Annotated in this window: 54 protein-coding genes and 1 tRNA gene (2 of these 55 running past the window's edge); 28 read left to right on the top strand and 27 right to left on the bottom strand. The window is 66.6% G+C overall.

The features are described 5' to 3' along the window. A protein-coding gene (serS, locus tag E4J89_RS07925) for a serine--tRNA ligase (protein WP_136785589.1) crosses the window boundary here: on the bottom strand, positions 1-706 show its 5' portion. 584 nt of this gene lie to the left of the window's left edge; only the first 706 of its 1,290 coding nucleotides appear in the window; the start codon lies at positions 704-706; its stop codon lies beyond the left edge, outside the window. Positions 707-814: 108 nt separating this feature from the next. Between serS and E4J89_RS07920 the strand changes: the two genes are divergently transcribed. Then, positions 815-1,897, top strand: a complete 1,083-nt coding sequence (locus E4J89_RS07920; protein WP_136785588.1) for a diacylglycerol kinase family protein — start codon at positions 815-817, stop codon at positions 1,895-1,897. A 46-nt stretch (positions 1,898-1,943) separates the two neighbouring features. On the opposite strand, the gene E4J89_RS07915 is transcribed toward E4J89_RS07920, so the two are convergent. The 3 genes from E4J89_RS07915 to E4J89_RS07905 form a co-directional block, all read right to left on the bottom strand. After that, complete coding sequence (locus E4J89_RS07915; protein WP_136785587.1) at positions 1,944-2,273, bottom strand: hypothetical protein; 330 nt, start codon at positions 2,271-2,273, stop codon at positions 1,944-1,946. A gap of 80 nt (positions 2,274-2,353) precedes the next feature. After that, positions 2,354-3,280 (bottom strand): prephenate dehydratase, encoded by a 927-nt coding sequence (gene pheA / locus E4J89_RS07910; RefSeq protein ID WP_136785586.1) that lies wholly within the window; start codon positions 3,278-3,280, stop codon positions 2,354-2,356. Further along, entirely contained in the window at positions 3,280-3,606 is a 327-nt protein-coding gene (locus tag E4J89_RS07905; RefSeq protein ID WP_136785585.1) for a rhodanese-like domain-containing protein, read from the bottom strand. The genes pheA and E4J89_RS07905 overlap by 1 nt, the downstream gene beginning before the upstream one ends. A 130-nt stretch (positions 3,607-3,736) precedes the next feature. Between E4J89_RS07905 and E4J89_RS07900 the strand changes: the two genes are divergently transcribed. The 3 genes from E4J89_RS07900 (at position 3,737) to E4J89_RS07890 (ending at position 7,535) form a co-directional block, all read left to right on the top strand. Next, positions 3,737-4,480 carry a peptidase E gene (locus E4J89_RS07900; RefSeq protein ID WP_136785584.1) on the top strand — a complete coding sequence of 248 codons (744 nt, stop codon included), beginning with the start codon at positions 3,737-3,739 and terminating at the stop codon, positions 4,478-4,480. 73 nt (positions 4,481-4,553) lie between these two features. Further along, complete coding sequence (locus tag E4J89_RS07895; RefSeq protein ID WP_136785583.1) at positions 4,554-5,936, top strand: amidase; 1,383 nt, start codon at positions 4,554-4,556, stop codon at positions 5,934-5,936. Positions 5,937-6,053: 117 nt separating this feature from the next. Next, on the top strand, positions 6,054-7,535 hold the full coding sequence (locus E4J89_RS07890; RefSeq protein ID WP_276606340.1) for a peptide MFS transporter: 1,482 nt from the start codon (positions 6,054-6,056) through the stop codon (positions 7,533-7,535). Between the two features lie 170 nt (positions 7,536-7,705). Here E4J89_RS07890 and E4J89_RS07885 read toward each other — a convergent pair whose 3' ends face one another. Continuing rightward, the gene (locus E4J89_RS07885) at positions 7,706-8,137 is read right to left on the bottom strand and encodes a DUF4190 domain-containing protein (RefSeq protein ID WP_136785582.1); all 432 of its coding nucleotides are present in this window, start codon (positions 8,135-8,137) and stop codon (positions 7,706-7,708) included. A gap of 152 nt (positions 8,138-8,289) precedes the next feature. Between E4J89_RS07885 and pgm the strand changes: the two genes are divergently transcribed. Beyond that, positions 8,290-9,936: a phosphoglucomutase (alpha-D-glucose-1,6-bisphosphate-dependent) gene (gene pgm / locus E4J89_RS07880; protein ID WP_136785581.1), complete on the top strand. Its 1,647-nt coding sequence runs from the start codon at positions 8,290-8,292 to the stop codon at positions 9,934-9,936. Between the two features lie 45 nt (positions 9,937-9,981). On the opposite strand, the gene E4J89_RS07875 is transcribed toward pgm, so the two are convergent. Together E4J89_RS07875 and E4J89_RS07870 are read right to left on the bottom strand one after the other, a co-directional pair. Beyond that, positions 9,982-11,370 carry an aldehyde dehydrogenase family protein gene (locus tag E4J89_RS07875; protein WP_240691788.1) on the bottom strand — a complete coding sequence of 463 codons (1,389 nt, stop codon included), beginning with the start codon at positions 11,368-11,370 and terminating at the stop codon, positions 9,982-9,984. Next, positions 11,367-12,263 (bottom strand): SDR family NAD(P)-dependent oxidoreductase, encoded by an 897-nt coding sequence (locus E4J89_RS07870; protein ID WP_136785580.1) that lies wholly within the window; start codon positions 12,261-12,263, stop codon positions 11,367-11,369. The genes E4J89_RS07875 and E4J89_RS07870 overlap by 4 nt, the downstream gene beginning before the upstream one ends. A gap of 141 nt (positions 12,264-12,404) precedes the next feature. Here E4J89_RS07870 and E4J89_RS07865 point away from each other — a divergent pair, with 141 nt between their 5' ends. From E4J89_RS07865 to E4J89_RS07850, 4 genes are all read left to right on the top strand, one after another. Further along, positions 12,405-13,718 carry a solute carrier family 23 protein gene (locus tag E4J89_RS07865; RefSeq protein WP_136785579.1) on the top strand — a complete coding sequence of 438 codons (1,314 nt, stop codon included), beginning with the start codon at positions 12,405-12,407 and terminating at the stop codon, positions 13,716-13,718. A 139-nt stretch (positions 13,719-13,857) separates the two neighbouring features. Continuing rightward, positions 13,858-14,067, top strand: coding sequence for a dodecin (locus E4J89_RS07860; protein ID WP_136785578.1), 210 nt, complete (start codon positions 13,858-13,860; stop codon positions 14,065-14,067). A 709-nt stretch (positions 14,068-14,776) separates the two neighbouring features. After that, the gene (locus E4J89_RS07855) at positions 14,777-15,958 is read left to right on the top strand and encodes a cytochrome P450 (RefSeq protein ID WP_136785577.1); all 1,182 of its coding nucleotides are present in this window, start codon (positions 14,777-14,779) and stop codon (positions 15,956-15,958) included. Positions 15,959-16,011: 53 nt separating this feature from the next. Continuing rightward, the gene (locus tag E4J89_RS07850; protein WP_169303940.1) at positions 16,012-17,184 is read left to right on the top strand and encodes a substrate-binding domain-containing protein; all 1,173 of its coding nucleotides are present in this window, start codon (positions 16,012-16,014) and stop codon (positions 17,182-17,184) included. Positions 17,185-17,530: 346 nt separating this feature from the next. Here E4J89_RS07850 and E4J89_RS07845 read toward each other — a convergent pair whose 3' ends face one another. The 3 genes from E4J89_RS07845 to E4J89_RS07835 all read right to left on the bottom strand — a co-directional run bounded on the left by E4J89_RS07845 (position 17,531) and on the right by E4J89_RS07835 (position 20,479). Continuing rightward, positions 17,531-18,532 (bottom strand): ABC transporter permease, encoded by a 1,002-nt coding sequence (locus E4J89_RS07845; RefSeq protein ID WP_136785575.1) that lies wholly within the window; start codon positions 18,530-18,532, stop codon positions 17,531-17,533. Beyond that, the gene (locus E4J89_RS07840) at positions 18,529-20,061 is read right to left on the bottom strand and encodes a sugar ABC transporter ATP-binding protein (protein ID WP_136785574.1); all 1,533 of its coding nucleotides are present in this window, start codon (positions 20,059-20,061) and stop codon (positions 18,529-18,531) included. The genes E4J89_RS07845 and E4J89_RS07840 overlap by 4 nt, the downstream gene beginning before the upstream one ends. A 229-nt stretch (positions 20,062-20,290) precedes the next feature. After that, complete coding sequence (locus E4J89_RS07835; RefSeq protein WP_127513154.1) at positions 20,291-20,479, bottom strand: ferredoxin; 189 nt, start codon at positions 20,477-20,479, stop codon at positions 20,291-20,293. Between the two features lie 213 nt (positions 20,480-20,692). Between E4J89_RS07835 and E4J89_RS07830 the strand changes: the two genes are divergently transcribed. The 4 genes from E4J89_RS07830 to E4J89_RS07815 all read left to right on the top strand — a co-directional run bounded on the left by E4J89_RS07830 (position 20,693) and on the right by E4J89_RS07815 (position 24,720). Then, the gene (locus E4J89_RS07830) at positions 20,693-21,151 is read left to right on the top strand and encodes an HtaA domain-containing protein (RefSeq protein WP_136785573.1); all 459 of its coding nucleotides are present in this window, start codon (positions 20,693-20,695) and stop codon (positions 21,149-21,151) included. A 188-nt stretch (positions 21,152-21,339) separates the two neighbouring features. Continuing rightward, entirely contained in the window at positions 21,340-22,515 is a 1,176-nt protein-coding gene (locus tag E4J89_RS07825) for a cytochrome P450 (RefSeq protein WP_136785572.1), read from the top strand. Between the two features lie 157 nt (positions 22,516-22,672). Then, positions 22,673-23,077, top strand: coding sequence for a metalloregulator ArsR/SmtB family transcription factor (locus E4J89_RS07820; RefSeq protein WP_136785571.1), 405 nt, complete (start codon positions 22,673-22,675; stop codon positions 23,075-23,077). Further along, positions 23,074-24,720, top strand: coding sequence for a SulP family inorganic anion transporter (locus tag E4J89_RS07815; RefSeq protein WP_240691787.1), 1,647 nt, complete (start codon positions 23,074-23,076; stop codon positions 24,718-24,720). The genes E4J89_RS07820 and E4J89_RS07815 overlap by 4 nt, the downstream gene beginning before the upstream one ends. 26 nt (positions 24,721-24,746) lie before the next feature. Here E4J89_RS07815 and E4J89_RS07810 read toward each other — a convergent pair whose 3' ends face one another. The 3 genes from E4J89_RS07810 to E4J89_RS07800 are packed head-to-tail and all read right to left on the bottom strand — an operon-like array spanning position 24,747 to position 27,211. Continuing rightward, positions 24,747-25,262, bottom strand: a complete 516-nt coding sequence (locus E4J89_RS07810; protein ID WP_136785570.1) for a hypothetical protein — start codon at positions 25,260-25,262, stop codon at positions 24,747-24,749. 27 nt (positions 25,263-25,289) lie between these two features. After that, a complete protein-coding gene (locus tag E4J89_RS07805; protein WP_136785569.1) occupies positions 25,290-26,411 on the bottom strand; it encodes a glycerate kinase in 1,122 nt (373 codons plus the stop codon). Further along, complete coding sequence (locus E4J89_RS07800) at positions 26,408-27,211, bottom strand: glycerophosphodiester phosphodiesterase (RefSeq protein ID WP_240691786.1); 804 nt, start codon at positions 27,209-27,211, stop codon at positions 26,408-26,410. The genes E4J89_RS07805 and E4J89_RS07800 overlap by 4 nt, the downstream gene beginning before the upstream one ends. 48 nt (positions 27,212-27,259) lie before the next feature. On the opposite strand from E4J89_RS07800, the gene E4J89_RS07795 reads away from it, so the two are divergent. Continuing rightward, the gene (locus E4J89_RS07795) at positions 27,260-27,994 is read left to right on the top strand and encodes a carbon-nitrogen hydrolase family protein (protein ID WP_136785568.1); all 735 of its coding nucleotides are present in this window, start codon (positions 27,260-27,262) and stop codon (positions 27,992-27,994) included. Positions 27,995-28,002: 8 nt separating this feature from the next. On the opposite strand, the gene E4J89_RS07790 is transcribed toward E4J89_RS07795, so the two are convergent. From E4J89_RS07790 to E4J89_RS07770, 5 genes are all read right to left on the bottom strand, one after another. Next, positions 28,003-28,839: an HAD family hydrolase gene (locus E4J89_RS07790; protein WP_136785567.1), complete on the bottom strand. Its 837-nt coding sequence runs from the start codon at positions 28,837-28,839 to the stop codon at positions 28,003-28,005. A 40-nt stretch (positions 28,840-28,879) separates the two neighbouring features. After that, complete coding sequence (locus E4J89_RS07785; protein WP_136785566.1) at positions 28,880-29,794, bottom strand: carbohydrate kinase; 915 nt, start codon at positions 29,792-29,794, stop codon at positions 28,880-28,882. Positions 29,795-29,835: 41 nt separating this feature from the next. Beyond that, positions 29,836-30,729 (bottom strand): alpha/beta hydrolase, encoded by an 894-nt coding sequence (locus E4J89_RS07780; RefSeq protein ID WP_205754438.1) that lies wholly within the window; start codon positions 30,727-30,729, stop codon positions 29,836-29,838. Between the two features lie 35 nt (positions 30,730-30,764). After that, positions 30,765-31,847, bottom strand: a complete 1,083-nt coding sequence (locus E4J89_RS07775; protein ID WP_136785565.1) for a LacI family DNA-binding transcriptional regulator — start codon at positions 31,845-31,847, stop codon at positions 30,765-30,767. Positions 31,848-31,982: 135 nt separating this feature from the next. After that, a complete protein-coding gene (locus E4J89_RS07770; RefSeq protein WP_136785564.1) occupies positions 31,983-34,565 on the bottom strand; it encodes an ATP-dependent DNA ligase in 2,583 nt (860 codons plus the stop codon). An 82-nt stretch (positions 34,566-34,647) separates the two neighbouring features. Between E4J89_RS07770 and E4J89_RS07765 the strand changes: the two genes are divergently transcribed. Then, entirely contained in the window at positions 34,648-35,505 is an 858-nt protein-coding gene (locus E4J89_RS07765; protein ID WP_136785563.1) for a Ku protein, read from the top strand. Between the two features lie 21 nt (positions 35,506-35,526). Here E4J89_RS07765 and E4J89_RS07760 read toward each other — a convergent pair whose 3' ends face one another. Continuing rightward, on the bottom strand, positions 35,527-35,769 hold the full coding sequence (locus E4J89_RS07760) for a DUF2630 family protein (RefSeq protein ID WP_136785562.1): 243 nt from the start codon (positions 35,767-35,769) through the stop codon (positions 35,527-35,529). Between the two features lie 139 nt (positions 35,770-35,908). On the opposite strand from E4J89_RS07760, the gene E4J89_RS07755 reads away from it, so the two are divergent. Together E4J89_RS07755 and E4J89_RS07750 are read left to right on the top strand one after the other, a co-directional pair. Then, complete coding sequence (locus E4J89_RS07755; RefSeq protein WP_205754437.1) at positions 35,909-36,382, top strand: MarR family transcriptional regulator; 474 nt, start codon at positions 35,909-35,911, stop codon at positions 36,380-36,382. 102 nt (positions 36,383-36,484) lie between these two features. Beyond that, complete coding sequence (locus E4J89_RS07750; protein ID WP_136785561.1) at positions 36,485-37,960, top strand: MDR family MFS transporter; 1,476 nt, start codon at positions 36,485-36,487, stop codon at positions 37,958-37,960. 86 nt (positions 37,961-38,046) lie between these two features. Here the strand turns inward: E4J89_RS07750 and E4J89_RS07745 are convergent, their stop codons facing one another. Further along, positions 38,047-39,660: an MFS transporter gene (locus E4J89_RS07745; protein WP_136785560.1), complete on the bottom strand. Its 1,614-nt coding sequence runs from the start codon at positions 39,658-39,660 to the stop codon at positions 38,047-38,049. Between the two features lie 296 nt (positions 39,661-39,956). Between E4J89_RS07745 and E4J89_RS07740 the strand changes: the two genes are divergently transcribed. Beyond that, positions 39,957-40,547, top strand: a complete 591-nt coding sequence (locus E4J89_RS07740) for a TetR/AcrR family transcriptional regulator (RefSeq protein WP_136785559.1) — start codon at positions 39,957-39,959, stop codon at positions 40,545-40,547. Positions 40,548-40,557: 10 nt separating this feature from the next. Here E4J89_RS07740 and E4J89_RS07735 read toward each other — a convergent pair whose 3' ends face one another. Next, the gene (locus E4J89_RS07735; protein WP_136785558.1) at positions 40,558-41,124 is read right to left on the bottom strand and encodes an isochorismatase family cysteine hydrolase; all 567 of its coding nucleotides are present in this window, start codon (positions 41,122-41,124) and stop codon (positions 40,558-40,560) included. Positions 41,125-41,245: 121 nt separating this feature from the next. Here E4J89_RS07735 and E4J89_RS07730 point away from each other — a divergent pair, with 121 nt between their 5' ends. Together E4J89_RS07730 and pstS are read left to right on the top strand one after the other, a co-directional pair. Then, positions 41,246-42,751, top strand: coding sequence for an FAD-dependent oxidoreductase (locus E4J89_RS07730; RefSeq protein ID WP_136785557.1), 1,506 nt, complete (start codon positions 41,246-41,248; stop codon positions 42,749-42,751). 40 nt (positions 42,752-42,791) lie between these two features. Continuing rightward, entirely contained in the window at positions 42,792-43,907 is a 1,116-nt protein-coding gene (gene pstS / locus E4J89_RS07725; RefSeq protein ID WP_136785556.1) for a phosphate ABC transporter substrate-binding protein PstS, read from the top strand. A gap of 37 nt (positions 43,908-43,944) precedes the next feature. Here pstS and E4J89_RS07720 read toward each other — a convergent pair whose 3' ends face one another. Beyond that, a complete protein-coding gene (locus tag E4J89_RS07720; protein WP_169303939.1) occupies positions 43,945-44,649 on the bottom strand; it encodes an SRPBCC family protein in 705 nt (234 codons plus the stop codon). Between the two features lie 229 nt (positions 44,650-44,878). On the opposite strand from E4J89_RS07720, the gene E4J89_RS07715 reads away from it, so the two are divergent. After that, the gene (locus E4J89_RS07715; protein WP_136785554.1) at positions 44,879-46,552 is read left to right on the top strand and encodes an NERD domain-containing protein; all 1,674 of its coding nucleotides are present in this window, start codon (positions 44,879-44,881) and stop codon (positions 46,550-46,552) included. Positions 46,553-46,643: 91 nt separating this feature from the next. Further along, a complete protein-coding gene (locus tag E4J89_RS07710) occupies positions 46,644-47,069 on the top strand; it encodes a hypothetical protein (protein ID WP_136785553.1) in 426 nt (141 codons plus the stop codon). Between the two features lie 68 nt (positions 47,070-47,137). On the opposite strand, the gene E4J89_RS07705 is transcribed toward E4J89_RS07710, so the two are convergent. From E4J89_RS07705 to E4J89_RS07695, 3 genes are read right to left on the bottom strand one after another with little or no spacing between them, the layout of a single operon-like run. After that, positions 47,138-47,935 (bottom strand): enoyl-CoA hydratase-related protein, encoded by a 798-nt coding sequence (locus E4J89_RS07705; RefSeq protein WP_136785552.1) that lies wholly within the window; start codon positions 47,933-47,935, stop codon positions 47,138-47,140. 44 nt (positions 47,936-47,979) lie between these two features. Continuing rightward, positions 47,980-48,759: an inositol monophosphatase gene (locus E4J89_RS07700; RefSeq protein WP_136785551.1), complete on the bottom strand. Its 780-nt coding sequence runs from the start codon at positions 48,757-48,759 to the stop codon at positions 47,980-47,982. Positions 48,760-48,810: 51 nt separating this feature from the next. Beyond that, entirely contained in the window at positions 48,811-49,626 is an 816-nt protein-coding gene (locus E4J89_RS07695) for a LysR family substrate-binding domain-containing protein (RefSeq protein ID WP_240691785.1), read from the bottom strand. Between the two features lie 36 nt (positions 49,627-49,662). Between E4J89_RS07695 and E4J89_RS07690 the strand changes: the two genes are divergently transcribed. The 3 genes from E4J89_RS07690 to E4J89_RS07680 all read left to right on the top strand — a co-directional run bounded on the left by E4J89_RS07690 (position 49,663) and on the right by E4J89_RS07680 (position 52,172). Next, positions 49,663-50,037, top strand: coding sequence for a DUF5997 family protein (locus E4J89_RS07690; protein WP_136785550.1), 375 nt, complete (start codon positions 49,663-49,665; stop codon positions 50,035-50,037). Positions 50,038-50,151: 114 nt separating this feature from the next. Continuing rightward, the gene (locus E4J89_RS07685) at positions 50,152-51,531 is read left to right on the top strand and encodes a sensor domain-containing protein (RefSeq protein WP_136785549.1); all 1,380 of its coding nucleotides are present in this window, start codon (positions 50,152-50,154) and stop codon (positions 51,529-51,531) included. Continuing rightward, positions 51,528-52,172, top strand: coding sequence for a response regulator transcription factor (locus tag E4J89_RS07680; RefSeq protein ID WP_136785548.1), 645 nt, complete (start codon positions 51,528-51,530; stop codon positions 52,170-52,172). Before E4J89_RS07685 ends, E4J89_RS07680 begins: the two co-directional genes overlap by 4 nt. Before the next feature lie 17 nt (positions 52,173-52,189). Here E4J89_RS07680 and E4J89_RS07675 read toward each other — a convergent pair whose 3' ends face one another. Together E4J89_RS07675 and E4J89_RS07670 are read right to left on the bottom strand one after the other, a co-directional pair. Next, entirely contained in the window at positions 52,190-52,570 is a 381-nt protein-coding gene (locus E4J89_RS07675; protein WP_136785547.1) for a VOC family protein, read from the bottom strand. A 127-nt stretch (positions 52,571-52,697) separates the two neighbouring features. Further along, positions 52,698-52,780, bottom strand: a tRNA-Leu gene (locus E4J89_RS07670). Positions 52,781-53,142: 362 nt separating this feature from the next. Between E4J89_RS07670 and E4J89_RS07665 the strand changes: the two genes are divergently transcribed. The 3 genes in view from E4J89_RS07665 to E4J89_RS07655 are tightly spaced (at most 2 nt apart) and all read left to right on the top strand, a layout consistent with a single transcriptional unit that may run on beyond the window. Next, a complete protein-coding gene (locus E4J89_RS07665; protein ID WP_136785546.1) occupies positions 53,143-53,880 on the top strand; it encodes a DUF3662 and FHA domain-containing protein in 738 nt (245 codons plus the stop codon). Beyond that, positions 53,880-54,359 (top strand): FHA domain-containing protein, encoded by a 480-nt coding sequence (locus E4J89_RS07660; protein WP_136785545.1) that lies wholly within the window; start codon positions 53,880-53,882, stop codon positions 54,357-54,359. The genes E4J89_RS07665 and E4J89_RS07660 overlap by 1 nt, the downstream gene beginning before the upstream one ends. A 2-nt stretch (positions 54,360-54,361) precedes the next feature. Then, positions 54,362-54,888, top strand: partial view of a protein phosphatase 2C domain-containing protein gene (locus tag E4J89_RS07655; RefSeq protein ID WP_346763377.1) — the start only. The gene runs 1,003 nt beyond the window's last position; 527 of the gene's 1,530 nt are visible here — the first part of the coding sequence; it begins with the start codon at positions 54,362-54,364; the stop codon falls past the right edge of the window.

Here is a 54,888-nt window from a genome sequence, read left to right as displayed (position 1 = left end):
CCAAAGCGACCTCCGACGTACCGGTCAAGTACAGGTTGTCGCGCTCCAGGCGGTAGATCTCGTCGTCGTGCTCCACATCGAAGCCGGTGCCCTGCATCGTTTCCGGGCGAACCAGTGTGGGGGTGATCATCGGGATGAAGCCGTTGGACACCGCCTGGTCCAGCGCCATGTTCATCAGCGCGATCTCCAGCCGGGCGCCCACTCCCTTGAGGAAGTAAAAGCGCGAGCCGGACACCTTGGCGCCGCGTTCCATGTCGATGGCGCCGATCAACTCGCCGATGGCCAGATGGTCCCGGGGCTCGAAGCCGTCCGGACCGAAATCGCGGGGCTTGCCGACGGTCTTGACCACGTTGAAGTCGTCCTCGCCGCCGGCGGGAACACCTTCCTCGATCAGGTTCGGAATACTGCGCAGCAGCGACTCCTGCTGGCCTTGTGCAGCATCCGATGCCGCCTGCGCCTCCTTGACCGACGCCGCCAACTCCTTGACCTGCGCCAGCAGGGCTGCCTTTTCCTCGCCCTTGGCCTGCGCCACCTTCTTGCCGAAGACATTCTGCTCGGCGCGCAGTCCCTCGTACCGGTTGATCGCTTCACGGCGCGCCACGTCGGCGGCGATGACGGCGTCGACGACGGACTCGTCAGCGCCCCGGGCACGCTGCGAGGCACGGAAGATCTCTGGATTGGCGCGGAGTTCGTTTACATCGATCACCTGCTAAGGGTACCGAATAAGGCGTTCCGCCCTCGATCCGCGCCGACCGGCATCGGCAGCGATGCAGCGGGCGTACACAGGGGCGCCGCTGGATATCCTAGGAGCACCATGCCTGCCGAATGGATCGTCGCCCTCATCGTTGCCGCTGTTGCGGCCGCCTTGCTGGTGATCTGGCTGGGCGTTCGGCGGGCTTCCCGGCGGCGGATGGAGGGTGGGTCCGCGGTTGCGGTGCCGTCTCCGGCCCTGCCCGACCAGCGCGTGGTGTTCATCCTGAACCCGGTCAAGAACGGCGCGGCCGAAGCCCGGCTGCAGGTGGAGGCTGCCTGTGCCGCGGCCGGATGGAGCCCTCCGCTGGTCTTGGAAACCACTCCCGAGGACCCGGGCCACGGTCAGGCGAGACGCGCCCTGGAAGAGCGGGCCGACGTCGTGATTGCCGGCGGCGGGGACGGCACCATCCGGGTGGTCGCCTCGGAACTGTCAGGCACCCAGATGCCGATGGGCGTGCTGCCGTTGGGCACCGGGAACCTGCTGGCGCGGAACCTCGGTCTGGAGCCGAGTGCCCTGCAGGCCAATATCAACGTGGCGTTGCACGGTGTTATCCGGATGATCGATACGGCGGACATCACGCTGGAGAACTCGGCCACCGGCTCACGTGTGCATGACAGTTTCCTGGTGATCGCCGGCATCGGGGTGGACGCGGACGTGCTGGCCGATACCCGGGACGACCTCAAACGCCGCTTCGGCTGGGTGGCCTACTCAGAAGCCGGTGTCCGCCACCTGGCCGGGCAGCGCAAACGGGTCATGGTCAGCATCGACGGCCAGCCGGCCCAGCCACGGCGGGTGCGCAGCATCCTGCTGGCCAACTGCGGGAAGCTCCCGGCGGGAATCGATTTCATCCCCACCGCGGAGATCGACGACGGCGAACTGGACATTGTGGTGCTCAGCCCGCGTAGCGTGGTCGGCTGGCTCTGGATTGCGGCCAAGACCCTGGTCCGGCACGCAGCGCCGATTCCGGTGATCGAATACCACCGTGGACGGACGGTTCGGATTACCGCGCACGACCCGATGGGCACCCAGCTGGACGGCGACCACTCGGGGCCGGTCACGTCGCTAACCGTTGAGGTCAGGCCGCGATCGCTGGCCGTCCGGACCGCATCGATCCCGACCGCCGGCAGCGCCCGCCCCGCCTAGGAGCAGGCGGCCGCCGCCGTCACAGGGGAGGGATTACACCGGGCGCTTAGGTGTCGTCGCCGCCGGCGTTGAGCGGATCGTCGCTGGAGTCGGCTTCGTCGGTGTCGTGCAGCTCTTCGCCCGGGATGTCGATGGGCTGCTCGTCCGCTTCGAGGGCCGGAATCTCGGCGTCCGGCTGCTGCAGATCTTCCTCTGCGGGAACCGGGAACTGGCCGGCGGCCTGCTGGTGGATCAGCTGCTGCTCTTCGGCGAAGCGCAGGTCGTTTCCTTGGTCGCCGAGGTCACCCACCCGGCTCTCGCTGGCGGTTTGGTTCAGCGCCTCCTCCGGGGTCGGCTCCCCGTCCTGGTACTGGTCCCTGCCGTTCTGCTGTGTCATGGTGCTCCGATCTGTGGTCCCGAGGGCCGTTTTCCTCAGCATACTGACCATACCCAACCACCGGTACCCCGCGGGGGCGCTCAGCGGGACAGCAGCAAGTCCCTGACCCAGCCATCCGCCTTCAGGAACGCGTCGTCCTGGTTGCTGCGCGGAACGGTGTGGCCGCGGCGGTCGGCCCGCGGATAGGAGCCAAGGAACCTCAGGCCGGGGCTGAGCCGATGCAGCCCGCGCACCGCGTCTGCCACCCGCTCTTCGGCCAGATGCCCTTCGGCATCCAGACTGAAGAAATAGTCGCCCAGGAACTGCCCGGTGGGCCGCGACTCGATCCGGCTCAGGTTCACCCCGCGGCTGGATAGCTGTTCCAGAATCGCCACTAGCGCTCCTGGATGATCCTGCGGCAGCGGGACCACCAGCGTGGTCTTGTCCGCACCGGTCGGCGCGGGCAGTGCACCGGGCCGGCTGACCAGGATGAAGCGGGTGACGGCGTCGGGAATGTCTCCGATGTCATCGGCAAGCACTTGCAGGCCGCGCTGCTGGGCAACCAGCGGAGAGCAGATCGCGGCTTGGTGTCCAGCGCCCGGTTCCAGCAGCCCCACTCCGGCCGCCGCTGTCGACGACGCGGGCAGATATGCCGTCTGCGGAATATTCTCGCTGCACCACGCCCGGCACTGGGCCCACGCGTGCGGATGGGTGGAGACCACGGAGATCGACTGGCGCTCCGTCCCCGGCCGGACGGCGAGGACAAAGCGGATGGGCACCAACTGTTCGCCGATGATCTGCAGCGGCGCGCCCCCGGCTATCGCGTCCAGTGTGGCGCTCACGCCGCCCTCGACCGAGTTCTCGATCGGAACCATCGCGGCTCCTGCTTCGCCCGAGCGGACCGCATCCAGGGCGGCCTCGACATTGGAAGCCGGGATCCGGCGCGCGTCTGCTGCCCCGGGGACCTGGAGGAGGGCTGCTTCGGTGAAAGTGCCCTCCGGCCCCAGGAAGGTGTAGACGGTGGTCATTACTGGACCCGGGGCTCCTGCCCGTCCTCGGACACGATGGGCTTGCCGGCGTCCAGCCATGCACCCATGCCGCCGCTGATGTTCACGGCGGAATACCCGTTCCCGTTCAACCACTCGGTGGCCCGGAAGGAGCGGCCGCCGCTGCGGCACACCACATGCAGGTCCACATCCGGGTCCAATTCCTCCAGGCGCAGGGGCAACTCGTTAAGCGGGATATGCACCGCGCCGGCGATGTGCCCGGCTTCCCATTCGTAGTCCTCGCGCACGTCCAGAATGGTGGCGTCGCCGCCTACGCTGTTGACGTCCACGTTCTCGACATCGCTCATGGCAACCTCCACAATGCGCGGCAGCCACTGCCGCCGCTGATGAATTCTTTAGCACGCGACCCGGCAATTTGGCCGCATCACAAGCCTATAGTGGGATCGTCCGCTGCACCTTAATGAGACAGGGGTATCCATGGCCGCAGACCAGCCGACCATCCTGGCCACCTCCGGAGGAATCAAAGCCGGGGTGCGCAGCCGGATCGCGTTCAATCATCTGGTGCGCCACGCCGTCGACCTGTCCGGGGCCAGCGGGCGGGCGCCGCGGGTGACGCACCTGGGCACCGCAGGTGGCGACCAGCGCTGGTTCCAGGCTGAACTGGACGAGGCGGCCCGCACGGTCGGGTATGACCTGAGCCATCTCAACCTGTTCACCATGCCCAACGTGCCCGACCTCGAGGAGCACCTGCTCAGCCAGGACGTGGTCTGGGTGGGCGGCGGTTCAGTGGCCAACCTGCTGGCGGTGTGGCGGGTCCACGGACTGGATTCCATCTTCCGGCGGGTCTGGCACGCCGGGGTGGTCCTGGCCGGCGTCTCCGCGGGCTCCATCTGCTGGTTCCGCGGCGGCACCACCGACTCCTTCGGCCCCGAACTGCGGCCGGTCACCAACGGGCTGGGGCTGCTGCCCTATGACAATGGCGTCCACTACGACTCGGAACCGCAGCGCCGGCCGCTGGTGCACCGGCTGGTGGCAGACGGCATCCTGGGCGAGACTCATTGCACCGACGACGGGGTGGGGCTGGTCTATCACGGCATCGAATTGGCCGCGGCCGTCAGCGAGACCGAAGGGAAACTGGCCTACCGGGTCACCGCGCAGGCCGGCGACGGGCCGGAAGCCATTGCGGTGGAAGAACCGATCGAGGCGCGCTTCCTCGGCTGAGCGAGGCGGACTACCCACAGCGGGGCGCGGCAGGATTGGCCCGCACCGCCAGGCGGGGCTACAGTTACGGGCGATGACTGCACTGCATGATTTGACGGCGGTTGCCCAGCGCGACGCCGTGGCCCGCGGCGAACTGTCGGCCCGGGAACTGACGGACCACTATCTCCGCCGGATCGAGGCACTGAATCCACGGCTCGGCGCCTTCATTACCGTGGGCGCGGACCAGGCGCTCAAGCACGCGCGCGCCGCCGACGACCACCAGGCACGGGGCGGGACGCTGGGCCGACTGCACGGGCTTCCGCTCGCCTACAAGGACCTCACCGACGTGGCAGGCCTTCCGACCACACATGGCAGCGCCGCCCTGGATCACCGGCCGGCACTGGCGAACCACCCGCTGGTGGACGTCCTGGAAGCCGCCGGCAGCATCACCCTGGGCAAGACCCAGGTGCCGGAGTTCGGCCTGACCTCCTATAGCGAGAACCACGTGGCGCCTCCGGCCCGCAATCCACTGGACCCCACACTGAGCCCGGGCGGCTCCTCCGGCGGCAGCGCCGCCGCCGTCGCGGCGGGGATGCTGCCCTTTGCCCCGGGGTCCGACGGCGGCGGTTCGGTGCGGATTCCGGCAGCCGCCACCGGACTGGTGGGACTTAAGCCCGGACGCGGCCGGCTGCCCGCCGGCACCACCGGTGAGGACGCCGGCCAGCTGGTGGTGGCAGGACCCTTGGCCCGCACCGCAGCCGACGCCGGCCTGCTCATGGACGCCATGGCCGATGAGCCCTTGGCCCGGGCGGCCTTCGGCACGGAACCGGATTTCCTTGGCGCCGCACTCCGGGCCGAGGGCCGTTTCCGGATCGGCGTCAGCACCGACTCTCCGTTCGAGTCCGCGTACCCGCTCTCACTGGATCCGGAGGCGGACCAGGCGCTCGAGACAGCGATGGAGTTGCTGCTGGGGCTGGGGCACGAGCTGGCGGACGCGGAGGTCCGCTACGACAACCGCTACCCGGACGCTTTCGCCACGGTGTGGACCTCCGGCCTGGCCGGGCTGGAGCTGCCGGCCGGCCGCGAACCGCAGCTCATGCCGCTCACCCGGGCTTTCCGCCGCCGGGCCGCGAAGCGCAAGCCAGAGGCCCTGGCCGAAGCCCTGTCCGTGTTGTCACACTTCCAGGAGCACACCCGGGCCCAGTTCGGCCGCTACGACCTGATGCTCACGCCCGCGCTGGCGCAGACGCCGCGGCCGGTCGGCTGGTACACCTCCACGGGCGCGGATGTGGACTACATGCGCCAGTGCCAATATTCGCCCTTCACGTCGCTGGTGAATGTGTGCGGCCTGCCCGCCATTGCCGTTCCGGTCAGCACCACCGAGGAGGGCTTGTCCATGGGCATCCAGCTGATCGGCCGGCCGGGCTCCGAGGCCGCGCTGCTCGCCGTCGCCGCCCAGCTGGAGAGCGTGCGCTGACCTGCCGGAGAACCCCGCGCTGACCTGCGCAAACGCATTATCACCCGCGCCCTGGCGGGGCAAGGATATGACAATGCGTGTCGCTGAGTGTCAGAATTGAACACCGTGAGCAATACCGTGCAGTCCGGGAATCCGCAGCCGGAACAAGCAATAAAGTCCAGCCAAACCGGCAAAACATTCTTCGGGCATCCACGGATGCTGGCCAATCTTTTCTCCGTGGAACTCTGGGAGCGCTTCTCCTTCTACGGCATGCAGGGCATCCTGCTCTACTACATGTACTACTCGGTCGCCGAGGGCGGCCTGGGCATCGACGAAGGCATCGCCACCGGCCTGGTGGGCGCTTATGGCGGCGGTGTCTACCTCTCCTCCATCCTGGGCGCGTGGGTAGCCGACCGCATCCTGGGTTCCGAAAAGGTTCTCTTCTTCACCGGCATCATGGTCATGCTGGGACACATCGCGCTGGCAGTGCTTCCGGGCGGCGTGGGACTGGCCGTCGGCCTGATCCTGGTGGCCATCGGCTCCGGCGGCCTGAAGGCCACCGCCAGCTCGCTGGTCGGCTCGCTGTACAGCCTGAAGGACGACCGCCGCGACGCCGGCTTCTCCATCTTCTACATGGGCGTGAACATCGGCGGCCTGTTTGGCCCGCTGCTCACCGGCCTGGCCCAGGTGCAGCTTGGCTTCCACTACGGCTTCGGCCTGGCCGCGCTGGGCATGGCGATCGGACTGACCCAGTACGCGCTGACCCGCAAGAACCTCCCCGAGGCCTCGCACCATGTGGCCAACCCGCTGCCGCGCAGCAACTACGGCAAGGTCGCTGCCGTGGCCGCGGCCGCCGTCGTCATTGTGGTGCTGCTGGTGGCCTTCGGCCTCGTTACCGCCGAGAACCTTGCCCCGATCATGGCGTGGCTGGCGATCATCGCGGCGGTCGTCTACTTCGTGGTGATCCTCTCCAGCAAGAAGGTGGACGGTGTGGAGCGCAAGCGCGTGTACGCCTTCATCCCGCTGTTCATCGCCTCCGCCGCGTTCTGGGCGCTGTTCCAGCAGCAGTTCACCGTGGTGGCACTGTACGCGGACAAGCAGCTTGACCGCTCGCTGGGTGGCTGGGAAATGCCGGCCAGCTGGGTGCAGTCCATCAACCCGGTGTTCATCATCGTCTTCGCCGGCATTTTCGCCGCCGTGTGGACCAAGCTCGGCCCCAAGCAGCCCAGCTCTCCGATGAAGTTCGCCCTGGGCCTGGTGGTCATGGGCCTGGCGTTCCTGGCCTTCATTCCGCTGGCCGGCGGCGGCGCCAACTCCACCCCGCTGCTGGCGATGGTGGGCATCCTGTTCCTGTTCACCATGGCGGAGCTGTTCCTCTCCCCCACCGGGTCCTCGGTCTCCACCAAGCTCGCCCCGAAGGCCTTCCAGACCCAGATGGTGGCATTGTTCCTGCTGTCCATCTCGCTGGGCACCACCCTGGCCGGCATCCTGGCCGGCTACTACGACCCGACCAATGAAGCGCCGTACTTCGGCTTCATCGGCGTGGTGGCGATCATCCTCGGCGTCGGGCTGGCAGCCGCCGTGCCGTCGCTGAAGAAGCTGATGGGCGGCATCCGCTAAATAGCGCTGCAAACAACGACGGCGATGCCCGGGTGAGGATTGGCTCCTCGCCCGGGCATCGCCGTCGTTAGCGGCGTCTACCTGATCAATTATTCAGTTACGGCCCTTCTGAGCGTTCAGAAGGGCCGTAACTGAATAGTCAATGGCGGAAGTGGGCCACCGGGGCGGGACTACATGCTGCCGAGGATGCCGATGAAGATCAGCAGGCACCAGATGCCTGCCACCGCGTAGCCCATGATCAGTCCGGCCATCGCGAGGCTGCGGCCAGCCGGTTCCTTGCCGAGGGCGATGTGGCCGAACACGATGGCCAGGATCTGCGGGACGAACATGAAGCCGAACGTCACCACGGAGACGATGCCGAGCACCAGCGCCGCAATGCTCAGGCCCTTCGGCTGCGCCTGCGGCGTGTAGTACATCGGCTGGTTGTAGTCCGGCCCGCCATACGGCTGCTGCCCGGCGTACGGCTGGGCGCCCGGACCGGGCTGGTAGGAGTACGGGTGCGGCGCCTCGGGCTGGGACGGCACCTGGCCGGCGTTCGGATCGGTGTACCAGCCGGGGTGCTTCGGATCGTTAAAAGGCGGCCTGTTCTCCGTGCCGGACATGCTCTGGATTCCCCCTGGGGTGATGTCGCTGCGTCATGCAGCTGTGATGCGGGTGCCATACCAGTCTAGGCGGGCGCCGGATGTGCGGGTGTGACCGCCGGTTCCTGTCCCGGACCGCTACCGATCGGCGGGTTTTTTGGCATGCTTGAGGCATGGCAAACCGTGCGGGCACCGTAGCCCTCCCCAGCGACCTTGTAGACCTGACCGCGCTGCGGGACGCCTACTTCGACACCAAGCCGGATCCGGCCGACCCGGTCCAGCGCGTGGCCTTCGGCACCTCCGGGCACCGCGGCTCGAGCCTGAAAGCCTCCTTCAACGAGGACCACATCGCCGCCATCACCCAGGCGATTGTGGAGTACCGCGCCGGCCAGAGGATATCCGGCCCGCTGTTCGTCGGCAAGGACACGCACGCTCTCTCCGACCCGGCCCAGGACACCGCTCTGGAAGTTTTGGCCGGGAACGGCGTGACGGTGCTGGTCGATTCGCGCACCGGCTGGACCCCCACACCGGCGGTCAGCCACGCCATCCTGACCCACAACGCCGCCCATCCCGGCGCGCAGGGCGACGGGATCGTGATCACGCCCTCGCACAATCCGCCCGGCGACGGCGGCTTCAAGTACAACCCTCCGCACGGCGGCCCCGCGGACTCGGACGCCACCGGATGGATCGCCGCGCGCGCCAACGAGCTGCTGGAGGCAGGGCTGCGCGGGGTAAAGCGGATGACGCTGGGGCAGGCACAGTTCTCCGGTGCGGTGGGAACCTACGATTTCCTCGGCACCTACGTGGACGACCTGCCGCAGGTGCTGGACCTGGACGCCATCCGCAACGCCGGCGTGCGGATCGGCGCGGACCCGATGGGCGGGGCCTCGGTGGACTACTGGGGTGCTATCGCCGAGCGGCACCGGCTGAACCTGACGGTGGTCAACCCGACGGTAGACCCGCAGTGGGCGTTCATGACGCTGGACTGGGACGAGAAGATCCGGATGGACTGCTCCTCGCCGTCGGCCATGGCCTCGCTGATCAACGCGGTGCGTGGCGGCGGTGCCGCCTATGACATTGCCACCGGGAACGACGCCGATGCGGACCGGCACGGGATCGTCACCCCTGATGCCGGGCTGATGAACCCCAACCACTACCTGGCCGTGGCCATCGACTACCTCTACACTCACCGGCCGGACTGGCCGGCGCAGGCAGCGGTGGGCAAGACGCTGGTGTCCTCCTCGATGATCGACCGGGTGGCGGCGGGGCTGGGCCGGCGACTGGTGGAGGTGCCGGTGGGCTTCAAATGGTTCGTGCCCGGGCTGCTTTCCGGTGAGGGCGTTTTTGGCGGCGAGGAGTCGGCCGGGGCCTCGTTTGTCCGTTTCGACGGCAAGCCGTGGTCAACGGACAAGGACGGCATCCTGCTGGCGCTGCTGGCTTCCGAGATCAGCGCGGTCACCGGGAAATCGCCGTCCGAACTCTACGGTGGGCTGACCGCAAAGTTCGGATCGCCGTCGTATGCGCGCGTCGACGCCGCAGCGACCCGGGAGCAGAAGGCTGCGCTGGCGAAGCTTTCCGCCGCGGACGTGGCCGCCACGGAGCTGGCCGGCGAGCCAATCACTGCCAAGCTGACCGAAGCGCCGGGCAACGGCGCGGCCATCGGAGGACTCAAAGTCACCACCGAAAACGCCTGGTTTGCCGCACGGCCCTCCGGCACCGAGGACGTGTACAAGATCTACGCCGAGTCCTTCCGCGGACCAGACCATCTGGTACAGGTTCAGGCCGAGGCCAAAGCGATTGTAGACGCCGTCATCGCCTAGCGAGACCAAACCGGCTCCCCGCCTGCGGGGAGCCGGGGAATCCGGCTAGAGCAGTCGGCGCAGGATCCGGGTCTTGGCACCGTTGTACCGGGGATAAGCCACCCGGAGCGTGTCCAGCAGCCTCCCCTTGGAGAAGACCGGCCGGAGCTGGCTGAACGTATCGAAGGTGTGCTTGCCGTGATAGGCGCCCATTCCGCTGGCACCGGTGCCTCCGAACGGCAGTTCCGGCACGGCCAGCTGGATGGTGCTGGCGTTGTGGCTGATGCTCCCGGCCCGGATCCCGTGTTCGAACCGGCGCCGCTCGGCAGCGGAGGATGAGTACAGATAAGCGGCCAGTGGTGCCGGACGGGAGTTGATGAAGTCCATCGCCTCCGTGAGATCCGCAACGGTCAGCACAGGCAGGATCGGTCCGAAGATCTCCTCCTGCATCACTGCGGCATCCGGGGAGACACCGGTCAGCACAGTGGGCTCGATGTACAAGTGCTCCCGATCGGTCCGTCCGCCGGACGCCACCGTGCCGTCCGCCAGGTAGGAGGCCAGCCGGTCGAAGTGGCCTTCGTTCACTATGCGGCCGAAGTCCGCGCTCCTGGCCGGGTCCTCGCCGAACATCTCGCGGACTGCCCGGCCGAGCTGCTTCACCAGTGCCGGCGCCAGCGCTTCGGTTGTCAGGACATAGTCCGGAGCCACGCAGGTTTGGCCCGCATTCAGCAGCTTCCCATAGACCAGCCGGCGCGCGGCAGCGCGCAGATTGCCGCCCATCACGACGGCGGGGGACTTGCCTCCCAGCTCGAGTGTCACCGGCGTCAGGTGCTCGGCTGCAGCGCGCAGGACCACTTTTCCCACCTGCTCGCCGCCGGTGAAAAAGATGTGGTCGAAGCGCTCGGCGAGCAGCGCCGTCGATGCCTCCCGTCCGCCTTCGACCACGGTGACCGCCTCAGCGTCCAGATACTCGGGCAGCAGCCGCGCCAGGGCGCGGGAGGATGCCGGTGCCAGTTCGCTGGGCTTGAGGACAGCTGCGTTGCCCGCCGCCAGCGCCCCGACCAGCGGCGCCAGGAGCAGCTGGACCGGGTAGTTCCACGGCGCGATGATCAGCACCACTCCCAGCGGCTGCGGTTCTGTGCGTGCCGACGCCGGAAGCAATCCCAGCGGGACCGGTACTCGCCGGCTCCGGATCCAGTCGGCAAGGTGTTTGAGCGCGTGTCCGGCTTCGGCGCGGGTGATCGAGATTTCGGTGAGGTAGCTTTCCAGGGCGTTCTTGCCGAGGTCACGTTGCAGCGCGGCGCTGAGCTCGGCTTCACCTTCGGTCAGCAGTCGGACCAAGGCCTGCAGTTGGTGGCGGCGCCAGGCAAGGGGCCGTGTCCTGCCCGAATCGTAAGTCTTCCGGACCGCGGCAACTTTGTCGGCCACGGCGGGGGTGTCGGTTCGCGCGCTCACGCGGTGGTTCCGCGTCCGTTGGTGTCGGAAGGGCCGCCGTCGGCAGCGGGCGCCGCGTCCGGCGTGGGCGTCGGCCGTCCGGTGAAGTGGTCCATAGACTGGTACACCTTGAAGACCCGCCCGGCCACCACGTCCCAGACGGGCTGGGGCAGAAGCCCGCGCAGGGCGCTGCCGAGCGGCACCGACCAGGGAAGCTGCACACGGGCTTTGCCCTCCATCAGCGCCGTCCAGGCCTTGTTGACCACGTATTCGGGTTCCATCAGCGGCGTGAGCAGTGGTCCGCGCGCCCCTTCGAACATCCCGGTCTTGATGTAGCTGGGGATGAGAGTGGTCACCCGCACGTGGCCGTGGCCTGCCTCCTCCAGTTCCAAGCGGACCGAATCGCTCCAGCCGATCACGGCCCATTTGGAAGCGGTGTAGACGCTCATCTTGGGCACCGAGAGCGTCCCGGAGGCCGAAGCGACATTGAGGATGCGGGCTGGCGTGCGCCGTTCAATCATCCGGGGCAGGAAGGAGCGGGTCACGCGCATCGGCGCCAGCGTATTGACCTGCATCACGGCGTCGATGTCCGCGTCCGTGTGGTCCCAGAAATACTTGCCGCGCACAATACCGGCGTTATTGATCAGGACATCGGGCACATCCGCGTCGGACATCGTTTCCGCGGCCGTCCGGTTCACCTCCGCGAGCGAGGACACATCTAGCGCGTAGGGGTGGATCCGGGCGCCGCCCAGGGACTGGAGTTCGTCGGCGGTGGCTGCCAAGGCGTCGGCGTCGCGGTCCCAGAGGATAACGGCCTTGGCGCCCTCGCTCACCGCACGTTCTGCGTACAGCCGGCCCATTCCCATGGCTCCGCCGGTGATGAGGACGGTCCGTCCACGCGCTGATATGCCCATGCTTGTCCGTTCGATCCGGGCCGCAGCGCAGCCGTCCGTCTGCCGTAAAATATGTGCGGGCATGCAACATAGGCTGCGGCACCCTACGCACCGGTAACATTCTCCACGAACCACTCCCCTTTGTCGCTGGAAGGCACACGCATGAGCAGGCTGGGCACAGACTGGAAAATCCACGCAGATGGCAAGACCATCAAGCCCGGCAGTTTCGTCGCTCCCAACGAACGCCTGACCTGGCCGCGCACCATCGGCATCGGCGCCCAGCATGTGATCGCCATGTTCGGCGCCACCTTCCTCGTTCCGCTGCTGACCGGATTTCCGCCGGCCACCACGCTGCTTTTCTCCGGCGTCGGCACCATCCTGTTCCTGCTGATCACGGCCGGCCGGATTCCCAGCTACCTGGGCTCCAGCTTTGCGTTCATTGCTCCCATTAGCGCTGCGATGAACCAGCACGGCATCGGCGGAGCGCTCGGCGGCCTGATCATGGCGGGCGCGGTGCTCTTCCTGATCGGACTCATCGTGCACAAGGCCGGCACGCATTGGATCCATGTAGTGATGCCGCCGGTGGTGACCGGTGCCATCGTGGCGCTGATCGGACTCAACCTGGCACCGACTGCTAAGGCGAACTTCGATGAAGCCCCAGTGACGGCACTGGTCACGGTGGTGGCCATCCTGCTGGTGACCGTGCTGTTCCGCGGACTGCTCGGCCGGCTCTCCATTTTGATCGGCGTGCTCGTCGGCTACGTGGTGGCCGTCCTGCAAGGCGAAGTGGACTTTTCCGCCATCGATGACGCTGACTGGTTCGGACTGCCGCAATTCCATGCCCCGGAGTTCCACATCTCCGTGATCGGCCTGTTTGTCCCCGTGGTCCTGGTGCTGGTGGCAGAGAACATCGGCCACGTGAAGTCTGTGTCGGCGATGACCGGTCAGGATCTGGACCCCGTAACCGGCCGCGCCCTGATGGCCGATGGTCTGGCCACCGTGCTGGCAGGCAGCGGTGGCGGATCCGGCACCACCACCTACGCCGAGAATATCGGCGTGATGGCAGCGTCCAAGGTCTACTCCACCGCCGCCTACTGGGTGGCCGGAATCGTCGCCATCCTGCTCAGCCTATTCCCGAAGTTCGGAGCCGCCATCGCCACCGTTCCGCTTGGGGTCCTGGGCGGTGCCGGCGTGGTGCTCTACGGCATGATCGGCATCCTCGGCGTGCGGATCTGGGTCCAGAACCGGGTGAACTTCGCCAACCCGATCAACCTGTCGGTGGCCGGCGTTGCCCTGGTGGTCGGCATTGCCAACTTCACCTGGACGGTTGGCGAGCTCACGTTCGAAGGCATCGCGCTGGGCACCGCCGCGGCTTTGATCATCTTCCACGGCATGAGTATGGTTGCCCGCTGGCGCGGCACCGAGCCGGTGGACTCGGCGGAAGACGAGGGCGTCAAACCGTCCAAGCTCGGCTAACCGGCCCTCCTCTGACGCGCCAACTCCCGGTGCCGCCCTGCTTTCGGGCCGCCGGGACCTAGACCGGGTGAAGGCCCGCCGCTAGCGTTGCTGACATCCTCGGGGAGTCCACCCCGGGGAACGTCCGCAAGGAGGAAGCATGGCCAACCACGTTTACAACGTCACGGAGATTGTCGGAACGTCGCCGGAGGGCATCGACGCCGCGGTCTCCAACGCCATTGCCGAAGCATCCAAGACGTTGCGCAATCTCGACTGGTTTGAGGTGAAATCTGTCCGCGGCCACCTCAATGAAGGCAAGATCTCGGACTGGCAGGTGACCATCAAGCTCGGCTTCCGGCACGAAAGCTAACCCCGGCCTCGACGAGGGCGCCCGGCGGTCAACGCGAGCCATCCATCTTTCGTTGTGGCGCCGGACGCCTTCCGCCGATATCCGAGCCGAGCAGTAACCGCTTCGGCTCGCTGACAAACCTTTCCCCGCCGCTGACAAAATGTTCCCCTCTCCCCTGCGGCCTCTGCGCCGGAGGGGATGACGCAGCGCCGTCTGCGGTCGCTGGTCGTTCCACCACCCCCGCGCTTCATACAGTGCTGGGCCGAGCGCGTTTACCCCTTTCTCGGGTCCGCTCGGCCTTTTTTCATCGGCGTAGCCAGCGCCCAGGTTCAGATCCGGGTTTATCCACCGCATCCGTTTCGGCTGTGGAGCGGCGCCCACCGCATCCGTTTCGGCTGTGAGAGCGGCCCCGTCCGACTTTGCCGCCGAGTTGGGTGACGCCGTGGCTGGGTTTCTGATCTCCCGGAGCCGCTGCCCAGCGGGCGCCGGGTTCTCACTGAGCGCTCGATAAATGTCGCACAACATTCTGTAAATTCTGTTGACTATGTAGTCAGCAGTGTGCCACGCTGTCGTCCAGTCGCCGGTGGACTCAACTCCCCGGCGAAGCAGACCAGGGACTTTTTCGTCGCAACGTTGCGGCATCCCGCTACGCCTCGCACCACTGAGCTTCTGCTCTACGCGAGGACGCCGCCGGATCCGCGACGAGCCGCATCGTCGTAGGAGGACGGACATGCCAGCCGCATCCGGAGCACCACCAGCAAGCGTCAACATTTTCGACGCATCTGACGATCCGTCGCTCTTGCGGGACCTGCGGGAAGCGGGCCCTGCGGTGTACGTCAAAGAGCACAACTTCTGGGTGCTCACGCGATACGAAGAGGTGCGGGCGGCTGCCATCGATTGGGAGACCTATTCGTCCGCGGAGGGCGTTGCGTTGCTGGATTCGGCCAACGACGCCATCCGCGGCGCCATCATCGCCACGGACCCGCCCGAGCATGACATGATCCGCGGGGTACTCGCTTCACAGACGTCCCCGCGCGCCATTGCCAAGCTGCGTGAACGGATCGCCAGCGAAGTAGATGCCATCACCGCAGAAGTGGTTGGTCGGGGCACCTTCGACGGTGTGGTGGATTTGGCCCGGGTCATTCCCGCCCGCATTGTTGGCGATTTGATCGGGATCCCGGATGAACCGCGAGATCATTTGTTCGTCGGCTCGGACGCGGTCAACCGCACTTTCGGCCCGGCAGACGCCCGCTTGGAAGCCGACATGCCAACCGTCATCTCGTTCCTTGACTGGATCGCCTCCGTCTCAAACCGCTCCAGTCTTCGGCCGGGCAGTTGGGGTGCGGCAGTCCTGGATGCCGTCGACGCCGGTGTCCTGACCGAGCACAGTGCGCAACTTCAAATGAATGCCCTGCTGGTTGCCGGCTTGGACACTACCGCGAACGCCCTGGGCGCGCTGCTCCGGGTCATGGCCGAACAGGCGCACCTCTGGGAGGCTCTGAAAGCGGATCCATCCTTGACTTCTCCCCTGTTCGAGGAGACCTTGCGGATGTGGCCGCCCGTGCGGGGGTTCTTCAGGCTCACCACGCGCGACGTGCAGGTTGGCGATGCAGCCATCCCGGCGGGCTCGCGTGTGTTCCTCCACTTCCAAAGTGCCAACCGGGATGAGCGGCATTATGCCGATCCCGACGTCTTCGACATATCGCGCAACCCTGTCGACCACCTGTCCTTCGGCTATGGCGTGCACGGCTGCGTCGGCCAGGCCGTGGCGCGATTGGAAGCGCACAGCGTGATCGCGTCGCTGCTGCGGCGCGTCGACAGCTTCGAACTCACCGGCACTCCCGAGCAGCGCGAACACCCGCTGATCAACGGCCTCGCTCATCTGCCGCTTCAGGCGCACCCCATCTCATGAGGGCGCCAACCAGCCATCCCCTCGGGGAGAAAAGAAAAGAGGGAATGAACAACATGAAGAAACGAATCACCAACGTGCTGCGGGGCCTGGTCGTGGCAACGGCCGCGGTCTCGCTCGCAGCATGCGGCGCCGGTTCTGATGCGGCACCTGCCGCATCAGAACCGGCGCAGGAACTGTCACCGGCAGCACAGGCAGCCCAGGAGATCGTCGAGACCATTTCGCAGCCGGTTGGGGAGTTCACGGCTCCCGGACCTGCCCTCGAAGGCGTCGCCGACTTGTCCGGATCAACCGTCTACTACGTCGCCGCGACGCTATCTGTGCCGATGTTCACCGTCATCGCCGACGCACTGGAGGAGGCACTCGGGGAAGCCGGGGTGTCCCTCCAGGTGTGCGATGGCAAGGCCAATCCCCAGTCGATCGCCACCTGCATCGACCAGGCCGTTCAGGCCGACGCCGGTGCCGTGATTTCCGGATCCGTTCCCTATGAACTCGCCAGCGTCGCGTTTGACTCGGTCACCAAGGCAGGCATCCCGCTGCTGTACACCCAGGTTGCTCCGGCCGGACCGGGTGACCCGAAGCAGGTGGGCTACCTGTCGCCGGACAATGTCGAAATGCAAGCTTGGATGGCCAACTGGGTCATCGCCGACTCCAACGCCAAGGCAGATGTCCTGGCCGTCGGCCTGTCGGACACCCCGGCGACCAAGCTGTGGATGGAGCAGGGCGCACTCGCGACCTACAAGGAGAAGTGTGCTGACTGCAAGGTGACCTTCCAGGAGATCAACACCGGGCAGATGGACAAACTGCCCAGCCAGATCAGCAGCGCTCTGGTGGCCAACCCCGGCATCACCCATATCCACGCCCTGGCCGACAGCCTGGTGCAGCCGATCCAGCAGGGTCTGCAGTCGGCGGGCATCAGCCCGGACGACGTCAAGGTGATCAGCATGGAAGGTTCGCTCGCGGTCATGCAGCTGCTGGCGGACGGTCGCTTCATGAACGCTGAAGTCGGCACCAACCTGCAGGCGCTGGGATGGTATTCCGCGGACCAAACGCTGCGGATGATGAGCGGGCAGCCCAGCGTGCAGAACCTGAAGTTCCCCTACCGCATGCTGTTCAGTCAGGAAGCCACCCAGGCGCTGACGCTGACTCCGGAAGCTGAAGCCTCCGGCGAATGGTACGGCGACGCTTCATTCCGCGAGGGCTTCACTAAGCTTTGGGGACTGGACTGACCAACCCGACGAGCGGTCGCCGTCGCAGTTCTCACTGAGACAACCCGGACGAAGGGGGGGTGTCCTGCAGCCACGACAAGCTGCAGGACACCCCCCTTTCGTTGCGCCGCCGTCGATTAGTTGCGCCGCCGCCGATGCAGTGGCCCACCGGGCTGCCCGCATACCCCGAGCTCCGGCGCTCCGGCGCTCCGGCGCGCCGGGGACCTGCGAATCCCCACCGGCTCACCGGGGCTCTGCCTCAGCCGGCCCGAGGCTGGGCGGAATGACCGCGCGCCGCCGGGCAGCGAAAAGCCACGGCCTGTCCCTCGCGGGCAGGCCGTGGCTATCTTCGCTTTACCGCCAGGACTCAGCCGCGGACCCTGCGCTGCAGGAGGAACGAGATGGTGACGGCCGCGACGAGGGCGACGCCGAAGAAGACTTCGGTGACCCAACCGGTCAGACGAAGCAACTGCAGGCCGAATACCCCGGTGAGCAGGAAGTATGCGGCAATCAATGTACCCATGGGGTTGAACCGACCGGGCACAACCGCGACGGTACCCAAGAAGACGGCCGCAAACGTGGGCATCAGCATCGTCGTTGCGGTGCCCGGATTGAAACCGCCAAGGCCGGTGGAAATGACCACGCCCGCGAAGCCACAGAGCAATGCGGAGGACAGATAGGCTCCGGTGCGGACCCGGGAGACGGACACGCCCGCGAGCCGGGCCACTGAGCGGTTCGCGCCAACGAACAACATGTGCCGGCCGAGCGGCGTCGCGCTCATGACATAGGTGACCACCACCGCCAGGACCAGGCCGTACCAGAACACCAGGGGGAGGCCGAGGAAGCGGCCCAGCGCCAGCCCCGACAGTGCCGGGTCCATCCCGCTGACCGTTGTCTCCCCCGACAAAAGGAACGCGAGGCCGCCCGCCACGCTGGCAACGCCGAGGGTCACCACGACGGAGTTGATGCCCACGCCGACGATCAGTCCGGCGTTGATCGCCCCGAAGGCCAAGGCAACCACGAGTGCGGCCAGTGCCGCGAGCGGATACGGCCAGCCGTGCAGCACCACCAGGGCGGGGACGGTGACGGCAGCGATCCCGAAGATCCCTGCGAAGGATAGGTCGAACTCCCCCACCGCCATCGTGATGACCACGGCCAGCCCCAGGAAGATCAGCGGCGTTTGCTGTCCGAGGACCGCACGCAGCGCACTCACGAGGCTGACGTCGCCCGGTACCGCAATGATGAGCACGATGATCATCAGCAGCCAGAGCAACACCAGGCTGTAGCGCTGCAGCACGATGGCCCAGAACCTTCGGAGCCGGGCGGGTTCCGGTCGGGCTTGGACCGGGGTCGTTGTTGTGGCACTCATTCCAGTCCTCCATCGGTAGCGCCGAACACTGCGGCGAGAATGTCTTCAGCTGTAAACGGTCGAACCAACTCCACTGCCACTTCCCCCTCGTTCAGTACAAGGACGCGGTCGCACACTGACACCAGATCGTCCGGTTCACTGCTGCACAGGACGACGGCGGCGCCATCGACGGCTGCTTGCCTGGTAGCACGCAACACCGAGCCGCGCGCGCCAACGTCTACCGCCTGAGTCGGGTCATCAAGCACCAGGAGGCTGGGTCCGCCCAGCAGCCACTTGCCCATCAGCACCTTTTGCTGGTTGCCGCCGCTGAGGGTGGCAACCACGGCGCGCGGATCATGCGGGCGCACGTCGAAGCCGGCCAGAACAGCGTTGGTTTCCGACCGCTGCCACCTTCCGCCCGACCGCCAAGGCCTCCCCTTCATCCTGAGATGCGGGATCGTCACGTTTTCCTCGACGGTGAGCTCGGTAGCGAGGCCCTCGCCGTGGCGGTCCTGCGGGATGTAGGCGATCCCTGCGCGCAAGGCAGCCGACGGGGACGACGAACCTAGGTCGAGCGTCCTTCCATCCACCACGGCCTGCCCCTGGCCCTGGATGGCACCACCGATCAGGGGCGCCAGGCTGGATAGGCCGGAGTCGACAGTGCCCGTGAAACCCACTACCTCGCCGCGTCTAATCTGAGCGCTCACCCCGCGAATACGTCCGCCGCTGAGGTCTCTCAGCTCAACACCACCGTCGCCTACGGTGGCGGGCATCGAGCTGGCGTAATCGTCCAGCTCGCCGTTGTGGCCCAACACCAGCCGGGTGAGCGCCGCCTCGTCCAGTTCAGCCGTCGGCACGCCCATCTCCACCACGCTGCCGTTACGCAGCGCCGTGACCCGGTCGGCGATCCGCAGGACTTCCCTGAGGTCATGGCTGACAATCAGCACGGCGGTGCCTTGGTCGGCGAGCAGCCGGATCATGCCGTAGAAGTCGTCAAGTGCCTCGTGTGGAATGGCGCGGGACGACTCGTCGAAGACAACAACGCCGCTGCCGGGCGTCCGCTCCTGGAGCGCACGTGCAACGGCGACGGCGACGCGTTCGCTCGGCTTGAGCGTTGCGACTTTGGCATGCGGATCTATCTGGACGCCCAGAAAATCGAAGGCTTGCTGTACCGCCTCGGTATCCCGGACCTTGTCGATCCACCCTGTGAACGGCCGGGTCGCATGGCGCCCCACCCGGACATTCTCACGCACGCTGAGGTCGTTCACTAAGCCAAGGTCCTGATGCACAAAGGCCAGGCCTTGCTCATGCAGGCCGCCGGGGTTGATTGGAGTGCCGATGCGGTGTCCGTCGACGAAGACTTCGCCACCCGGATCTGCTCGATAGACGCCGCTGATGAGTTTGATGAGCGTCGATTTCCCGGAGCCGTTCTGTCCGACGAGCGCGTGCACTTCGCCCGGCTCGATGACCAGCTGAGCGTCGGCGAGCACCGTCACTCCCGCGAATGTTTTCGACAACCCGCGCACTTCGAGTCGTGCTGTTGTGCTCATCGCGGCATCCGCTCCGAGAGCGCGGGGCCCGGGCCGTGAAGGCAGGGGATCACCTGTGTAAACGAGTACTGCACAGCACCTCCTTGTGTGGCAGTCGCGCAACGCTTTAGTTGCACGAATTGCACTGTTTTTGACACGCCCGACTAGGCCGCAGATGCGGGATCAGGAGCCTTGACACTCAGTTTGCGCAGACGCGGTACCGGGATCCGGTAGTTCAGGGCCACCGCCGTCATGCGAGCCGGAGGGCTGCCACGGGGCAGACGCGGACGGCAGCCTTCGCTGCTTCGAGGTTCGCAGCATCTACGTCTTCAACGTCCACGACCAGTTCCCCCTCGTCGTCGAGGTGCATCAGCTGAGGGGCCGCTTCTTCACACAGCCCGTGCCCCTCGCACCGCGGCCAGTCGACAACAATCTTCATCTTGACCTTCCTCACGGCAGCGCCGCCGCCATATTGTCCCAACCCGCACTAATCCGGTTTGTGATCTTGCTTACGCTCAGAATACATACTGTCGTGTGAAAATCCACACCGTAAAGCGACGCGGCGGAAACCATATTCGGACGTGTTCTTGTAACGTCAACATTCACCACGTGCCTGGAACAGATCCGGGTGCGGCCAGTGCAGGGGGCAGACATGGGCGCAGGAATACTCTGGCCAATCAAGACAAGCCTGACGGCCTACATCGAGTCGCTCGACGACGGCCGGATCGACGTCAAAGAGCCGGCAGAGAGGCGTCCGGAAGGTTTTTGGTTTCCTCTGCGGGAAGGCGAGGCCGCATCCGGCTCTGGTGGCAGCATGGAATTCGCCGGCTCGGTCAGATTGAGCGGACACTGGGGCATGCTCGACGTCGAATTTCAGGACCCACGCGTGGACTTCGACGATGCCGGAGCGGTTCTGCTGATCCGGGAACGCGGCGGCAGCAACCAGGAACGGTTCGTGGCCATCTCCCGGCTGACCCGGCAACCCGAGACATCGACGGGCGCAGCGAGCTTCGCCACAGTTCTCACCGGCGAAGGCGCCTTCCTGCTGGGTGGCCAGTACCCGGCCGGCACGGCGCTGAGTCCGGTCATGCTCTACCCGGCAATCCCGTAGGCTGTGCCGCCAATGAATGCACAAAACACATAATCATCATTCAAAACATTCATTTGTATTATGCGGGCGGACGTCGTTGGATAACCGTAGTGGCGCCGGACACATGATCCGGGTCACGGTCAATGCCCGAAGCCCGCAGTAGCGCCTGCCGCTTGCTGCGCCCTCTACACGATGCGAGGTGCCACGGAATGGTTGCAGTGTTGCAGACGTCCGATATCGACCTTTGGTCCGACGAAGTATTGCTCGACCCCTACCCGGTATTCACCGAACTGCGCGAGCAGGCCGCTGCGGTGCGACTTGAAAAGAATGACGTCTGGGTGTTGACCCGGTACCAGGAGATCCGCGAAGCCCTCGGCAACTGGGAAGCCTTCTCGTCGACTGCCGTCGCCTTCAATCCGGACATGAACGGCGCCCTGATCGGCACCAGCCTGGCCACGGATCCGCCGCAGCACGAGGCCCTGCGAAGCGCCCTCACCGAGAACCTCTCCCCGCGCGCGCTGCGCAAGCTGAAGGCCAGCATTGACCAGAAGGCCGACGATCTGGTGGCCGGCGTGGTGGAGCGTGGCTCGTTTGACGCCATCGGCGACCTTGCCCGCGAACTGCCGCTTCAGGTGGTTCTGGACCTCATTGGGGTGCAGGGCGACGTCCGCAACAAGATCCTGGATTGGGGGGCTGCGGCGTTCAATGTGCTTGGACCGATGAACGAACGCACCGCGCAGAACTTCCCGCTGGCCGGGGAACTGTTCCACTGGGCCACCACGCTTCAGCGCGAGGAACTTGTTGAGGGCAGCATGGGCCGGGCCATTTTCGACGCCGGCCACCGCGGCGAGATACCGGCCGCGAACTGCGGCAAGATCGTGCACCAGTACGTGGCGGCGGGCCTGGACACGACGATCGCGGCGATCGGCAACGCCATCGCGGCTTTTGGTGCGAACCCCGACCAGTATGAACTGCTCCGACAGGACGCCTCGCTCATTCCCGCTGCCTTCAACGAGACGCTTCGCTATGAGGCGTTGATGCACGCCCAAGGCCGCGGCACCACGAAGGACGTCGACGTTGACGGCACGGTCATTCCGGCCGGCTCCCAGGTGGCCCTCCTCTTCTGTGCTGGAAACCGGGACCCCCGTCACTATCAGGATCCGGACGCCTTCCTCGTGGAACGCAACCCGATCGACCACCTGTCCTTCGGGTACGGAGTGCATGGGTGTGCAGGACAGGGCCTGGCCCGGCTTGAGGCCTTCGCGGTGCTCGACGCGCTCCGCCGCCGGGTGAAGTCGTTTACCGTCGGCGAGGGAGTGCGGAAGATCAACAACTCCAGCCGCGGCCTGGACAGCCTGCCCGTTCTTGAGGTGGTTCCGGCCTGAGCCGACTCGGCCGACACCGGCCCTGAGCCACTACCCTCACCTACGCCCGCACCCAGGCCTTGCAGCAGGCCGGGTGCGGGCGTCTTCGTTGCCAGAACGGAACCCGTAATCCGTTATATGATGGACTTCTAAAGTAATGAACTTCTGAAGGAATCCCGTGGACCGCTTTCCCGCCGCCGATGCCCCGCTGTATGAAGTCAAAGCGAATCTGTTCAAAGGGCTGTCCCACCCGGTGAGGATCCGGGTACTGGAACTGCTCGCAGATACAGCAGAGGTGACCGTGACCGAGTTGATGCAGGGCACGAACCAGGAAGCGTCGAATCTCTCCCAGCATCTGGCAGTGCTGCGGCGGTACAACCTGGTTGTGGCACAGCGGCGCGGCGTGCAGGTGTTCTACCGCTTGGCCTATCCGCAAGTGGCCGACCTGCTGACCGTGGCACGCAGCCTGCTGCAGCAACTCCTGCACACCACAACGCAGCAACTGGCCGGCTTCAGCCCGCCGGCCGGCGAGTCCGTCCCATCGACGGCCGGAGCCGCCGTCAAAGAGGCCCCGTTACGGTGAAGGCTTTGAAGGGAGCCGCCGCTCTGCTGCCCGGCGCTTCGGACTACGCCCAGCTTCCGCGCACGTGGAAAAACGACCTCATGGCTGGCATCACGGTCGGCATTGTTGCCCTGCCGCTGGCGCTGGCCTTCGGCGTGAGTTCCGGCGCCGGTGCCGCCTCCGGAATGATCACTGCCATCATTGCCGGCATTGTCGCCGCGGTTTTCGGCGGCTCCAACATCCAGGTATCCGGTCCCACCGGAGCCATGGTGGTGGTGCTGGCACCCGTCCTCGCCAACTACGGCCTCTCCTCACTGGCCGTGGTGACCCTGATGGCCGGGCTGATAGTACTCGTCGCCGGGGTGCTGAAGCTGGGCCGCGCGGTCAGTTACATCCCGTGGCCAGTGATCGAAGGCTTCACGCTGGGAATCGCCGTCATCATCTTCCTGCAGCAGATTCCGGCTGCCTTTGGGACAGTGCCGGGCCCGAGTACCAACGCGGCGGTCTCGGCGATCCAGGCTTTGAGCACCGCGTCCCTGGCCAGCATGTTCTGGCCCGTTGTCCTCGTGCTGATCGTGGCCGCCATCATGCTGGGGGCACCCAAGATCCATCCCCAGCTGCCCGGCTCGATCATCGGTATCATCGTCGCCACGCTGGTGGCCCAGCTGGCCGGGCTGGATGTCACCAGAATCGGCGCCCTGCCCAGTGCCCTGCCGGCGCCGTCCCTGCCGTCCGTCGATTTCGCCATGGTTGCCGCGCTGGCCGGACCGGCCGTGACCATCGCTGCGTTGGCCGCCATCGAGTCACTACTCTCTGCCCGAGTGGCGGCCTCCATCTCCGACACCGGGCCCTACGACGCGGACCGCGAACTGGTGGGGCAGGGCTTGGCCTCGCTGGCGTCCGGCTTCTTTGGCGGCATGCCGGCCACCGGGGCCATTGCCCGCACGGCCGTCAACCTCCGGGCGGGCGCACGCACCCGTGCCTCCGCCGTCGTGCATTCACTGGTGTTGCTGGCGGTGGTTTACTTTGCCACCGGGCCGGTTTCGCAGATCCCGCTGGCCGCACTCTCGGGCGTGCTGATGGTGACCGCCTTCCGGATGGTCTCGCTCAACACGTTGCGCAGCGTGCTGGGCTCCACCCGGGCGGACACAGCGGTCTTCATCATCACCGCGATCATCACGGTGTCCTTCGACCTGATCCAGGCCGTGGCCATCGGCATCGTGGTTGCGGCCTTCTTCGCCCTCCGGTCACTGGTCAATTCCAGCGGCGTGCACCGCGAAGAAATCCCCGGCCCCGCCCAGGACGGCGACGAGCAGATTGCGGTGTTTCGGCTCGACGGCGCCCTCTTCTTCGGTGTGGCGGACCGCGTGTTGGAGCGGGCAAGCGCCATCCACAACGTGCAGGTGGTGATCATCCGGATGTCTCAGCTGCAGATCCTCGACGCCACCGGCGCGAAGGTCATTGCGGACCTGATCACCGCCCTGGAGCGCCGGGGCATCACCGTGCTCATCAAGGGCATCCAGGACCGGCACCTGCAGTTGGCCCGCCGGGTGGGCGTCTTGGAATCGCTGCGGCACCACAAGCACCTGTTCGGGGAGCTGGACGCTGCGGTGGACCATGCCCGCAGCCATGTCCGGCGGAACCGCGAGGCGCGACAGCCCTAGCTAGGCCTCCGGCGCCGGGGGCCGGCTCAGTCGTTGGCGTGGCCCGGTCGCCGGGCCCCCGGCTTACCGTCGGCCGCGGCAGCGAAAGCGAACACCGTGGCTGCGATGGTCAACGCCAGGGCAATGATGCCGCACGGGTTGCACAGCGCCGTGGACATCCCGAGCGCGGACGGACCGGCCAACAGCGACATGATGGATGCACCGTCGCCGGCACCGCCGCCGAAGTCCGGGACAGTGAAACCAAAGGCAATCGCCGACAGCCAGGCGAGAGCCGGCGCCGCGACGGCCCGCACCGGAAGCAACACACCCCGGCGCGCCGCCTCGGCCAGCTTGAGGCCACTGAGCAGCAGCAGTACCAGCAGCACCGGGCCCAGGCTGATGCCCAGCCAGAGCACCATCTGGCCGCCGATCCCGAACAATACCCGTCCGGCCACCACCCACAGCGGTACCAGCACGGCCATGGGAAGGGCCAGCCAGAGCACCAGGGATGGAAGGAAGCGTTGACGCACTGCCGCGGAGGACGGGACCAAGGTACTGCTCATGCCCTCATGATAGGTCTGGCCGCTGGCTCAGGCCCCTTCGAGGGCGTGCTGCGTGGCCAACGTGACATATCGTGCGGCGTGGGCCATCGCCTGCTCCTCGCTGCGGGCCGCGTCCACCAAGCTGGCGGCCGCGTGCACGCCGTGTACGGCCAGTGTGTCCGGCGACAAGCTGATCTGACCTGCCACGACGACGACGGCGATTCCCCGTTCGTGGGCGCGTCCGGCCAAACCCAGCGGCACCTTGCCAAACTCCGATTGCCGGTCCAGCGAGCCCTCGCCGGTCAGCACCAGATCGGCATCGGCCAAGGCGGCATCCAGCCCCACCAGGTCTGCGACGACCTCGAACCCCCGCGCCACGCCGGCGTCGGTTAAGGCCATGAATCCGGCCGGGAAACCACCCGCGGCACCGGCACCGGCTACGTTGACATCGCGGCCGGTTGCCTGCAGCAGCAGCTGCGCCCACCGCTGCAGGGCTTCGTCGAGCAGCCGGCACGAGACCGCGTCGGCTCCCTTCTGTGCACCGAAGACGTGCGCGGCACCGTCCGGGCCGTACAGCGGATTCGCCACATCGGCCGCTATCCGGATAACGGTCTTGGCCAGCCGCGGATCCAGGCCGGAGGAATCAAGGAGATGGGCGGTCGCCAAGGCCGCACCCCCGAGCAGGACTTCGGCGCCGCCGTCGTTGTAGATGCTCAGCCCGAGGGCGCGCAACGCGCCGGACCCGCCGTCCGTCATGGCGGACCCGCCGACACCCAGCACGATTTCGGTGGCTCCGGCATCCAGCGCCGCCTCGATCAGCTGGCCGCTGCCGTAGGAATGGGCCGCCAGCGCGGACTGCACGCTGGGCTCGGTGAGCAGCAGCCCGGAGGCACGGGCGGTTTCAATGACGGCGGTCTTGCGGTCCGGGCCTTCCAGCAAGGCCCAGGAGGCAGTCACTTCCCGGTCCAATGGTCCGACAACTCGGTCGGTGTGCTCCACGGCGCCGGCGGCGAGGGCGGCCTCCAAGGTCCCTTCGCCGCCGTCGGCCATGGGAAGCAGTTGGACGTGGGCGTCCGGATAGACCCGCAGCACGCCGTCGGCCATGGCGCTGGCCGCCTCCGCCGCCGACAGCGTTCCCTTGAACTTGTCCGGTGCGATCAGGACCTTCATGTTGACTCCCTCTGCGGCCAGCTGCCGCGTTCGGCCATCACCTCGGCCAGAATGTCGGCGCGGTCGGAGATCAGTCCGTCCACGCCCAGCGCCAGTAGTCGCTGCATTTCGGCGCGCTCGTTGATGGTCCAGACATGCACCTGGAGGCCGGCGCGGTGGCACCGGCGCACGAATCCCTTTGTCACCACGGTAAACCGGCCGTACTTTACCGGCACCTGCACGGCCTGCACCCGGAGCAGCCTCGCCAGCTGTTTAGCCAGCCCCACGAAGCCCAGCAGGTAGATTCCCGCTGTTGCATATACGCCTGCCGAACCCGCGACCGGACGGCTGAGGCCGCGCAGAACCCGGAAGCGGCGGCGGTCGGAGAAGGACGTAACCAGCACGCGGTCATGCGCTCCGTGGGCTTCGATCAGCCGGGCCAGTTCGTCGGCCGCGGCCATGTCTTTTACATCCACGTTGAGGCATACGTCCGGCCAGGCGCTCAGCAGCTCTTCGAACCTGGGAATCGGCTCCCCGGAGATGCGCACCTGCGCCAGCTGTCCGGCCGTATGCGCGGCCAGCTCGCCGCGGCCGTCGGTGGTGCGGTCCAGCGTCGGATCATGGAACGCCATCAGCATGCCATCGCTGGTAGCCCGGACGTCGGTTTCCAGGTAACGGAAGCCCAAATCGACGGCGGCCCGGAACGCGGCCATCGAGTTTTCCTGTCCGGCCAGCGAGAAGCCGCGGTGGGACAATGCCAGCGGCCGGCCCTGCCCGGAACCGGGAAACGTAGGATTGAGGTACGGGCTGGCACTGCTCACACCCGGTACTCTACCGGCCCGCCCACCGTTGCCGACCAGGAGGAACTCATGCGCATTGCCCTTGTGCAGGCTGCCGGGCTGCACGGCGATGGCGCGGTGGTGCGCAGCCAGCGCTGGCTGGAACAGGCGGCCGGACTGGGCGCCGAGCTGCTGGTCCTGCCCTCGTGTTTCCCGCCGGGCTTCCGCCGCGAGCTCGGCAGGCTTGCGGCGCACCACGGGGTGGCCGCTGCCGCTGGCACAAGCACCGGGGCAGCAAACCGCCCCGGCACTGGGAGCCGCGCGTGGACTGAGACAAGCCGCGCGGGCACCGGGACGGAACTCTGGCTGCTGGACGCCGCCGGCGAGCTCCAGGCCTGCACGGACTCAACCGCTGTGGTGCCACTGAACGGGCGGCTGATCAGTCTCGCCACCGAGGACGACGCCGGTTCAGCCACCGGGGGCACCGTCCGCCGGACCCGCCGGTCGGTATCCGACGAGGGCGCCCAACTGCTGGTGGTGCCCGGCGGCAGCGCCGGACGGGACGGCTGGTTTCGGGCACTGGCCCGCCGGCGCGGATCTGGGCCGGCCGTGGCGTGGAACGGCCCGGGCCGCAGCTTCATTGCCGCGCCGGGCGCCGGAGTATCCGCGGAGGCGGGCCTCTTCGAAGAGTTGATTTTTGCCGACCTGGCCCTGTCCGCGAGGCAGCGGACCGTGGGCCCCAGCTGGTTTGCCCGCCGGTATCTGTCCGAAGGTCCCGGAACCCGGCCGCAAGCGGCGGCGGTCGGAGCGGGCCGCGGCTCCTAAACCGCGGATCAGGCGGTGGCCAACGGTCCGCGCGGCGTTTGCTGGCGGCCCGCCAAGCGGTCCTCGATCACTTGGGCGACGCCGTCGTCCTTGAAAGCCGGAGCACGGAATTCAGCCGCTTCGAGCGCCCTCCGATGCCCTGAGGCCAAGGCGTACCCCGCCCCCGCCCACTGCAGCATCTCGATGTCGTTGGGCATATCGCCGAAGGCCACCACATCCCGGGCATCAATGCCCAGCGAGCCCGCATACTCCGCCAGCGTGACCGCCTTGTTAATCCCGGGCCGTGCCATTTCCAGCAGCGGATTGCCCGGCGCCGAATGCGTAACCGCCGCCAGATGGCCTACCGCCGGGCCAACCTCTGCCAGAAAGTCATCCGGATCGAGGTCGGTGCCCCGGGCCAGCAGCTTCACCACCGAATCGGTGCGGCGCAGACTGTCCGGCAGCAGTTGGGGAACGATACCGTCCAGCAGTTCCACCGAGCCTGGCTGGATAAAGCCCGGCTCCAGTTGAAAGCCCTCGGTGGTTTCCGCCGCGAAGGTCGCCGACGGATGCAGGTGCAGGATGATGTCGCGCACGTCGAGGATGTTTTCATAGGGCAACGCCTGCGCGGAGAGAACCTGTCCGGATACCAGGTCATAGACCACGGCCCCGTTGGAGCAGATCACCCGGCCGCGGTGGCCGATCTGCTCGGCCAACGGGGTGAGCCAGCGCGGCGGCCGGCCGGTCACGAAGACAATTTCGACGCCGGCGGCCGCGGCACTGCGGAAGGCACGGACGGTGCGGGGGCTGATCTTCCCGTCCCGGCCGATGATGGTTCCGTCCAGGTCGCTGGCGATGAGGCGCATTGCACCAGTCTAGGGACGAAGCTGCCGCCAGGGCGCCGGGCTAGGCCAACTCGTCCCGATGCGGCGGGTTCGCCCCGGCCCTGGAGACCGTGATGGCGGCAGACCGGGCCGCGTGGATCATCAGGCCTTCGAGTGTGGAGGTGGCCATGTCCCGCAACCTCTCCCGCCGCGCCGACCCGGAAAACCCGGCCTGCAGCAGGGCATCGAGCAGCCCGGACATATAGGCGTCACCGGCGCCGACGCTGTCCACCACGGACACCGCCGGGGCACCGGCTGCCACCGCTCCGGCACGGACCACGCCCCAGCTGCCTTTCGCGCCGCTGGTGACCACCACGGCGGCCGGCCCCTGCTTCAGCCAGTCCCGTGCCGTCTCCTCGACGGTGCGGTCCGGGTACAGCCACCGCAGGTCTTCGTCGGAGGCCTTCACCACGTCGGCCAGCACCACGAACTTCTCCGCCTGCCGGCGGGCAAAGTCCCGGTCGGTGATCAGGGTGGGCCGGCAATTCGGATCGTAGCTGACCAGTGCCCGCGGGTGCGCCCGCTGCACGGTCCTGAACACGGTGTGCGCACCCGGCTCCAGCATGGTGGCGATCGAGCCGGTGTGCAGCCACACCGTCTCGTCGAGCAGCCGCGGCCTGGCCTGTTCGAGTTCCGGCAGTTCCCAGAGCAGGTCGAACGAATAGCGGGCGGCACCGGTGGGATCCAGGCGGGCGGTGGCGGTGCTGGTGGGCGAGCCGTCCGGGTCCAGCGGCACCAGCACGGAGTTGCGCCGCAGGTGGCTGTGGATCAGGTCCCCAAACTGGTCCTTGCCGTACCGGCCCACGAACTGGACGGAATGGCCCAGCCGCGCCAACCCGACCGCTACGTTCATGGGACTTCCGCCAACATGCGCGCGGGGCGGTCGGGTATCGGACCGGACCACGTCCACCAGCGCCTCGCCTATGACCGTGAGCACATTGCCAAGGTAGCAGAGCGGCGCCGGTTGCGGCACCGGTATCAGCCCAGCCGCGCCAGCACCTGCCGGATCCGGGCAAACGCCTCCGAGGCAGGGTTGATCAGGTCGAAGTGGTCCCCCGGAACCAGGATCAGTTCGGCCTGGCCGCCGGCCGCCTGGGCAGCCGCAACATAGCGCTCGGACAGCTCCCGCGGCACGTCCGCATCCTGGTCCGCATGGAACGCGTAGACCGGCGCCGGCAACGGCAGGTTCCACATCGGATCAGCCAGCCGGTACGGGTCGGATCCATCCAACCCCCCGCCTTCCGTTCCGATGGTTTCCGCTCCAGTGACGTCCGTGCCTGCACTCTTCGCCCCTCCGCCGTCACGGCCCGCACGCGGTGCCGTGGAAACGTCCGCCGCGGATGGGTCGCTGGGCCGGCCCAGCAGGTTCTCCACCGCCCCGTCGCTCAGGCCCAGCTCGTGGGCACGCGCCAAATCCAACACCCCGGACTGGCTGAGCACCGCGTCGAGCTCCACCCGAGGAGCCGCCCCGGGCGCACGCAGTCCCGGAACCCCCGACGGCAACCGGCCGCGCCCGGCGGCCCACACGGCCAACTGGCCTCCCGCCGAATGGCCTAGCCCCACCACATGGTCGGCAGCGAACCCCAGCCGTTGCGCCTCAATGGCGAGCTGGTCGATGCCGGAGGCAACGTCGTCGAACGTTTCCGGCCAGCCGCCGCCGTTGCCCGCCCGGCGGTACTCGACGTTCCAGCAGATCCAGCCGCGCCCGGCCAGGTCCGCCGCCAGCGGCCGTGCCAGATCGGCCGCGTAGGCGGCACGCCAGTAACCGCCGTGGATAAGGACGACGACGGCGCGGTACCGCCTCCGGTCCGGCAGGTACAGTTCGGCGTACTGACTGGGATCCGGGCCGTAGCTGTGCCGCATGCAGTCCATCCCTGAACTTTAGCCCCGGCTCGCGCGTCGGCTGGCTAGGGCACCCCGTTGGAAACACTGTCGGCTGCCTCGTCGGAGCCGTCGGCCGCCTCCTCCCCGGACACGCCGGCCACCGTGGTTCCCCGGTGGTGCAGCTTCCACGGCGCAGGCACCAGGCGTCCACTGCTCTGCGCCGTCCGCCCCTCCAGCCGGTCGATCAGCAGGTCCACCACGGTGCCCACCAGCGGATCCGGGCCAACCGACGTCAACGGGGGGTCGAAGTAATGCCCCAGGTCCGAGGTCTCCACACAAATGATTTCCATATCGTCCGGGATCCGGAGTTTGGCCGCGGTGGCGGAACCGGAAACGCACAGTGCCTCCAGATCCGCGGTGGTGAAGAACGCGGTGGGCGGATCGGGCAGCATCAGGAGCTCGCCTGCCACCTGGTACGCCTCCCGCCAGGACCCATGCGTGGCCCGGATCAGGTTCTCGTCCAGCTCCACGCCGAGGTCGGCCATGGCCTGCCGGAACAGCCCCAGCCGGGTACCGCGGGGGCCCGGTGCAGGCCCGCCACGGTGCAGCACGGCGATGCGGCTGTGCCTGTCCGCTAAATAGGCGGCCGCCTGCGCAATGCCGGCTTCTGCGTCGACGGAGACCACATCGAACCCATCGGGCTGCTGGAACTGCGACACCACCACCTGGGCCACGCCGCGGTCCGCGAGATCGCGCAGCGTGTGGTCTTCCTCCGGCGTTTCGGTGCTGAACCCCAGAATGGCACCGTCTGCGCCGCCGGAGAGCATGAAGTTCCGCCACGCTTCCTGGCCCAGGAGGACCACCACGCGGTAGCCGTGTTCCGGCAGCACGCGGTTGGCCACTTCTGCCAACTGCCGGTCCCAGGCCGAATCCAGGTTTTCCACCACGACGGCGACCGTGTCCGTCCGCCCGCGCCGCATGCCGCGGGCCGCATGGTTGGGCACGTAGCCCAGCGACTTCGCGGCCTCCACCACTCTGGCTTTGGTGGGCTCGCTGATCCGGGTCGACCCCCCATGCCGCCCGGACAGGACATAGGACACCGTTGCCAGCGAGACTCCGGCCCGCTCAGCCACGTCGCGAATAGTCGGCTTAAATGAACTCCCCATGAGGTTCTGCCTTCTTCCCCAAGAAACATCCCCCGGAAACTTCCCCCTGAAGTTCCTCTGGGTAAAGACTAACGATTCATCCGCAGAATGATAGGGGTTCGGTGCAAAATCTTTTAAGCCTTTGGGTCCGCCAGGTCAGGGCATCAGCAGCGGAATTTCGACGACGACGTCCGACGGCTTCTTGTCCGGCCGGAAGCCCCGCCAGACCGGGTGCCGCAGTTTTCCGGCCTCGGTGCGTTCGCTGAACTGAACCTCGCCGACCAGCGCGGGCCGGACCCAGTGCGCGTCCGAGGCATCCGCTGCCGGCACGCCGTCAAGCGGCGGCGTCTTGCGGGACATTTTCTTCAACCGGGATCCGATTTCGGCAAGTTCCCGTTCGGTCAAGCCGGAACCGACGCGGCCAAGGTAGCTCAGTTCCACCCCGTCGGGCACCGCCACCAGCAGCGAGCCGACCTTGCGGGCACGGGACCCCTTGCCCGGCCGCCAGCCCACAATGACCACTTCCTGGGTCAGATGATTCTTGATCTTGATCCAGCTCCTTGTCCGTAGGCCCGGCGTGTAGTTGCTATCCGTGCGCTTGGCAATGATGCCCTCGAGGCCCACCTCCTTGCTGGCTGCGACAGCTTCTTTCACCGCTGCGTCCAGTTCCGGCGGAACCTGGATGTGTCCGTCCTCGGGCGCTTCCACCGCTTCCTTGAGGATTTCGCGCCGTTGGGAGTATTCCAGCCCAAGCGTTGCCGTTCCGTCCAATTCCAGCAAATCAAAGAGGAAATACTCCACCGGATACTTCTTGGCCGCCCGCTGAATATCGGCATCCTTCACCAAGTTCATCCGGTTCTGCAACCGGCCGAAGTCCGGCCGTCCCTTGGCATCGAGGGCAACGATTTCGCCATCCAGCACCGCGGTTTGGGCCAACACATGATCAGGCAAGTCCGCCAGCTCCGGGTAGGTTTTGGTCATGTCCAGGCCGTTGCGGCTGATCAATTGCACCTTGCCCTCCGCCACGACGGCGACGGCGCGGATCCCGTCCCATTTCATCTCGTACGCCCAGCCGTCGTCCTCGTCGATGGATGCCTCGGTGCCCTGGACCGCCAGCATCGGCTTTACCGGCTGGGGCGCACCGGCCTGCCCCGGAGCTGCCCCGGCGCTGACCGACGCCGCCGACGCCGCCGGTGCGGCGGCCGCCCCCTTGTCCTTGTCCTTGTCCTTGTCCTTGTCCTTGTCCTTGTCCTTGTCCTTCGACGGTGTTCCCTGGCCCGTCCCGGTTTCTGCGCGCGGCTGGTCCTTCATCAGGTGCATCAACCAGTTGCTCTTGCCGCCCTCGCCGCCGGTCTGGATCAAGGCGTACCGGCGCGCCCCGGAGGGACCGCCGTCGTTAGCCAAACCGCCCTCCGGGCTGCCGTGCAGCACCACGATGACTTCCTTGCCGTCCCGCCACTTCTCCACGTCATAGGTGCCGCTGTCCCAAACGGTCATCACCCCGGCGCCGTATTCGCCCTTGGGGATAGTGCCCTCGAAGGTGGCGTATTCCATCGGGTGGTCCTCGGTCTGGACGGCCAAATGGTTCTTGCCGGTAGTTACCGGGGGGCCCTTGGGCACAGCCCAAGACGCCAGCACTCCCTCATGTTCCAGTCGGACGTCGTAGTGCAGCCGGCGGGCGTGGTGCTCCTGGATCACAAAAACCGGGCCGTCCTCCGGCCCCCGCTGCGAGACGGCCGCCGGTACCGGTTCGGGTGTGCGGTCCGGGTCGCGCATGGACCGGTAGACGCTCAGCCGGTCGGCCGCCGGCGCCGCGGCCAGCGATTCTTCGTCAGCGCGGCCGCCGGCCATCCCCGCGAGCGGGTCACCGGTCTGCTTAACCCGCTCCAGCACCTGCTGAAAGTCCAAATGGGTGAGATCCGGGTCCTGCAATTCCTGCCAGGTCCTGGGCACTGCCACGGTGGGATGCGGCCGACCACGCAGCGAGTACGGGGCAATGGTGGTCTTGGCCCAGTTGTTCTGGCTCCAGTCCACCAGGACACGGCCCTTGCGGAGCGACTTCTTCATGTCGCTGACCACCAGGTCAGGATGATCGGCTTCCAGCACCCGTGCCAGTTCATGGGCCACCTGACTGACCTCGTCCGATGTCTGTTTGCCGTCCAGCCCGGCGTACAAATGGATCCCCTTGGAGCCGGACGTGACCGGCCTCGGGTCAAGACCCATCCCCTCCAGGATGTCCTTGATCAGGAACGCCACCTCAACGCACTCCGTCAATCCCGCTCCTTCACCGGGATCCAGGTCCAGCACCATCCGGTCCGGATTGTTGATCTTGCCGCGCGGACCGAATTTCCATTGCGGCACGTGGATTTCCAAGGCAGCGATCTGGGCCAGCCAGGTCAACGTTGCCCGGTCGTTGGCCAGCGGGTAGACGTTGATATTGCTCTTGTGCTCGATAGAGTGCCGCTGGACCCAGTCCGGCGCCGACTTGTCCAGGTTTTTCTGGAAGAACACCTGGCCCGGTTCTGCGGCGGTGCCGACGCCGTGGACCCACCGTTTCCGGGTAACCGGCCGGTCGGCTGCATGCGGAATCAGGTACTCCGCGATCTCGGAGTAATAGGCAATGACCTCCGCCTTGGTGGTCCCGGTCTCGGGATACAACACCTTGTCCAGGTTGGTCAGCCTGAGCCGGTGGCCGTCGACAGTGACGGTCTCCTGCTGACTGGACTTCCGGGTGGCCATACCGCCAGTCTCTCCGCCGACCGCCCAGTTGGCTAGTAGCTTGCCTCTGGCTTTGTACTGCCTGCGGGTGTTCACTAGTGCCATGAGAGCCATCTGGAAGGGAGCCGTGGCCTTCGGGCTGGTCAACGTGCCGGTCAAGCTTTACAGTGCCACCGAAGACCATGACGTGAGCCTGCATCAGGTCCACGACAAGGACGGCGGTCGCATCCGGTACCAGCGCCGCTGCGAGGTCTGCGGCAAGACGGTCGACTACCAGAACATTGACAAGGCGTACGACGACGGCGAGCACACGGTGGTAATCACCGACGAGGAATTCAAGTCGCTGCCGGTGGAAAAGAGCCGCGAAATCGAAGTGGTCGAGTTCGTTCCGAGCGACCAGATCGACCCGATCATGTTCGACCGCAGCTACTACCTGGAGCCGGACTCGAAGTCCTCCAAAGCCTATGTGCTGCTGCGCAAGACGCTGGAGGATACGGACCGCACGGCCATCGTGCAGTTCGCGCTGCGGCAAAAGTCCCGGCTGGCCGCACTGCGTGTCCGCGGCAAAGTCCTGATGCTCCAGACCCTGCTCTGGGAGGACGAAGTGCGGGAGGCCAGCTTCCCCTCCTTGGAAGAAACGGTTCGCATCTCTGCCAAGGAAAAGGAGATGTCGGCGGCACTGGTGGATTCGTTTTCCTCGGATTTCACCCCCGCCAACTACACCGACGAGTATCAGGAACAGCTGCGCACCCTGATCGAAGCGAAGCTGGAACAGGGCGAGGCGCTGGACACCGAGAAGACCTTCGGCCAGGAGGAAGAGGCAGAAAGCGGCAAGGTCCTGGACCTGATGGATGCTTTGCGTCGCAGCGTGGAGAAGAACCGGGAAGCCAAGTCGTCTTCCGGCTCCTCCGATTCCAAGAAGAAATCCGGCTCCAAGTCGAAAGCGTCCAAGGGCGCCTGACTCCCCGGCCATGCCGCGGGCCTACTGGCGGTAATGCTCCACTTCATCGACCGGCCGGGTCTCCGCTTCGCCGGGATCCTCGCCGGCTTTGCGCTTGGCCCGACGTTGGCGCAGCAGGTCCCAGCACTGGTCCAACTGCTCTTCTAGACGGCGGAGTTCGGCGGCACGGGCCGAGGCCTTGTCCGGCTCCTCCGGCGTGGAATCCCGCAGTTGCTGTTCTTTCTCGACCAGCGCACTGATGTACTTCTGGATGTCCTGGTCCATGGCACGTCCCTTCTGGCGGTACTCACCTCAGGCTACGTGGCACGCTGCCCGCGGGCTAGGGTTCCAGCCGATGGACCGGATGCCAAGGTCCCGCCCGTCGTCCGACCGCCCGCCCAAGGCCGCAACTTATGCTTGGGGGATGGAGAACACCCCGCCCGGCGCCGTGCAGGGCCGCGCCGTGGACCACCGCCAACTTGCCGTGGCGCTGATCGACATTTCGTCCGATGTGCGCCGGAAATCGCATGAGAATGCCGGAATCCCGCTGCTGCCGAACGGCATGCTGGACATCATGCGCGTCATCGAATCCCACCCCGGCATCACCGTCGCCGAAGTAGCCGCCCGCTTGGACCGGCACTTCAGCAATGTCAGTACGCAGCTTCGGGAATTAGTTGCGCGAGGACTGGTGACCCGCATCCGCGACGCTGCCGACAAACGGTACGTCACGCTGCACCCGACCGAGGAGTCACAGCGCATTCGAATGACTTTGGAGACGGCGTGGGCCGATTCACTTGCAGCTGCGGCCGCGAAGCTCCGTCCCGAGGAGCAAGAGCAGCTCGCGGACAGCCTTCCGGCACTCCAACGCCTGGCCGCCCTGATCAGCGAACCGAGCTGAAGCCTTGAGCCGCGTCGTCGCCCTTCTGATTTACACTTATACTTTTGTAAGTATTAGGCAGCAGGTCTGCCGCCCACCCCCACTCGACCAGAAAAGGTGTTCATGAAAGACGTCCTCGAGGAGAAAGTTCCGCCCGGAGAGGTGGAGGCGGCGCGCGCCGTAGAGCCTGAAAGGATCTCGCCCAAGCGCGTCGCCGCCGTAATTACCGCACTGGTGCTGTCAGCGCTGATCATGATCCTCAACGAGACTGTGCTGACCGTCGCCCTGCCCAACCTAATGGCCGACCTCAACGTTCAGGCGACCACCGCGCAGTGGCTGACCACCGGTTTCATGCTCACCATGGCCGTGGTCATTCCCACTACCGGCTTCATGCTCCAGCGCTTCACCACCAAAGGCCTCTTCATCGCCGCGCTGCTGCTGTTCATCGTCGGCACGGCGCTGGCCACCGTTGCGCCAACCTTCGCGGTCCTGCTGATCGCGCGCATCATCCAGGCAGGCGGCACCGCGATCATTCTTCCGCTGCTGATGACCACCACGCTAACCTCCGTCCCGGTCCAGCATCGCGGCACGGTGATGGGCCTGAACTCGGTGGTAATTTCCGTGGCACCAGCCATCGGCCCCACCCTGTCCGGCGCCATCATCAACTCCTTGAACTGGCGCTGGGTGTTCGGCCTGATGATTCCGGTGGCCATCATCGTGTTCCTCTTCGGCGTCTTCGCCATCAAGACCGGCAAAGAGACCCGCAAGGCTCCGCTGGATGTCCTCTCGGTCATCCTTTCCGCCTTTGCCTTCGGCGGCATCGTTTACGCGCTCTCCTCCATTGCGGACCTGATGGATGGGGCGTGGGCACCGATCGCCGCCCTCGTGGTGGGCGTGATCGCCCTGGTGCTGTTCGTCAACCGCCAGCGTGCGCTGCGCAAGACCGAATCGGACCTGCTGGATCTGCGTCCGTTCAAGGTGCACAACTTCCGCATCTCCGTGGTGATCGTCATGATCGCGATGGCGACCATGCTGGGCACCGTCATGGTCATGCCCATCTTCATGCAGAACGGCATGGGCCTGGGCACTCTGACCATCGGCTTGGCCTTGCTCCCGGGCGGTCTGATTCAGGGCATCGTGTCCCCGATCGTCGGCCGCATCTATGACAAGGTCGGCCCTCGCCCGATCGTCATTCCGGGCGCCGTGCTGCTGGCCGGGGGACAGTGGCTGTTGGGCAGTGTCCACATTGATACGCCGCTCGCCGTGATCGTCGCCTTCCACACGGTGTTCTGCATCGGCATGGCCATGTTGATGACGCCGCTGATGACCGTCGCCTTGGGCGCCCTGCCGCGCGCACAGTACGGCCACGGCAGCGCCATCATGAACACGCTGCAGCAGCTGGCCGGCGCGGCCGGCACCGCAGTGCTGATCGCCGCCATGACTGTCGGCACCACCATGGCCGCTTCAAGCGGCATCGCGGACAACGTCGCCCTGGTCGACGGCGTACGGGTCGCCTTCACGGTCGGCGGCATCCTGGGCCTCGTTGCCGTCGTCTGCGCCCCGTTCGTGCGTCGCCTGCCACCAGCCGCAAGCCGCTAAAGCCGCCTGCGGCCTACGCCGGCACGGCTCTCGGAAGCCGGTCATCCCGCAGGGGATGACCGGCTCCGTTGTTTCTGCGGGGCCGACTAAGCGGCGGCCTCCACTGCTGCTGCCTCCGGATCGATCTCGCGGACACCGCGCAGGCCGAAGAAGCTGAGCAAGGCCGCGGCCAGCGCCGCGACGGCAATCACCAGGAAGGCCTGGGTGAATCCGCTGCCCAAGGCCTCGAGCGCGAACTGGCTGGCGCCCGATCCGGGAACACCTTCAGGAATGCTGTTCAGCGCGATGGGGCCGCCTGCTTCGGCAATACCCATCGCCGGACCCAGCTGGTCCGGCGCCAAACCGGAGGTCTGCAGCGACGCCATCAACTGGCCGCCCGCGGCCGACAGTGCAATGGCGCCCACCAGTACGGGCCCCAGGGCGAAGCCGAGGTCCCGCAGCAGGTTGGTGGTGGCGCTGGCCATGCCGGTCATTTCCCGCGGCACGGAGTTAACGGCAACGGCAGTCATCGGGCTCAAGGTGAAGGCAAAGCCCAGGCCCACCAGCAGGGAGGGCAGCACGAAGGTGGTGACGTCGCGGTTGGTCACGTCTGCGTTGGAGTTGATGAAGGCGCCCGCAGCCATGGCCAAGAAGCCGAAGGTCATCAGCCAGCGGGAGGAGACCCGGGTCTGGAGCCGTGACAGCACCGGGATCAACACGAACGCCGGGCCCTGCAGCAGCAGGAACAGCAGGCCGAGGTAGAGCGGATTCTGGTGCTGGACCGGGCCCAGCCACATGCTCGTGGAGAAGCAGGCGCCCAGGAAGGCGAACATGCCGACCACGGCGACGACGGAGGAGATGGCGAACTGGCGGTTCAGGAAGAGCCTCAGCTCCAGCAGCGGTGACTCAACCCGCAGTTCGATTGCCACGAAGACTGCCAGCAGGACCGTGCCGGCCACCAGCGCGACCACCACATGGGAGGCGGTCCAACCGTCTTCGGGGCCCTGCACCAGGCCGAACAGAATCAGGATCAGGCCCAGCGCAAATGTGATCTGGCCCCAGATGTCCAGCCGGCGCTCCCGGGCCACTTTGGCTTCGGCAGAACGCAGCGCGGTGAGCAGCAGGGCGGCGAGGCCGGTGAGCACCACGACGGCGTAAGCGCCGCGCCACCATCCAAAGCCGGCGAACATGCCGCCGAGCAGGGGGGACAGGGCCGAACCGGCGGACAGGAAGCCTGCCCAGATGGCGATGCCGCGCACCCGCTCCTGCATGGTCCGGGCCACCGACGCGACGAGGGCCAGCGACGCTGGGAAGATGGCGCCAGCGCCGAGACCATTGATGGCGGAGCCGATCCACATGGCCTGGACGGTCGGTGAGATCGCGCAGACCAGCGAACCGATCATGACCAGCAGCGCACCGCCGAGAACCAGCTTGCGGTGGCCATACTTGTCGCCCAACACACCGAAGGTCAGTTCGAAGACCACCACCGGGATCATGAATGCCGCGGTAATCCACGTCAGCTGGGAGCCGAAGGTGTTGAACGTCAGCTGGAACTCGCCGTTCAGGGCGCCGGGCAACGCGTTGGCGATCTGTGCCACCATCACCGCCAGCGATGCGGCGGCCAAGGTGCCCTTGGCGCGGGACGGCGCGGTGTCCACCGGCGGCGCCTGCGGCGGTGGATAGGACTGCGGTGACGCGACGGTCTCCTGGCCCTGGCTCATGTGGAACTCCTTGATGGTGCGGAACGGGTGGCACATGGATGTGCGGGATGGGCCTGAGGACCTATCTGCGGCCATGCAACTGAAGTGTGATACGCCACTACAGACCCTGTGATGGCGACTACACTAGTGACTGAGACAACACACTGTCAAGTGAAAGTGCGCAATGTCGTTTTACTGGTCAGCGGGGCAGTATTCGCGCCATTCCACGGCTGGATGGCGTCTCGGCAGGGCCACTCTCCGCGCCGCAACGCTCGCGCTGTCAAGAGACTGCTGCGCCAACGACTATCCTGTGACGCATGGCAACACTCCGCGAAGTCCAGAAACAGCAGACCCGGCAACTCCTCTTGGATACGGGTCTGGAACTCTTCGAGTCCAAGGGCTATGCGGCCACGACCATCGATGACATCGCGGCGGGCGCCGGCACCACCCGGACCACGTTCTACCTGCACTTCGCGTCGAAGGCCCAACTGATGAGCGAGGTGGTCAAGACAGTGGACGCCATCCTCACCAGCGTGGACGATCCGTCCCTGTCAACCGTGGTGGAGCTGGGCAAGCGGGACCTGATCCGGACCTGGCTCAACCGCAAGTTCGACCAGTGGGAGGCAACCCGCCCCTACCTCCATGCGGTCTACCAGGCAGCCCCGGTCGAACCCGAGGTCGCCAGCACACTGGAGGACTGGTTCCGCGACGTGGCGGCGGACATGACGACCGGACTGGACCGTGCCGGACGGTTTGAATCGTCCAGCCGGCGTATCCGCTGCGTGCTCGCCTTCGGCCAGCTTGAGTACCTGTCGCAGCGGTGGATCAGAACCGGCTGGTTCGTGGACCGCGAGACCTGCCTGGAGACCCTGACGGACTCCTGGTGCCACCTGCTCTCGGAGGACTGAGCGGGCGGGTTTAGCGTTCGCGGGCTCCGGCCAGCAGCTCCGCTATCGCGCCCCGTCCCAGCACCGGCTGGCGGTACTCCTCGCCGAGGATCTGCAGCATGGAGCCGGCATAGTCTTCATTCGTCGAGGCAATGACGTCCTTGGCGAAGACCACGCGGAAGTTGTGGGCAAAGGCATCTGCCGCCGTCTGCGCCACACAGTCGTGTGTGGCGACGCCCGCCAGCACCAGCCGTTCCACCCCTTCGCGGCGCAGCCGCTCGGCCAGACCGGTACCGAAAAACGCACTGTCGCGGGTTTTGACGATGCTTTCCAGCCCATCGGTCAGCAGCCCCGGCAGGAAACTGGCCTGTTCGCTGCCCTCGAAGATGAAGCCCTGGTCGTCATCGAGCATGTTCAACGTCCAGGTCGATTGGTCGCGCTGGTGCTCGGTGCGCACCAGCAGCACCGGTACCTGCGCCGCCGTCGCGGTCCTGACCAGCAGATTTGCCGCCTCCACCACGGATTCCCGCCGGCTGGCCAACGCGGGGTCCTCGAAGTACGCGTTCTGCAAATCGATCATCAGCACCGCAGTTTTCATGCCCTCCGCCTTCCGCCGGCCGTCGTTGCTTCCATCCTGTCAGGTGTCCGTGCACTTTGGGCCTTGACGCGCCAGCGGGGACGGGGTGTGGTGTGTAGTACAGGCCGAAAGGACAGCATCAATGCATTCGCTCTGGCTAGATACCGCAGACGGCATTCCCGTTGATACGTATACCGGCCAGTCCGGGTTCGATTCGGTCGTCGCCGGTGCCGGCCTGACCGGGCTGGCCACGGCGGTCCTGCTCGCCAGGGCCGGCCAGCGGGTCGCAGTGCTGGAGGCCCGGTCCATCGGCGCCGCCACCACCGGCCATACCACCGCCAAAGTGTCCCTCCTGCAGGGCGGCCAGCTCTCCCGCATCAGCAGCCACCATGATTCCGCCGCTGCCGCTGCCTATGTTGCGGCACAGCAGGAAGCGCAGGCGTGGATTCTGCGGTACTGCGACGAACACCAGGTGGAGTACGACCGGCGCGACGCCTACACGTACGCTACGACTCCGCACGGAGCGGATGATCTTGCCGCCGAGCAGCGTGCCAGCCAGGCCGCCGGTTTGCCGGTGGAGGCGGTCGCCGGCTCCGGCGAGCTGCCGTTCGCTGTCACCGGCATGCTGCGGTTGGCGGACCAGGCGCAGCTCCACCCGATGCGGCTGCTCGCAGCGCTGGTTGCCGAACTGCGCAGCCGCGGCGGGTCGGTCTTCGAGGGCATGCGGGTCACGGGAGTGAGCCATGCGAACGACGGCGGCGTTGGCACCGGGGCACGGACCGTCACGGTGCGCACCCGCCTGGGCGACGTCCAGACCGGAACCTTGGTGCTGGCCACCGGAACACCCATGCTCAACCGCGGAGGCCACTTCGGCGTCCTGACGCCCAAGCGGTCCTATGCCGCCGCCTTCACCGTCCCGGGCCACATTCCGGCCGGAATGTATCTCTCCATCGACGCGCCTACCCGCTCCTTGCGCACCGCTCGGGGTGGCGGCCGGGAGCTCCTGCTGGCTGGCGGCAACGGCCACGTGGTCGGACGGCAGAGCCACACCCGCGGACTTGTCGAAGACCTGCTGCGCTGGACTCAGCAACATTTTCCCGGGGCCGAACCCACCCATACCTGGTCCGCCCAGGACTATGAACCCGCCGGTTCGTTGCCGTATGTCGGACCAGTCCTGCCCGGCGAAAAGCGGATCCTCGTGGCCACCGGATTCAACAAGTGGGGCATGACAAACGGGGTTGCCGCTGCGCTGGCACTCTCCGCCTCCATCTTGGGCGGGGACAACCACTGGGCCAAGGAGCTCTACAAGTCCCGCATCTCCGGGCGGGATGCAGCCAGCACGGCCGAGACCAACGCGTCGGTGGGGCTGGAAATGCTGTCCGGATGGCTGGGCGGGCTGACCCGGACCACGCAAACTGCACCGCCCGAGGGGCAGGGAACAGTGGTGCGTGAGAACGCTCGGCCGGTCGGCGTGTGCACCGTGGATTCCGCCACGCACCGGGTCAGCGCGGTGTGCACGCATCTGGGCGGCGTCTTGTCTTGGAACGACGCCGAAGCCAGCTGGGACTGCCCGTTGCACGGATCCCGCTTCAGCGCCGACGGAACGGTACTGGAAGGTCCTGCCGTCAGAGACCTGGAGGGACGATAGCGCCTTGGGTTCGCGCCAACGCACGGGTACGCTGGTCCGGATGCCTGAGCTGAAATTCCGCGCGCCCGCCCTGGGCGCCGCCGTCCTCCTGTCCTTGTCCGTGGCCGCCTGCGGCTCCGATTACCCGCTGGGTCCGGCGCAAGAATCCGCCGCTCAGCAGGGCTCCACGCTCTCCGGCACGCTGACCGGAGCCGGAGCATCTTCGCAGAACGCCGCCATGGATGCCTGGGTGGCAGGATTCGGCCTGCTCCACACCGATGCGCAGGTGCAGTATTCCCCCGACGGCTCCGGCGCCGGCCGCACCGCCTTCCTGGCCGGGGCCGTCGATTTCGCCGGCTCGGACGCATTCTTGGACGACGAAGAGTTGGAAGAGTCGCGGAAGGTCTGCGGACCGGACGGCGCCTTCGACGTCCCGGCATACATCTCACCGATCACCGTGGCGTTCAACCTTCCCGGCATCACCGAACTGAATCTGGATGCCGAGACCATCGCAAAGATCTTCCAGGGCGAGATCAAGTCCTGGAACGACCCCGCCATTGCCAAGCACAACCCGGGCGTTGAACTGCCCGACCTGCCGGTCACGCCAGTGAACCGCTCGGAGGACTCCGGCACCACGGAGACCTTCACCGAGTACCTCCATGCCGTTGTGCCCGATACCTGGACGGCAGAGCCGAGCGACACCTGGCCCGCTGAATTCGCCGGGGAAAACGCCCAGGGGACCACCGGCGTCGTCAGCATGGTGGCCGGGACTAAAGGCGCCGTGACCTACGCCGACGATTCCGCCGTCGGGGCGCCGCTGGGCAAGGCCAACCTCAAAGTCGGTGACAGCTTTGTCCCGGTCAGCGCGGAAGCAGCCGCCACGGCGCTCGACCAGGCCAAGCAGGTCGAAGGCAGGCCGGCACACGACCTGGCGTTGGAACTGGACCGGGCGACCACCGCGGCCGGAGCTTACCCCTTGATGTTGGTGTCCTACCACATCTATTGCTCGACGTATGAGGACCAGAGCAAGGTGGACTTGGTGAAGGCCTTCGGACAGTACGTGCTGAGCCCCGAGGGCCAGGCAGATGCGGCGGACTCCGCCAAGAGTGCGCCGTTGTCCGAGGAGCTATCGCAGAAGGCGACGGAGTCAATCGAGCGGATCAGCGTTCGTTCCTGACTACGGCACTGACCCGCCGTCCCCAACTGCAGCATCGCTAGCTGGTTGGACCGGTGCTGTCGTCCTTGGCCCGCGGTTCGCGCAGCGCGGGGTCGTCCAGCATCGGATCATCGGCCCATTCGCGCGGTTCGTCGTGGCCTTCCCGCTCCTGGCCATGCCGCCTGACATGGAGTCTTCGGCGCTCTGCCTCGCTCAGGTCCGGATCCCGGCTGTAGGCATTGGCGTCCTCATTGCGGGGGATGTCTGGCTGCGACGATAACTTAGGCGGGAAACCGCCCGCAAAGGTTCCGCCGTAGAAGTGCTTGTCCCCCACATCGTGGGTTTCCGATCCTCCCGATTCCACGAATTCCTTAAAGCGCCACAGCTCGTTGCGCACCTCCCGGTGGTCAGAGCCCAGCCCGGAGCCCACCTTCTCCAGCAGCGAACCCGGCTCCCAGTCGATATGAATGTGCATGGACGTGGTCTCGGCGTTGACCGCACCGAAGGTCGCGGTTCCACTGTGCCTGACGCCGCCTTCGCTGCTCCAGGCAATCCGCCGTCCGGGTTCTTCCTCGGTCACGGTGGTGTCGAATTCGCGCTGTGCGCCGCCCACTTTCGTGACCCAATGGTGGGTGGTGTCGGACGTCTGGATCACGGACTTCACACCGTGCATAAAAGAGGGAAAGGACTCAAAGCGTAACCATTCGGCGTAGACCCTCTCGGCGGGCCGGGCGATCTCAATGGTTTCATCCACACTTGCCATGATCATCCTCCATTCGCTGAGGAACGGCGCCACGTGCGCCGCTTTCGTCAGCTGCCACCTGTCTTAACGCTACAGAACGGCCGATAGCACGGCAACGAATTGCCACGTTTGCTGATCATTCAAGGCCAATGCCTGCGGCGAACCCGCTCTTGTCGGGCGCAGGCGGGCCGATGACCGGCATTAGGTAGTCTGTGTGGTAAACCACTGCGTTGATGTTGAGGGGGGCGGTATGCCGCGCTGTTTTCCGGAACAGCCTGAGTTCGGCCGGGACAGGCATGCCGAGCGGGAGGTCTGGGATGCGCTGGTGCGTACGCTGCCGCCGTCCGCTTCATTGCTGCATTCAGTCAGCCTCATCGAAAACGGCGCGGAGCGGGAAATCGATCTGCTGGTCATCTGGCCCGGTGTCGGAATCGCAGCCATCGAAGTAAAGGGCGGCCATGTCAGCTACGACGCGGGGCAGTGGCACCAAGCCAGCAACGGCCAGCAGCACCGGATCAAAGACCCGCTGATCCAGGTCCAAGACGGCCGGCATATGCTCCAGCGCTATCTCGGCGCCCAATTGGGGCTCGGCCGGCAGGTCCGCTTCGCGCATCTGCTGGCCTTTCCCTACACTTCGGTCCCGCGGCACTGGGACATTCCCGGCCTGAGGCGGGCCATGGTCATCGGCAGCCAGGACCTGAAGTACCCGGACGATGCTGTCCGGGAGGCGATCAACTTCTGCGGCGACGGCGACGGCGACACCGCGCCGGATGTCGCCGACCGCATCCTGGCGCAGCTGACGCGACCGCTGCAGGGCAACGGAGCCCTCTCCGCTGCAGCAGAGCATGAAGGCCGCGCCGACCAAATGACCCGCGACCAGGCCGCCATCCTTGACGTCCTGAAAAACCAGCAGCGCGCGCGGATCATCGGCGGAGCCGGGACAGGCAAGACGTGGCTGGCGTTGGAGCAGGCCCGGAGGCTGGCCCGCAACGGAAAACGGGTGGCCCTGCTCTGCTACAGCCGGGGCCTGGCCCGCTATTTCGAGACGGAAACCGCCGGTTGGAAACCGTCCGAGCGCCCCGCCCACGTGGGTATGTTCCACGACCTGCCGGTGCGCTGGGGCGCGCACCATCCACTGGATCCCAGGCTGCTGACCAACCAGTACTACGAGCACTACCTGCCCCGCACACTCAAGCGCTTGGCCAAAATCCAACCGGACCGCGAGCTCTTCGACGCCATCGTGGTTGATGAAGGCCAGGACTTCGGTGCGCTCTGGTGGGAGTCAGTCCTGGTCTGCCTGAAGGATCCCGATGCCGGCGGGCTGTATGTCTTCATGGACGACGACCAGCGGATCTTCGGCCGCGAAGGCCGGCCGCCGATCGAGGCGCCGCCCTTCGTGCTGAACGAGAACCTGCGCAATACCAAGCAGATCGCTGCACTGTCCGGCGCACTGTCCACCGAACTGGCAATCCCCCGAGGCCTCTCCGGCCCCCGGATCCGGATGGTGGAGGCGTCGGCCGGCGCCGTCATTGAACGGGCCGATGATGCCGTCAACCAGTTGATTGAGCGTGAAGGCTGGGCTCCGCAGCAAGTGGCACTGCTGACTACCAAGCGAAAGCACCCGGTACAGCAGCAGGACGTGGATGCGCTCGGCTGGCGGGGATATTGGGACGCCTTCTTCGACGACAGCGACGTGTTCTACGGAAACGTGTTGGGCTTCAAAGGGCTGGAACGCTCCGTGGTGGTGCTGGCCGTCAATGGGTTCGCCGATCCCGAGCGGGCCCGCGAGATGCTCTACGTGGGTGCCTCCCGGGCACGCAGCCTGCTGGTGATCGTCGGGGAGCGTTCCGTCCTGGCCAGCATCGGCGGGCCCGCCGTGATCAAGCGGCTCACCCAGACCGAGGCGTGGCGTCCCGAGCATTAGCGGCATGCAGCCACGGGGCCATTGACTTTAGGATCGGTTCGGAGGATTCTAAAAATACTTATTCGGTTTTTAGAATTTACCGGAGGTTCCGATGGCTACCACCACTCCAACGCTGCAGCGGGTGCGGACCGACCCCGCCTACGGCGCCTTCTGGATGCTCAGGCTGGGGTTCACCGTCCTGCCGATCCTGATGGGGCTGGACAAGTTCTTCAATCTGCTCACCGACTGGGAACAGTACCTGGCACCCTGGCTTGTCAGCCTGCTCCCCTTCAGTGCCCATACGGCCATGATGATCGTCGGCGTCGTCGAGATCGCCGCCGGCATCTTGGTCTGGATCAAGCCACGCTACGCCGCCTACGTTGTGGCCCTCTGGCTGGCTGGCATCATCATCAACCTGCTGACGCTGTCAGGGTTCTACGACGTGGCGCTGCGCGACTTCGGCCTGATGCTGGCGGCACTGACCCTGGCCCGACTCGCCACCCAGTACGACCCAGCCTGGCACCGCACCACGCACTGACCGATTCCGATTCCGGCCGAAAAGTTCCTGCTGACCGGTTCCAGCCACCGTCCAGCCCGCGCCCGCCTTTAATGCCCGGTGAAGGCGGGCGCCACCTTGTCGAGGAAGGCCTCCCGGCCGATCCGTGAATCCTCCGTGGTGAAGGCCTTCCCGAAGGCCCGGCGCTCCACTCGAAGCCCATCGGCGGTGGGCAGGCCGAGCGCCGCATCGACCGTCCGCTTGGCGTTCGCGACGGCGGCCGGAGATTTCGCGGAAATCTCCCGGCAGGTGGCTGCCGCAGCATCCAGCATGTCGTCCTTGGTAGCGAAGACCGCGTTGGCCAGGCCGATCCGCAGCGCTTCGGCGGCGCCGATGCTGCGTCCGGTGTAGATCAGCTCCTTGGCCAAGCCGGGGCCGATCCGCTGCGGGAGCCGTACGGTGCCGCCGAAACCAGGGATGAGGCCCAGGCCGACTTCCGGTAAACCGAACTTCGCGTTCTCCGTGGCGTAGATGAAGTCGCAGGCCAGTGCCAGTTCGAGGCCCCCGCCCAGGGCGAACCCGTTGACGCAGGCGATCACGGGGAGGTCCAGGGTCTCGAGCAAGCGGGTGAGGTCCTGCATGGCCGCGCTGTGTGCCTCTGCTTCGTCGGGCCCCATCGACGCCAGTTCCCGGATGTCGGCGCCGGCCGCGAACGCTTTTTCGCCGGCGCCGGTGATTAGGATGCTGCGGACTTCCTGGCCTTCAGGCGACCGGATGTCGGCGACGAACTGCGCGAGGTCTGCCACCACTTGGGTGTTCAGCGAGTTGAGCGAGCCGGGGCGGTTGATGACAAGCGTGGCCAATTCGCCCAGGCATTCCAGCTGGATGGTTTCGTAGGTCTTCTCCACAGCCCCACTATGCCACGTCGGCCGGCACCGAAACCCGATCCGCCTCACCCCTGCAACAGGGTGACGGCCTCGGCCACCTGCTGCCTGCCGCCCGCCACCGACCAGCGGTAGCCATCCACCTCGACGACGGCGGTGGTCCCGCCGGCCGCTTCCACCAGCGCCTTGCCCGGCAGCCAGTCCCAGTCCGGCAGCCCCTGCTGGTACCAGACCCCGAAGATCCCGGCGGAGGTGGCCGCCAGCTCGCAGGACGCGGAGCCCCAGGAACGGTAGGTGGCCGAACCCAGCAGCGTGCGCAGATAGGGTTCGCCTGCGGCTTCGTCGCGCAAATAGGTGTGGTGCAGGTACGCCGCCGCGCAGCTGGCCGCCAGCGGGGCGCTGGCGATTTCACCCACCCGCAGGCCGTTGCGGGCCGTGGGCAGGTCCCGACCGCCGAGCCACAGCACGTCCTCGGCGGGATGGTAGACCGCCCCCAACCGGGACCCGGCGTCGTCGGTCAGCGCCAGCGCCGAACACCAATAGTGCCCGCCGGTAAAGAAGTTATAGGTCCCGTCCACCGGGTCGATCACCCAGGTCCGGCCCGACGTTCCCTGGTGGCTGGAGCCTTCCTCGCCCAGAATCGAGTCGTCCGGCCGCAACTCCCGCAGCGTGTCCACCACCAGCTTTTCCGCGGCATGGTCGGCAGCGGTGACGACGTCGGAGATGCTGGTCTTCTCCTCGAAGGTGGTCACCCCCGACCGCATTCCATTGGCCAGGGTTCCGGCGGCGCGCACCAGCCAGGCCGCAAGATCGGTATCGTCCAGATGGTCAGGGCTGCTCACGGTCATAGCTGAAGCCTAGCCAACCCCACCGCGGAGCCGGGATCCAGCGGACCGCCGCTACCGGCGCCCGCGGCGTGGCCCGCGTCCCTTGGGCGTGCGTCCGCCGCCGGGCTTGCCCTTGCCGGACTGCTTGCCAGCTGCCGGGCCGGAGCCGCCCTGCCGCCTCCCACCGGAGCCTTTGCCCGCGTTGGCGCCCTTCCCTGCGGCTCCGCCGTCGTTCTGTGCTGTGTTTTTGGAGGTTTTGGAGGTTTTGCGGCCCTTGGTTTTCTCCTGCTGTTCCTGCACCGACGGCTGGCGCGAACTGCGGGCCGTGCGTCCCCGGACAATTCCAATGAATTCCTCGATGGCGGCGTCCGTCCGGTCCGCCAGCCAGGCGAGGCCGATCTGCGTCTCAGGCTGGTCCGTCACCGTCCGGTACACCACATCCTTGCGGTTGTAGAGCCGGGCCACGGACATGGGCAGGATCATCAATCCCCCTCCGGAGGCCACTACCTCGATGCCGGTCTTGGCCCCGCCCATCTCCTCCGGGTCCAGGAAGTTCTCTGCCGCGATCTCCTGGTACGGCACCTCGTCGTCGTACAGGGCAATCTCATGTTCCTTCGGCGCAACCACCACCGGCAGTTCGGTGTACAGCGGGATGACGTTCAGGCCCTCGCGGTCCACCGGTATCCGCACAAAGCTCAGGTCCGCCCGGCCATCGCGCAGGATGGCGGTTTGTTCGTCCTGCCCGCACTGGAAAGCGGTCAGCGGAACGTCCGGCAGCCGCTCCGCCCAACGGCGCGTCCACTTCCCCGGCGTCACGCCCGGCACGTAGCCAACCGTTATTCCGGCGGGCGGGGGCGGCGTTTTCGGCTCGTGGTCTGCTTGCTGCACTTCATCACCGTAGCGCAGGGCGGATAGGCTGGGCCCATGAGCGCGAAAACCTCCCAGTCCATGAAAGCGGCCACGGCCGCCAAGAAACTGGGCATTTATCTGCCCGCTGCCCCGCAGGAGTTCCAGGACAGCCTGATTTCGCGCGAAGAGTTCAACAAACTGCAGACGGATCCGCCCCAGTGGCTGGCCGACCTGCGCCGCAACGGCCCGCATCCGCGGCCCGAGGTAGCGCGCAAACTTAACGTCTCCATATCCGGCCTGGGCCGCGGCGGCATCACCGAAGCGCTGACGACGGCGGAGATCACCGCGCTGCTGCAGGATCCGCCGCAATGGCTGGTTGCCGAGCGCGCCTCCTTCGCCGCGGTGCGCGCGGAAGAGCAGCGCGTGAAGGAAGCCGGCAAGAAGGCCTGACCGGCCTCCGGGCCGAGGAAAGCGCTCCGGGCGCCCCGAAACGGGGGGTAACCCCCGTGCGGTTCGGGGGCCCGCCTGCTTCTGGCTGATGCGGTTAGGTAGCAAGCTGTACTCATGACGAACATCGCGGCGCCGAATGCCGCCCTCCATCTGCCGGAACCTGCCGGCTCCCGCCGGGCCGACGGCACCGCACCGTACCGGTTCCTGACCGGCTTCTTCCAGCGGCAGACCTGGCGCGAATTCCTCTACCACTTCGCGGCGCTGTTGCTGGCACCGTTCGGTTTCACCTACGCGGTGGCCACCGTCTCGCTTGGGGCGTCGCTGGCCGTGACTGTCGTCGGACTGGTGGTGGCGGCGGCCCTGATAGCTGCGGCCCGCTACTGGGGAACGGTGCAGCGGTCGCTGGCGGCGTCCCTGCTGCAGCAGCATGTGGCGGAGCCGGCACCGTTCCGGCCGAAACGCGGCTTCTTCGGTTTCATCCGCAGCGGCCTGGCCGATTCAGCCGGCTGGCGGGCCATCGCCCATCAAGTGGTGTCCTTTGTGGTCTCGGTGACCGCGTTCTGCGTGAGCATCACCTTCTTCGCCACCGGCCTCGGCGCACTGACGCACTGGATCTGGTCCCGCTACCTGCCGTTGCAGCAGGCCGCGGACGGCAGCTGGCACCGGGGCGCACAGCTGGGTTGGGAGTACTACATCGATACTCCGCCCCGGCAGCTGTTGCTGGCGGCCATCGGCGCCGTCTTCCTCTGGCTGCTGTGGCCCGCGCTGAACCACGGCTTCGCCCGGCTGCAGGCCGTCTTGGCGGCCGGCTTGCTGGGTCCCACCGCGGCGAGCCTGCGGCTGCGGGACGTGGAGCACTCGCGCAACCGCACGGTCGAAGACGCCGATGCCCGGCTGCGCCGGATCGAACGCGACCTGCATGACGGCACCCAGGCGCAGCTGGTCGCCATTGCCATGAAGCTGGGCGACGCACGGGACCGGCTGAACGGCCAGGACACCGCCCCCGAAGTGGCACACCTGCTGGAGAGCGCTCATGGCACCGCCAAGGACGCCTTGGTGGACCTGCGCGACCTGGCCCGCGGCATCCATCCGCCTGTCCTCAACGACGGACTGGCCCCGGCCCTCGAAACCCTGGCCGCACAGTCGCCGGTGCGGACAACGCTGGTGCTCAACCTCGGCGCACGCCCTGCACCCGCGGTGGAAGCCACCGCGTACTTCTGCGCAATGGAATTGGTGACCAATGCGGTCAAGCATGCCCGGGCCGAACAGATCCGGATCAGCGTGCGCACTGCCGGCAACCGCCTCCTGCTGCAGGTGGACGACGACGGGCGCGGCGGCGCGGCACTCACCCCGCCAACATCCAGCGGCCACCGCTCGGGCCTGGCCGGGCTGGCCGAGCGGGTTGCCGCCGTGGATGGCACGCTGCACATCGAATCACCCGGCGGACCCACCAGCGTGATGATCGATCTGCCGTTGGATCCGGAGCGTCCGTGAAGATCGCGATCGCCGAAGACTCGGCCATTCTGCGGGCCGGCCTGGCCGAGCTACTGGCCGGCCGCGGACACCACGTCACCGCCGCGGTGAACGACGCCGACGCGCTGCTGCAGGCAGTAGCGGCCGAGGCACCCGACGTGGCCATTGTGGACATCCGGATGCCGCCGACGCACACCGACGAAGGCATCCGCGCCGCACTGGAGCTTCGCCAGACGCATCCCGACGTGGGGGTCCTGGTTTTCTCGCAATACGTAGAGACCCGGTATGCCGCCCGGCTGTTCGCAGACCACCCGGCCGGCGTGGGCTACCTGCTCAAGGACCGGGTGGCCGAAGTGTCCTCGTTCCTGGACTCGCTGGAACGGATCCGCTGCGGGGAAACCGTGCTGGATCCGGAGGTGGTTGGCCAGCTGATGCGGTCCTCCGGCCAACAGCGCGGGCTGGACACCCTCACACCGCGCGAAGGGCAGGTGCTGGAGCTGATGGCGGAGGGGCGAACCAACGTGGCCATCGCCGAACGGCTTTTCCTTTCCGCCGGCGCCGTGGAGAAAAACATCACGGCCATCTTCGGCAAGCTGGGGCTCGCGGCGGCGCCCGGGGACCATCGCCGGGTGCTGGCCGTGCTCAAGTACCTGCAGGCTTAGTTGAATCGGCCGCCGCGTCAGTCCTGGTGCAGCTGGATCAGGTTACCGAAACCGTCGTCGAAGACGGCGGCCAAGCTGCCGGAGGGGTCCGGCGCCGGCGGGCCAGTGAACCGGACACCGGCAGCGGACAGCCGCTCGTACTCGGCCTGCACATCCGGCGTGCCGAAAACAATCGCGGCCATCCCGGCGTCGTACACCCCTTGCCGGTAGGCGGCGCCGATCGGATTGTCGCTGGGTTCGAGCAGCAGCCCGGCCCCATCGCCCGGATCGGCCGACTGAACGATGAACAGGGAGAATTCGGGCATGGCCATGAGCTCCCGGAAGCCGAGCACCTCGGTGTAGAAGGTGAAGGCAGCTGCCGGATCCGTGACGTGGATACTGGTCATCTTGATGCGCATGGCTGGCACCCTAGCCGTTGCTTCCCAGCAAGAAAAGCACTCTGGCGGCGAGCACGGCGGCAGGGCCACGAAGTCCGGACGTTAACGGCAAGAGCCCCGGTCCGAAGACCGGGGCTCTTGCTCTGCGTGCGCGAGGGGGGATTTGAACCCCCACGCCCTTTCGGACACTGGCACCTGAAGCCAGCGCGTCTGCCGTTCCGCCACTCGCGCGCATCTTGTGTGTTCCGTCGGGGTGGAACCTTTTTTCCCGGTTCGCATTCCTCAAGAACAGCGAGATCAATAGTAGCGTGAAACAGGCCCAAATTCCCAATCGGGGGTTCCAGCTCCCGGATTGCCGCACGGAGACAGGGATCGGAGCGCCTGAAGCACCGCTGGCAGCCCGCCGTCGTCGTGAGTTCCCCGAGTGAACTTCACCACGTTGCGGCGCCGCCGCGCCTTCGGCAATCGTTATTGAATAGGGCCTTTTGGGACACGCACAAGTAGTATCGAATGGGAGAATCGCCAGACCGGTGTGCGCTGTCCGCTTCTTCAGAGGCAGGCATGCACGACGACAACAGGGAGGAGGCGGCCCGATGGGAATTCTGGACAGTATGGAACGCGGCATCGAAAAGATGGTCCGTGGCGCCTTCTCCGTGGGCGGCAAAGGCCAGGTGCAGCCGGTGGAGATCGCCAGCCGCCTGCGCCGCGAGCTGGACAATGGTTCCATCACCTTGGCCCAGGGCCGCACCTTGGCACCCAACGTCTTCGAGGTCCGGCTGGGCGATTCCGACTACGCCATGGCTGAACAATGGGGGGCAACGCTGGCCGAAGAACTGTGCGACGTGGTGATCCGCCATGTCAATAGCCAGAAGTACACGCTGCAAGGTCCGGTCCGTGTTTCCTTCGCCAAGGACACCGCCCTCAAGGGCGGCGACTTCGAAGTCCAGGCCACCGTGGTGAAGTCCGACGGTCAGCAGCAGCGCCCGGCACCACGCAGCACGCCCGCGGCCCCGTCCCGCCAGCCCACCCAATTGCAGGCCGTGCTAGAAATCAACGGCCAGCGCTACTCGCTCAACGCACCCTCGATCGTGCTGGGACGTTCCTCCGAGGCGGACATCATGGTCGATGACACCGGAGTCTCGCGGCGCCATCTGGAGGTCCGCACCGCGGGCGGCTCCGCCGTGGCCGTGGACCTCGGCTCCACCAACGGCAGCTACGTCAACGGCCAAAAAATCATCGGCCAGACCGATCTCACCGACGGATCCGTGATTACCATGGGCCGCACCCGCATTACCTTCCGCCTGCTGCCGACACGGGGCGGCGGAGCCTAATGGGGGAGCTTGTTGTCACCGCACTGCGGTTCGGTTTCCTGATCCTGCTCTGGATCATGATCATCAGCATCGTCTCGGCCCTGCGGCGCGACCTGCAGATCGGCAAGCGCAACCGGACCGGCAGCCCCTCCGCGCGGGAAGTGCGCAAGAACCCCGATCTGGCCGAGGCTGCCCCGGCACCGCGGGCGGCCCCGCGCCGACTGGTGGTCACCGAAGGCCCGCTGGCCGGACACTCGCTGGAACTTGCCGCCAGCCCGATCCTGCTGGGGCGTGCCCAGGAAGCCACCCTGGTGCTGGAAGACGATTATGCCTCCGGCCGCCACGCCCGGCTCTTCCCGCAGGGCAGCCGCTGGTTCATCGAGGACTTGGGTTCCACCAACGGCACCTATCTGGCCGAGAACCAACTGACCCGGGCCCTGCCCGTTGACCCGGGCGTTCCCATCCGGATCGGCAAGACGGTCATTGAATTGAGGCCCTGACCGTGGCTCTGGTTCTGCGCTATGCTGCGCGGTCGGACGTGGGCATGACGCGGTCCAAGAACGACGACTCCGCCTACGCTGGCCGTTTTCTTGCCGTGGTCGCCGACGGCATGGGCGGCCACGCCGGCGGTGACGTCGCCTCTGCCTCCACCGTGCTGGACCTGGTCCATCTGGACCGCGCAGGCCACCAGGATCCGGCCACGGTGTTGGCCGACGAGATCCAGACCGCGAATTCCATCCTCTCCGAGCTGGTGCAGACCAACCCCAAGCTGGCCGGCATGGGCACCACGGTGACCGCCCTGCTGCTGCACGACGACAAGCTCGAGTTCGCCCACATCGGCGATTCCCGTGCCTACCGGCTGAAGAACGGCATCTTCGAGCAGGTCAGCGTAGACCACACCTTTGTGCAGCGGTTGATCGACGAGGGCCGGCTCCGCCCGGAGGAAGCCGAAATCCATCCGCACCGCAACGTGCTCATGCGGGTTCTGGGCGACGTCGATGCCAGCCCGGAACTCGACTTGGCCAGCCA

Origin of the sequence: Arthrobacter sp. CAU 1506 (genome assembly GCF_005047635.1) — a bacterium.
In the GTDB taxonomy this organism is placed as follows: Bacteria; Actinomycetota; Actinomycetes; order Actinomycetales; family Micrococcaceae; genus Crystallibacter.
The sequence above is the reverse complement of the archived record's forward strand: the minus strand, read 5'-3'. Positions and strand labels throughout refer to the sequence as shown.

What these genes read in the sequence shown, in the direction of transcription:
- E4J89_RS07920 (WP_136785588.1), top strand. Translation starts at nt 815, where the DNA reads ATGCCTGCCGAATGGATCGTCGCCCTCATCGTTGCCGCTGTTGCGGCC.
- E4J89_RS07915 (WP_136785587.1), bottom strand. Translation starts at nt 2,273, where the DNA reads ATGACACAGCAGAACGGCAGGGACCAGTACCAGGACGGGGAGCCGACC.
- pheA (WP_136785586.1), bottom strand. Translation starts at nt 3,280, where the DNA reads ATGACCACCGTCTACACCTTCCTGGGGCCGGAGGGCACTTTCACCGAA.
- E4J89_RS07905 (WP_136785585.1), bottom strand. Translation starts at nt 3,606, where the DNA reads ATGAGCGATGTCGAGAACGTGGACGTCAACAGCGTAGGCGGCGACGCC.
- E4J89_RS07900 (WP_136785584.1), top strand. Translation starts at nt 3,737, where the DNA reads ATGGCCGCAGACCAGCCGACCATCCTGGCCACCTCCGGAGGAATCAAA.
- E4J89_RS07895 (WP_136785583.1), top strand. Translation starts at nt 4,554, where the DNA reads ATGACTGCACTGCATGATTTGACGGCGGTTGCCCAGCGCGACGCCGTG.
- E4J89_RS07885 (WP_136785582.1), bottom strand. Translation starts at nt 8,137, where the DNA reads ATGTCCGGCACGGAGAACAGGCCGCCTTTTAACGATCCGAAGCACCCC.
- pgm (WP_136785581.1), top strand. Translation starts at nt 8,290, where the DNA reads ATGGCAAACCGTGCGGGCACCGTAGCCCTCCCCAGCGACCTTGTAGAC.
- E4J89_RS07870 (WP_136785580.1), bottom strand. Translation starts at nt 12,263, where the DNA reads ATGGGCATATCAGCGCGTGGACGGACCGTCCTCATCACCGGCGGAGCC.
- E4J89_RS07865 (WP_136785579.1), top strand. Translation starts at nt 12,405, where the DNA reads ATGAGCAGGCTGGGCACAGACTGGAAAATCCACGCAGATGGCAAGACC.
- E4J89_RS07860 (WP_136785578.1), top strand. Translation starts at nt 13,858, where the DNA reads ATGGCCAACCACGTTTACAACGTCACGGAGATTGTCGGAACGTCGCCG.
- E4J89_RS07855 (WP_136785577.1), top strand. Translation starts at nt 14,777, where the DNA reads ATGCCAGCCGCATCCGGAGCACCACCAGCAAGCGTCAACATTTTCGAC.
- E4J89_RS07850 (WP_169303940.1), top strand. Translation starts at nt 16,012, where the DNA reads ATGAAGAAACGAATCACCAACGTGCTGCGGGGCCTGGTCGTGGCAACG.
- E4J89_RS07845 (WP_136785575.1), bottom strand. Translation starts at nt 18,532, where the DNA reads ATGAGTGCCACAACAACGACCCCGGTCCAAGCCCGACCGGAACCCGCC.
- E4J89_RS07840 (WP_136785574.1), bottom strand. Translation starts at nt 20,061, where the DNA reads ATGAGCACAACAGCACGACTCGAAGTGCGCGGGTTGTCGAAAACATTC.
- E4J89_RS07835 (WP_127513154.1), bottom strand. Translation starts at nt 20,479, where the DNA reads ATGAAGATTGTTGTCGACTGGCCGCGGTGCGAGGGGCACGGGCTGTGT.
- E4J89_RS07830 (WP_136785573.1), top strand. Translation starts at nt 20,693, where the DNA reads ATGGGCGCAGGAATACTCTGGCCAATCAAGACAAGCCTGACGGCCTAC.
- E4J89_RS07825 (WP_136785572.1), top strand. Translation starts at nt 21,340, where the DNA reads ATGGTTGCAGTGTTGCAGACGTCCGATATCGACCTTTGGTCCGACGAA.
- E4J89_RS07810 (WP_136785570.1), bottom strand. Translation starts at nt 25,262, where the DNA reads ATGAGCAGTACCTTGGTCCCGTCCTCCGCGGCAGTGCGTCAACGCTTC.
- E4J89_RS07805 (WP_136785569.1), bottom strand. Translation starts at nt 26,411, where the DNA reads ATGAAGGTCCTGATCGCACCGGACAAGTTCAAGGGAACGCTGTCGGCG.
- E4J89_RS07795 (WP_136785568.1), top strand. Translation starts at nt 27,260, where the DNA reads ATGCGCATTGCCCTTGTGCAGGCTGCCGGGCTGCACGGCGATGGCGCG.
- E4J89_RS07790 (WP_136785567.1), bottom strand. Translation starts at nt 28,839, where the DNA reads ATGCGCCTCATCGCCAGCGACCTGGACGGAACCATCATCGGCCGGGAC.
- E4J89_RS07780 (WP_205754438.1), bottom strand. Translation starts at nt 30,729, where the DNA reads ATGGACTGCATGCGGCACAGCTACGGCCCGGATCCCAGTCAGTACGCC.
- E4J89_RS07775 (WP_136785565.1), bottom strand. Translation starts at nt 31,847, where the DNA reads ATGGGGAGTTCATTTAAGCCGACTATTCGCGACGTGGCTGAGCGGGCC.
- E4J89_RS07770 (WP_136785564.1), bottom strand. Translation starts at nt 34,565, where the DNA reads ATGGCCACCCGGAAGTCCAGTCAGCAGGAGACCGTCACTGTCGACGGC.
- E4J89_RS07765 (WP_136785563.1), top strand. Translation starts at nt 34,648, where the DNA reads ATGAGAGCCATCTGGAAGGGAGCCGTGGCCTTCGGGCTGGTCAACGTG.
- E4J89_RS07760 (WP_136785562.1), bottom strand. Translation starts at nt 35,769, where the DNA reads ATGGACCAGGACATCCAGAAGTACATCAGTGCGCTGGTCGAGAAAGAA.
- E4J89_RS07755 (WP_205754437.1), top strand. Translation starts at nt 35,909, where the DNA reads ATGGAGAACACCCCGCCCGGCGCCGTGCAGGGCCGCGCCGTGGACCAC.
- E4J89_RS07750 (WP_136785561.1), top strand. Translation starts at nt 36,485, where the DNA reads ATGAAAGACGTCCTCGAGGAGAAAGTTCCGCCCGGAGAGGTGGAGGCG.
- E4J89_RS07745 (WP_136785560.1), bottom strand. Translation starts at nt 39,660, where the DNA reads ATGAGCCAGGGCCAGGAGACCGTCGCGTCACCGCAGTCCTATCCACCG.
- E4J89_RS07740 (WP_136785559.1), top strand. Translation starts at nt 39,957, where the DNA reads ATGGCAACACTCCGCGAAGTCCAGAAACAGCAGACCCGGCAACTCCTC.
- E4J89_RS07735 (WP_136785558.1), bottom strand. Translation starts at nt 41,124, where the DNA reads ATGAAAACTGCGGTGCTGATGATCGATTTGCAGAACGCGTACTTCGAG.
- E4J89_RS07730 (WP_136785557.1), top strand. Translation starts at nt 41,246, where the DNA reads ATGCATTCGCTCTGGCTAGATACCGCAGACGGCATTCCCGTTGATACG.
- pstS (WP_136785556.1), top strand. Translation starts at nt 42,792, where the DNA reads ATGCCTGAGCTGAAATTCCGCGCGCCCGCCCTGGGCGCCGCCGTCCTC.
- E4J89_RS07720 (WP_169303939.1), bottom strand. Translation starts at nt 44,649, where the DNA reads ATGGCAAGTGTGGATGAAACCATTGAGATCGCCCGGCCCGCCGAGAGG.
- E4J89_RS07715 (WP_136785554.1), top strand. Translation starts at nt 44,879, where the DNA reads ATGCCGCGCTGTTTTCCGGAACAGCCTGAGTTCGGCCGGGACAGGCAT.
- E4J89_RS07710 (WP_136785553.1), top strand. Translation starts at nt 46,644, where the DNA reads ATGGCTACCACCACTCCAACGCTGCAGCGGGTGCGGACCGACCCCGCC.
- E4J89_RS07700 (WP_136785551.1), bottom strand. Translation starts at nt 48,759, where the DNA reads ATGACCGTGAGCAGCCCTGACCATCTGGACGATACCGATCTTGCGGCC.
- E4J89_RS07690 (WP_136785550.1), top strand. Translation starts at nt 49,663, where the DNA reads ATGAGCGCGAAAACCTCCCAGTCCATGAAAGCGGCCACGGCCGCCAAG.
- E4J89_RS07685 (WP_136785549.1), top strand. Translation starts at nt 50,152, where the DNA reads ATGACGAACATCGCGGCGCCGAATGCCGCCCTCCATCTGCCGGAACCT.
- E4J89_RS07675 (WP_136785547.1), bottom strand. Translation starts at nt 52,570, where the DNA reads ATGCGCATCAAGATGACCAGTATCCACGTCACGGATCCGGCAGCTGCC.
- E4J89_RS07665 (WP_136785546.1), top strand. Translation starts at nt 53,143, where the DNA reads ATGGGAATTCTGGACAGTATGGAACGCGGCATCGAAAAGATGGTCCGT.
- E4J89_RS07660 (WP_136785545.1), top strand. Translation starts at nt 53,880, where the DNA reads ATGGGGGAGCTTGTTGTCACCGCACTGCGGTTCGGTTTCCTGATCCTG.